The sequence below is a fragment of the Micromonospora sp. NPDC050495 genome (assembly GCF_040655175.1).
Classification (GTDB): domain Bacteria; phylum Actinomycetota; class Actinomycetes; order Mycobacteriales; family Micromonosporaceae; genus Micromonospora.
This window is the reverse complement of record NZ_JBFAJK010000004.1, coordinates 170,262-226,689: the sequence shown is the minus strand read 5'-3', so window position 1 is coordinate 226,689 and position 56,428 is coordinate 170,262. Positions and strand designations below refer to the sequence as shown.

Here is a 56,428-nt window from a genome sequence, read left to right as displayed (position 1 = left end):
CGCCCGGACCGGACAGCCAGCGGCCGATCTCCGTGGCCCCGCGCAGCCACATCGCGTACGGCGGCATGCTCTGCACGGCGTCCGCCCGCAGGAGCGCCACCAGCGCGTCGATGTCGTACCGGGTGAAGGTGTCCACGTACCGGTCGAGCAGGTCGCGGTCGGCCGGGTCGAGCCCCGGGCCGGCGGCCGGCTCGATCCGGGCCCCGGCCAGCGTGGCCCGGGCCCGCTGGAGGGCGCTGTTGACGGCCGGCACGCTCGCGTCGAGCAGCTCGGCCACCTCGTCGGCCCGCCAGCGCAGCACGTCCCGCAGGATCAGCACCGCCCGCTGCCGGGCCGGCAGGTGCTGGAGCGCGGCCACGAACGCCAGCCGCACCGACTCCCGGGCCACCGCCAGCTCGGCCGGGTCGGCCGGCAGCACCGCGCCGTCCGGCACCGGCTCCAGCCAGTCGCCGGCCGGCGCGCCGAGCGACTCGACCACCGGTGGCGACGGGGCGCCCAGGTCGACCGGCAGGGCCCGCCGGGCGCGCCCGCGCAGCAGGTCGACGCAGATGTTCGTGGTGATCCGGTAGAGCCAGGTGCGCAGGCTGGACCGGCCGTCGAAACCGTCCCACCCGCGCCAGGCCCGCAGCAGGGTCTCCTGCACCGCGTCCTCGGCGTCGAAGACCGAGCCGAGCATCCGGTACGCGTAGCCGGTCAGTTCGACCCGGAACGCCTCCAGGTCGGTGGGGTTCGCCGTCGCCGTGGTGCTCATCGCCCCACCGTAGGCGCACCGGCTGACAACCGGCGCGCGCGGGGCGCGTACCTCAGGGGGCGTCCGGCGTGGCGGGGACGGCGACGTGCAGGCGGAGCTGGGGGACGAGCATGTCGTCGACGTCCAGCGCGCGGGCCGCGCCGTCGGGCTCCCAGCCGGTGGAGGTGAGGAACTTCCGGGTCGCCGCGTCGGCGTCGAAGACCCAGGCCACCGCGCGGCCGAGGCCGTCGGCGCGCCAGTGGTCGACGGCCGCGGCGAGCAGCCGGCTGCCGTGCCCGCGCCGCCCCCAGCGCGGCTCGACCAGCAGGTCGGTCACGGCGGCCACGCCCTCGCCGAGCGCCTCGGCCGGCTCGCCCGGCGCCAGCGCCTCGGCATCGGCCGGACCGGAAGCGGCGAACCCCACCAGATAGGATTGCTCGGCCTGTTCGACGGCGACCAGCACCCGGTGCGCGCCCGAGGGCGGCTCCTGCACCGCCGCGCTCCACCGCCGCGTCAGGTACGCCTCGTCCAGGTTGTCGAGCACGTGCCGGGGCAGGATCCGGCGGTACGCGACCCGCCAGGTCGCGAGCTGGATGCGTGCGATCTCGGCGGCGTCCTCCGGACGCGCGGGGCGGACGTAGCCTGCAGCCATGGCACGTGAGCCTACGCAGGGCGAGGGAGGCGACGGTGGCGCAGGGTGCCAGGCGGACGATCGGGCAGGTCGCCGCCGTGGTGGTGCTCGCCGGCGTGGTGGCCGCCTTCCTCGCGGTCGCCGCCGTCCGGCACGGGTTCTTCGACCTCAAGGTCTACTACGGCGCGTTGCGGTTCTGGGTGCACGACGGCGGCGAGATCTACGACTTCCTCAAGGCCGGCACTCAGTACGGCTTCACCTATCCGCCGTTCGCCGCCCTGGTCATGCTGCCGATGGCGTACCTGCCCTGGCCGGCCGCGATCACCGTGAGCGTGGTCATCACCGTGCTCGCCAGCACCGTGCTCATCTGGTGGCTGGTCGACCCGATCGCCCGCCGCGCGGGCTGGACCGGCTGGTTCAGCCTCGCCGTCGCGCTCCTGCTGGCCGCCGCCTTCGAGCCGATGCGCGAGACGGTGAACTTCGGCCAGGTCAACATGCTGCTGCTCTTCCTGGTGGCGGCGGACCTGCTGCGGCTGCTGCCGGCGGGCAGCCGGTGGGCCGGCGTCGGCATCGGCCTGGCCACCGCGATCAAGCTGACCCCGGGTCTGTTCATCCTGTATCTGCTGGTCACCGGGCGCTGGCGGGCCGCGTTCACGGCGATCGGCACCGCCACCGCGGCCACCCTGCTGGCCGGCGCGCTCGTCCCGGACGCCTCGCGGGAGTTCTGGACCACCGCGTTGTGGAACACCGACCGGGTGGGTGAGCTGGCCTTCATCTCCAACCAGTCGCTGCGGGGGATGGTCGCCCGGCTGGACCCGGTGCATCCGAGCACGGCGGCCTGGCTGGCGCTGGCGCTCGCCACCCTGGCCGTCTGGGTGTGGCGCTCCCGGGCCGCCGTCGCCGCCGGCGACGAGGCGACCGGGCTGGCGCTCACCGGCGTCACCGGCTGCCTGATCAGCCCGGTGACCTGGGTGCACCACCTGGTCTGGCTGCTGCCCGCGCTGATCCTGCTGGTCGACAACGGCATGGCGGCGCCCGCCCGGGGCCGCCGGCGCCGCCTGCTGCTGGCCGCCGCGTTCGTCGGGTACGCCTTCCTGATCAGCCGGATCGTCTGGGCGTGGGAGGACGACTTCGCCGGCCTCGACGGCTTCCTCGGCAGCAACACGTACGTCTGGATCAGCCTGGTCCTGCTGCTGGTCCTGCCGATCCGGCGCTCGGCCGCGCCGGCCGGCGGCGGCTCGGCTGACCGGGACGGGCCGACCCCGTCAGCCGTCCGCCCGGGCGGTGTAGCGCAGCTCGCGGAGGCGGACCGGCTCGCGCCCACCGGCCAGCGGCACCGGGTAGTTGGACTCCGCACCGTCGGGTGACAGGCCGGCCCGCTCGTAGAAGCGGCGGGCCCGGGCGTTCTCGGCCAGCACCCAGAGCCGGTACTCCGTCCAGCCCCGTTCGGCCAGTCCGGACCGGGCCGCGGCGAACAGCGCCCGTCCGGCCCCGGTGCCCCAGTGCGCCGGCTCCAGGTACATCGCGAGGATCTCGCCGTACCGCGGGTCGAGGTCGGCGCGGTCCTGGTTGTTCCGGTACGGGCCGAACGTGGCGAAGCCGACGACGACGCCGTCGACCTCGGCGAGCAGGGTGGTGAACGGGTGTTCGGGGTCGGCGGTGCCCAGGTCCCGGCGGCGCTGCGCCCAGGCGACCGGGTTCAGCCGGGCCAGCACCTCCTCCGGCATGATCCCGGCGTACCCGGCCTGCCAGCCGTGCACGTGCGCCCGGGCGACCGCCTCGGCGTCGTCGGGTTCCTCGCGGCGAATGGTGAGCATCCGTCCGTTCTATGCCGGTCGGGGCGGCGGGTCCAGCGTCCGCTCCGCACGGGACACAACTCGCCCGCCCGGGCCGGGCCGCCGGGTGCGGGACGGGCGTCGTACCGGTGGATTAGGGTCGCCGACGATGGCCGCACCGGAATCGCTCTCGCCCGCCCAGGCCCGTCGGGTGGCGCTCGCCGCCCAGGGCTTCGCCGACCCGGCGCCGACCGGCGTGCCCACCCGCCGGCACCTGCGCCGGGTGCTGGACCGGGTCGGGCTGATCCAGATGGACTCGGTCAACGTCCTGCAACGGGCGCACTACCTGCCGCTCTACAGCCGGCTCGGGCCGTATCCGACCGCGCTGCTCGACACCGCCGCCTACCGCCGCCCCCGGGAGCTGTTCGAATACTGGGGGCACGAGGCGTCGCTGGTGCCGGTCGGCCTGCACCCGGCGCTGCGCTGGCGGATGACCCGGGCCCGGGACGAGGCCTGGGGCGGGATGCGCCGGATCGCCCAGGAGCAGCCCGAGCTGGTCGCCTGGGTCCGCGACGAGGTGGCCGCCAAGGGGCCGCTGACCGCCGCCGAGATCGAGCACGACGCCCCCCGGCAGACCGGCAACTGGGGCTGGAACTGGTCGTCGGTGAAGCAGGCGCTGGAGTTCCTGTTCTGGGCCGGCGAGGTGACCGCCGCCGAGCGGACCACCTCGTTCGCCCGCCGCTACGACCTGCCCGAACGGGTGCTGCCGCCGGCCGTGCTCGACGCGCCCACCCCGAGCGACGCCGACGCCCACCGGGCCCTGGTCGCGATCGCCGCCCGGTCGCTCGGGGTGGCCGCCGAGGCGGAGCTGCGCGACTACTTCCGGCTGCCGGCCGCCGCCGCCCGGCGGGCGGTCGCCGAGCTGGTCGAGGCGGGCGAGCTGACCCCGGTCACGGTGTCCGGCTGGCGACAGCCGGCCTACCTGCACGCGCAGGCCCGGCTGCCCCGCTGGGTGCGCGGCAACACCCTGGTCAGTCCCTTCGACCCGCTGGTCTGGGAGCGGTCCCGCGCCGAACGGCTCTTCGACTTCAGCTACCGGATCGAGATCTACGTGCCGGCGCCGCAGCGGGTGTACGGCTACTACGTGCTGCCCTTCCTGCAGGGGGAGCGGTTCACCGCCCGGGTCGACCTGAAGGCCGACCGGAAGGCCGGGGTGCTGCTGGTCCCCGCCGTGTGGGCCGAGCCCGGGGTGGATCCGGGGGAGACCGCCGTGGCGCTGGCGGCCGAGCTCTACCGGCTCGCCGGCTGGCTCGGCCTCGACGCGGTCGCCCCGCCGGCGGCCGGCGATCTGGCCGCCCCGCTGACCGCCGCGCTGGTGGGCGTGGCCGGTGTACGGTAAGCCCGTGACGACTGTTGACCGGCCCGGCGCCCCGGCCGACCCGCAGGCTGTTCCCGTCGCGCCCCCCGCTCACCCCGCGCCCGCCGGCCCACAGTCGGCGCCCGCCGCGCCCGCCGGCCCGCACGCCGGGCCCACCGGCCCGCACGCCGGGCCCACCGGCCCGCACACCGGGCCCGCCGGCCCGCACGCCGCGGCCGGTCCCGACGGTGCGGCGATCTGGCCCGCCGGGGTCACCTACCAGCCGGTCGAGCCGGACCGGTTCACCCGCCTGGTGCTGCGCCTGCACGCCCGCGCCCCGCGCTGGGCGGTACCCCTCGCGGCGCTCGGCTGCGTCGGCGTCGGCATGACGTACGCCCTGCTCAGCGACCCCACGCACAGCGACCCGGACGCCCGCCCGACCTGCCTGCTCAAGCTCCTCACCGGGCTGGACTGCCCGGGCTGCGGCGGCACCCGCGCGCTCTGGTACGTGCTGCACGCCGACCTGCCGGCGGCCGCCCGGCACCACTTCCTCTTCGTCTTCGCGCTGCCCTTCCTGGCGTACCTCTTCGTCGCCTGGGCCGGCAACCGGGCGTTCGGCTGGCGGCTGCCGGAGCTGTCGCTCAGCCCCCGGGTGATCGGTGGCTTCCTGGCCCTCTGGTTCGCCTTCTCAGTGGCCCGCAACCTGCCCTGGGCCCCGTTCACCGCGCTCTACGTCTGACCGGTGCGCCGACTCACGTCCGGCGTGCCCCCGTTTCGCGAGCGGCCCACCGGCCACTACAGTCCCAGGAATGCCGGAGATGGTGCAGCCCCAGGTCAAGCTGATCGCGTGGACCCAGTTCCAAGCGCCGGACGAGGTGCCGTGGTCGACCGACGCCGAGGGCGGCCAGGCCCTCGCCGAGTTCGCCGGCCGGGCCTGCTACCAGAGCTGGAAGAAGCCGAACCCGGCCACCGCGACCAACGCCGGCTACCTGGCGCACATCCTGGACGTCGGCCACCTGAGCGTGCTCGAGCACGGCTCGGTGAGCTTCTACTTCAGCGGGGTCTCCCGCTCCTTCACCCACGAGCTGATCCGGCACCGGCACTTCTCCTACTCCCAGCTCTCCCAGCGGTACGTCCCGGAGCGGGACGCCGCCATGGTCGAGCCCGCGGTGATCGCCGAGGACCCGGAGCTGCACAAGACGTTCGTCGAGGCGAGCGAGGCGGCCGTCCGGGCGTACACCGAGCTGCTGGCGGGGCTGGAGGCCAGGTTCGGCGACGAGCCGAGCCCGACGCTGCGCCGCAAGCAGGCCCGGCAGGCGGCCCGCGCGGTGCTGCCCAACGCCACCGAGACCCGGATCGTGGTCACCGGCAACTACCGGGCCTGGCGGCACTTCGTCAAGATGCGCGCCACCGAGCACGCCGACGTGGAGATCCGCGAGCTGGCCGTGGAGTGCCTGCGGCAGCTCCAGGGGGTGGCGCCGAACGTCTTCGCCGACTTCGTGATCTCCACGCTGCCCGACGGCACCGAGGTGGCGGCCAGCCCGCACGCCGAGTGAGTCCTGCGCCCTTCGCCGCCGGGCCCCCGGTGGTCGTCAGCTAGGTTGTGAACATGACGCACGACCACCCTGCCGCTCCCGTCCGGGGCGCGTCGCGCCCGTTCGGGCGGTTGATCACGGCCATGGTGACCCCGTTCACCGCCGACGGCGCCCTCGACCTGGACGGCGCCGTACGGCTCGCCCAGCACCTCGTGGACGAGCAGGGCAACGACGCGCTGGTGCTCAACGGCACCACCGGTGAGGCGCCGACCACCACGGACGCGGAGCAGGAGGCGCTGATCCGGGTCGTCGCGGAGGCGGTCGGCGACCGGGCCCGGATCGTCGCCGGGGTGGGCACCAACGACACCCGGCACACCATCGAGCTGGCCGCGCAGGCCGAGAAGGCCGGCGCGCACGGCCTGCTCGTGGTGACCCCGTACTACAGCAAGCCGCCGCAGGCCGGGTTGCTGCGGCACTTCACCGCGGTCGCCGACGCCACCGGGCTGCCGGTCATGCTGTACGACATCCCGCACCGCGCCGGCACCGCGATCGCCACCGAGACCCTGGTGACGCTGGCCGAGCACGGCCGGATCGTCGCGGTCAAGGACGCCAAGGGCGACCTGACCGCCACCTCCTGGGTGCTGGCCCGCAGCGACCTGGCCTTCTACAGCGGCGAGGACGCGCTGACCCTGCCCGCCCTGGCGGTCGGCGCGGTCGGCGTGGTCGGCACCTCCACGCACTTCACCGGTGCGCAGACCAAGCAGATGATCGAGGCGTACGAGGCGGGCGACACCGCCACCGCGCTGCGCCTGCACCGGCAGCTGCTGCCGCTGTTCACCGGCATCTTCCGCAGCCAGGGCGTGATCCTGGTGAAGGCGGGCCTGGCGGCCAAGGGGCTGCCGGCCGGCCCGGTGCGCGCGCCCCTGGTGGACGCCACCGCCGACGAACTGGCCCAGCTGCGCGCCGACTGCGCGGCGGCGGGCCTGCCCCTGCCCGAATGATCGAACGACACGACGGCGCCGGACGGCGTCGCAGAATGAGGTGAACGCGTGACCGAGGCGCACTTCGAGGGTGAACTGCCCCCGCCGCTGCCGGAGGGCGGCCTGCGGATCATTCCGCTCGGCGGACTCGGCGCCATCGGCCGGAACATGACCGTCTTCGAGTACGACGGCAAGCTGCTGATCGTCGACTGCGGGGTGCTCTTCCCCGACGTCGAGCAGCCGGGCGTGGATCTGATCCTGCCCGACTTCGGGCCGATCCTGGACCGGCTGGCCGACGTGCAGGCGATCGTCCTCACCCACGGCCACGAGGACCACATCGGCGCGGTGCCGTACCTGCTCGCCCACAAGCCGGACATTCCGCTGGTCGGCTCCCAGTTCACGCTCGCGCTTGTCGAGGCGAAGCTGGCCGAACGGCGGATCCAGCCGTACACACTGACCGTGGCGGAGGGGCGGCGGGAGCGGCTCGGCCCGTTCGAGTGCGAGTTCTTCGCCGTCAACCACTCGATCCCGGACGCCCTCGCGGTGGCCATCCGTACCCCGGCCGGCCTGGTGCTGCACACCGGCGACTTCAAGATGGACCAGCTCCCGCTGGACGGCCGGATCACCGACCTGGCCGGCTTCGCCCGGCTCGGCGCCGAGGGCGTCGACCTGCTGCTGTCCGACTCGACGAACGCCGAGATCCCCGGTTTCGTCACGCCGGAGCGGGAGATCGGGCCGGTGCTCGACTCGATCTTCGCGAAGGCCAAGGGCCGGATCATCGTCGCCTCGTTCGCCTCGCACGTGCACCGGGTGCAGCAGGTCTTCGACTCGGCGGCCGAGCACGGCCGCAAGGTGGCGCTCATCGGCCGGTCGATGGTCCGCAACATGGGCATCGCCCGCGACCTCGGCCTGCTCAACATCCCGCCCGGCCTGGTGGTCGGGCTGGAGGAGGCCACCACGCTGCCGCCCGAGCAGATCGTGCTGATGTCCACCGGGTCGCAGGGCGAGCCGATGAGCGCGCTCGGCCGGATGGCCAGCGGCGACCACCGGCACATCACCATCGCCCCGGGCGACACCGTGGTGCTCGCCTCCTCGCTGGTGCCCGGCAACGAGACCTCGGTCTACCGGGTGATCAACCGGCTGGCCCGGGCCGGCGCCACCGTGATCCACAAGGACGTGGCGAAGGTGCACGTCTCCGGTCACGCGCCCGCCGGTGAGCTGCTCTACCTGCTCAACGTGACCCGCCCCAGCAACCTCATGCCGGTGCACGGCGAGTGGCGGCACCTGCGCGCGCACGCCCGGCTCGGCATCGAGTCCGGCGTGGCGCCCGACCGGGTGGTGCTCTGCGAGGACGGCGACGTCGTCGACCTGGTCGACGGCCGGGCCAGCCTGGTCGGCCACGTCAAGAGCCGGTACGTCTACGTCGACGGCCTCGCCGTCGGCGACGTCAGCGAGTCGCTGCTCACCGAGCGCCGGATCCTCGGCGACGGCGGGTTCATCGCCACCACCGTGGTGGTCGACTCGGTCACCGGCAAGGTGGTCGGTGGCCCGACCCTTTCGGCGAAGGGCTTCTCCGAGGACCCGGAGGCGTTCAACCCGGTGATCCCGCTGGTCACCGAGGCGCTGAACCGGGCCGCGGCGGACGGCATCACCGACCCGCACCAGCTCCAGCAGATCGTCCGGCGCACCGTCGGGCGCTGGGTCAACGACGCGTACCGCCGCCGGCCGATGATAGTGCCGACCGTGGTCGAGGTCTGACCCCACCGGCTCCGCCCGCCGGTCCACCGTCCGCGGTGGGCCGGCGTCGCCCGTCCAAGGGGTACGCCCCGCAGTCGGGTGGCCACGCTGCGCCGAACCTGACCGGCCGACCTCAACCGATCGGCGTCCGTCTCCGTACTCCCGTCCGGCCGGGGTGACCCGCGCCGGCCGGGAGGAGCGTGGCGGATGGACCGCAGACGGATGACAGCCATCGGCGTCGTGGTGGCGGCGGTGGGCGCGACGGCGGCGGTGACGCTGCCCTCGTTCGCCGGGGAGAACGCGCCGGGCCGGCGCGCCGCGCCCCCGGCGGCCGGCGGGGTCGCCCCCGAGGTGCTGGACGCGCTGAGCCGGGACCTCTCGCTCACCCGGGACCAGGCGGCGAGGCGGCTGAGCACCGAGCGGTGGGCCGCCGGCACGGTCACCCGGCTCCGCGCCGACCTGGGCGCCGACTACGGCGGCAGTTGGCTCGGCGCCGACGGGCGGACCCTGCACGTGGCGGTCGCCGACCCGGCGCGCGCCGCCCGGGTGCGGGCCGCCGGGGCGGTGCCGGAGCAGGTCGACCGGGGCGTGGCCGAACTGGACGCGGTGAAGACCCGGCTGGACGCGGCCGGCGCCACGGCCACCCCGGACATCACCGGCTGGTACGTGGACGTGGCCGACAACGCGGTGGTGGTGCTCGCCCAGCCGGGCGCGGAGGCGTCCGGCCGCCGCTTCGCCGCGGCCGGCGGCGTGCCCGCCGGCACGGTCCGGGTCCGCACCAGCGACGAGGCGCCCCGGCCGCTGTTCGACGTCCGCGGCGGCGACGCGTTCCTGATCAACAACGCGGCCCGCTGCTCGGTGGGCTTCTCCGTGGTCGGCGGCTTCGTCACCGCCGGGCACTGCGGGCGGCCCGGTGATCGGACCACCGGCCCGAACCGGGTCGCCCAGGGCACCTTCGCCGCGTCCTCGTTCCCGGGCGACGACTGGGGGGTCGTGCGGGTCGACGGCGACTGGACACCGCAGGGCGTGGTGAACGACTTCAACGGCGGCACGGTGCCGGTGAACGGTTCGACGGAGGCCCCGGTGGGCGCCTCGGTCTGCCGTTCCGGCTCGACCACCGGCACCCGCTGCGGAGTCATCCAGGCCCGGAACGCCACGGTGAACTATCCGGAGGGGACGGTCACCGGGCTGACCCGGACCGACGTCTGCGCCGAGCCGGGCGACTCCGGTGGCGCGTGGCTCTCCGGCGACCAGGCGCAGGGGGTCACCTCGGGTGGCTCCGGCGACTGCACCCGCGGCGGGGTGACCTTCTTCCAACCGGTCAACGAGATCCTCCAGCGCAACAACCTGACCCTGGTCACCGCGGCCGACGGCGGGACGCCGAGCACACCGCCGGCCGACGGCGGGGCGACCCCGCCGGCCCCCACCGCGCCCGCCCCGCCGCCGACCGAGGGGCCGGACGGGTGCGCCGGCCAGGTCAGCCGGACCGGGCAGGTCACGGCCGGCCGGGGGCAGGTCCAGCCGGACGGCCGGTTCTTCCGGACCTCCGGCGGCACCCAGCAGGCCTGCCTCGCGGCGCCGGACGGGGCCCGCGTCCGGCTGGAGCTGCAACGCTTCACCGGCACCGCGTTCCGCACCGTGGCCCGTGTCGAGACCGCGGACGGGCCGGCCCGGCTGAGCGTCGCGACGCCGGCCGGCGCCTACCGCTACCGGGTGGTCGGGCTGGCCGGCGCCGGCGCGTACACCCTGGCGTTCTCGGTCCGCTAGGAGACCGGGCGGGCCGCACCGGACCGCGGCCCCCGGTCACCACCGCCCGGTGGCCGGGGGCCGCGCCGGGTCCCGGCTCCTCGGCCACCGTCTCCCGCGTCCCGGCCCGCCCAGCGCCCGGGCGCGGTCAGCCCTCGTCGCCGCCGGGCAGCGCGGCGACCGCCTCGGCGTACGCGACCCCGGTGCTCACCGCGGCGGTCACCAGCACCACCAGCTGCGCCGGGGCCACCCCCTGCGCCAGGTCGGTGGTGACGCCGCCGACCAGCACCAGCGCCCCGTCGCCCGGATCGTGCACGTACGCGGCCGGCAGCAGCCGGTCGTGGTTCCAGGCGTTGCAGAACGCGTACGCCTCGGCACGCCGGTCGGCCGGCACCCGGCGGGTGGCCACCACCCGGGCGTGCAGGATCTCGCCCCGCTCGCCGAGCCGGCGGAACTGGATGACGGCCGCGCCCCAACGCCCCACCACGGCGCCGTCCGGCTCCACGGCGTACCCGTCGCCGCGGGCGTCGAGGGCGCGGGTGAGCAGCGCCAGGCTCAGCGGGACGGGTTCCTCCTCGCCCGGCTCGGCCGGGTCGTCGGGCCGGGCGCCGTCCTCGTCCTCGTCCTCGGCCGGCAGCGGCACCGGCTCGGCGACCGGCCGGTCGGCGAGCCAGGAGGCGATCCGCCCGGACTGGTGCCCGGTGCCGTTGCGGGCGTCGAAGCTGCCGGCCAGCGCGGTGGCGAGGGCCTGCAACTGCCCGCCGAGCGTGGCCACGTCCAGCTCGGCCGCCGGCCGGGCGCCGTGCCCGGGCCGGTGGATCCGCCGGCCGCCCAGACCGGCCTCCACCGCGAGGGCGCAGACCAGCGACCCGGCCGCGGCGAACTCCATCGCGGCGAGGTCGTCCACCGGCTGGTCCAGCCGGGGCAGCTGCTCGGCCAGCACCGCCAGCCCCTGTTCCAGGTGCCCGCCCAGCGCGCAGAAGCGCAGGTGGGTGGCGAGCAGCGGGAACGCCGCCCGTTCCCGGCGGTGCCGGCGGTACGCGCGCACGTGCGCCCGGGCCGCCCGCGTCGCCGCCCCGGTGCGCAGCCAGGGCAGCAGCCCGGCCACCAGGGCGCGCTCCGGCTGGTCGGTGCAGTCCACCTCGCCGTCGAGCACCGGGCGCAGCGCTTCCAGGGCCTCGACCGGCTCGCCCCAGCCGGCCAGCAACTCGGCCCGCCGGGCCGGCGCGCAACCGGGACAGCCGGCGACCGCCCCGGTGGTGGCCCCGCCACCGTCCGGTCCGGACGCGGCGGCCTGCCAGCGGGCGTACTCGCGGCGGGCGGTCGGCTCGGCACCGAGATGGTCGGCGAGCCGGCAGCGCAGCTCGGCCACCGGCTCGGCCGCCCCGCCCAACCGCTCGGCCAGGTCGTCCAGCAGGGACCGCGCCTGGTCGAGCCCGACCCGGGGGGTGCCCAGCAGCGCCTCCACCGCCTGCCGCTGGTGCCGCAGCAGCCGGGTCATGTCGCCGGGCCGGCCGCCGGCCGGCTCCTGCGCCAGCGCGGACCGGCAGCGGCGTACCGGCTCGACCAGCCGCCACCCCTGACCGAGCTGGAGGTACGTCTCGATCAGCGCGAAGCGGGCCGCCAGCGCGGTACCCGGGTCGCCGGTCGCGTCGGCGTGCGCGGCGATCCGGTCCAACTCGGCACAGCGGGCCTCGCCGTCGGGCAGGTCGAGGGCGTCGGCCAGCGCGTCGGCCGGCCCACGGTCCCGGGCGGTGGTCACCGGACCGCCCCGCCGGGCAGGCGCCCCACCTCGGCGGCGAGCTGGCAGCCGGTGCTGATGCCGCAGTCCAGCAGCTGGTCGAGCTGGTGCGGGGTGACGCCGCGTTCCAGGTCGGTGATCACCTCGCCGCAGATCTGCGCCAGCCCGTCGTCGGCCACGTGCACGAACGCCTTGGGCCAGAGCCGGTCGTGGTTCCAGGCGTTGCAGAAGGCGTAGAGGGCGGGCACCTGCTCGATGCCAAAGCGGTGCCCGGTGACGGTGCGGACCTGGAGCAGCTCCCCGTCGGCGCCCCGGCGGTGGAACCAGATCAGGCTCTCCGCCCAGCGGCCGACCAGGTCACCGGCGGCGTCCTCGGCCACCGCGTACCCCCGGTTGGTCAGCACGGCGGCGATCAGGGCGCCGGTCAGCGGCCGCAACGTCTGCGGGTGTCCGGCCAGGGGGCCGTCCGGACCGTCCTCGAGCTCCGGCGACGCCATGGGGGCATCCCTTCTGAGGCGAATAACACAAACGGCGCCCGGCCCGTGCTGCGACGCGCGGACACGACCCGGAAAAGCGGCGATCTGCCGGGTCCCGCCGTTACGGTGACTCTATGGCGGGCCGTACCTCTCAGGCGAGCCGGCGGCGCGGCGCGTCGCCGCGCGGCACCACGAACAGCCGTGCCCGCCAGCCGGCCAAGAAGGCCACCCGCGCGACGGCCCGGCGGCGGCCCGCGGCCGGCCCGGGTCTGGCCGTCTACCTGGGACGCGCGGTCGGCGCGGTCTGGATGGGCCTGGCGCACGGCCTCGGCTGGGCGGTCCGGGCCGCCGGCCGGCAGGCCGCCTCGGCCCGGGACCTCGACCCCGAGCACCGCCGTGACGGCGGCGGGCTGCTGTTGTTCGGCCTCGCCCTGCTCAGCGCGGTGGCCATCTGGTTCGGCAAGGCCGGCCCGGTCGGCCAGCGGCTGGCGGACAGCGTCCGGCTCTTCCTGGGCGCGATCGCCATCGTGGTGCCGGTGCTGCTGATGATCGGCGCCTGGCGGCTGCTGCGGACCCAGGCCGACCCGGAGCACCGCGGCCGTGGCCTGGTGGGCTGGGGTTCGATGCTGCTCGCCACCGCGGCGATGCTGCACATCGGACAGGGCCCCGTGGACGCGGTGCAGCGCGACTACGCGGGCGGGCTGATCGGCGCGGGCATCGGCGATCTGCTGGAGGCGGCGGTGACCGCCTGGGTGGCGGTCCCGCTGCTGATCCTGTTGCTCGTCTTCGGCCTGCTGGTGGTCACCGCGACGCCGATCAACAAGATTCCGGAGCGGCTCGGCCTGCTCGCCGGCACCCTGGTGGGGCCGCCCGCCGCGGCCGAGGAGGAGACCGGGGAGGCGCCGAAGCCGGCCCGTCGGCGGCCGGCCAAGCGGCTGCCGCCGCCGCTGGACCCGGCAGAGCTGGACGACGACCTCGACGGGGTGGACCTGCAGGACACCCTCGTGCTGCCGCGCAAGAAGGTGCCGGCGAGCCGGAAGCCGGTGGAGCCGCCGGAGCACTCGCCGCTGCCCACCCGGGCCGAGCAGCTCGCGCTCACCGGGCTGGCCGGTGACTACACGCTGCCGCCGGCCAACATGCTGGGCACCGGGACCGCGCCGAAGACGCGGAGCAAGGCCAACGACGAGGTGATCGCGGCGCTGACCGGCGTCTTCGAGCAGTTCGACGTGGACGCCGCGGTCACCGGTTTCACCCGTGGCCCGACGGTCACCCGCTACGAGGTGGAGCTGGGCCCGGGCGTCAAGGTCGAGCGGATCACCCAGCTTTCCCGCAACATCGCGTACGCGGTGAAGTCGCCGGACGTGCGGATCCTCAGCCCCATCCCGGGCAAGAGCGCGGTCGGCGTGGAGATCCCCAACACCGACCCGGAGAACGTGGCGCTCGGTGACGTGCTGCGCTCGCGGGCGGCCACCAGCGATCACCACCCGATGGTGGTGGCGCTCGGCAAGGACATCGAGGGCGGCTACGTGGTGGCCAACCTCGCGAAGATGCCTCATATCCTGATCGCGGGCGCCACCGGCGCCGGCAAATCGAGCTGCCTGAATAGTCTACTTGTGTCCATCTTGACCCGGGCCACGCCGGACGAGGTGCGGCTGCTGCTGGTCGACCCGAAGCGGGTCGAGATGACCGGCTACGAGGGCATCCCGCACCTGGTCACCCCGATCGTGACCAACCCGAAGAAGGCGGCCGAGTCGCTGGAGTGGGTCGTCCGCGAGATGGACATGCGCTACGACGACCTCGCCGCCAACGGGGTCCGGCACATCGACGACTTCAACCGCAAGGTGCGCAACGGCGAGATCAAGGCGCCACCGGGCAGCGAGCGGGAGCTGCGGCCGTACCCGTACCTGCTGGTGATCGTGGACGAGTTGGCCGACCTCATGATGGTCGCGCCGCGCGACGTGGAGGACTCCATCGTCCGGATCACCCAGCTGGCCCGGGCCGCCGGCATCCACCTGGTGCTGGCCACCCAGCGGCCCTCGGTCGACGTGGTGACCGGCCTGATCAAGGCGAACGTGCCGTCCCGGCTGGCGTTCGCCACCTCGTCGCTGGCCGACTCGCGGGTCATTCTCGACCAGCCCGGCGCGGAGAAGCTGCTCGGCCGGGGTGACGGGCTCTTCCTGCCGATGGGCGCGTCGAAGCCGGTCCGGATCCAGGGCGCCTGGGTGACCGAGCGCGAGATCCACGACGTGGTGAAGTTCTGCAAGGACCAGCGCGAGCCGGAGTTCCGCCCGGACGTGCTGACCGCCGCGCAGGAGAGCAAGAAGAAGATCGACGAGGACATCGGCGACGACCTGGACCTGCTGGTCCAGGCGGTGGAGCTGGTGGTCACCTCGCAGTTCGGCTCGACCTCGATGCTCCAGCGCAAGCTGCGGGTCGGCTTCGCCAAGGCGGGCCGGCTGATGGACCTCATGGAGACCCGGGGTGTGGTCGGCCCGTCCGAGGGCTCCAAGGCCCGCGACGTGCTGGTCAAGCCGGACGAGCTGGCGGAGGTCCTGGCCGGCCTGCGCGGCGGCGAGGACTGACCCGAGCGGTCACCGCGTGTTGTCCGGCGGCCGTCCTCGCCGGCACGCGGGGCGTACCGAGCGCCGGTGACACTGCCCGCACACGCGCGACGGACCCGCCGGTGCTCCGGCGGGCCCGTCCGCGACGTACGGCGGCGGTCAGGAGTTCAGGATCGCGTAGCCGATCACCATGCCGAGCACGGCGCCGACCACGCTGGCGGCGGCCGCGTACCAGCCCAGCGGCTTGTCACCCAGCACCGCGCCGACGATGCCGAGCACCAGCCCGACCAGGCCGAACAGCGGCGGCAGGAAGAAGATCGCGATCACCGCGAAGACGAACGCGATGATGGTGCAGACGCGCGCGGCGCTGCTGCGCGGGCGGGTGGTGGCGTGGATGTCGGCCATGGTCTCCTCCGTGAGGTCGGTCGCACTGTTGAGGTGCCGCATCACTACCCGCCGCGGCCCCGCCGGCAAACCGGACACCCGGGCCTAGTGGAACAGTTTCAACCCGACCACGCCGGCGACCACCAGCAGCAGGGAGCCGATCCGGGGGAGGGTGGCCGGCTCGTTCAGCGCCAGCATGCCGACCAGCGCGGTGCCGACCGCGCCGATGCCCACCCAGATCGCGTAGCCGGTGCCGACCGGGATATCCCGCAGCGCGTACGCCAGGCCGGCCATGCTGGCCACCAGCGAGGCGGCGAACACCAGCGAGGGGACGGGGCGGCTGAAGCCGGCGCTGCGGTCCAGGGCGATCGCCCACGCGGTCTCCAGCAGTCCGGAGAGCACCAGCACGATCCAGGCCATGACGGTCACCTCTGACGGGGCGGGCCCGGCCGGGAGGGCCGGGACGGGCGGTCACGCTGGGGCGTCTTGGCCTGACCGGGTACGCCCACCACTCGTCCGGGGCGGCACCGGCCGCCGCCGTCGACGCTAGCACCGCCACGATCCTCGGGTGGCGCGGTGACGAAGCCCACCATCGCTGGAGTTGACGCTAACTTCAGGTTGCACGATGTGGTCATGACCGTGCTCTTCTCCGACGCGGACGTCGCCGCCGCGGTGGACGCCCCGCTGACCGTCGCGGCGATGCGGGACGCGCTGCTGGCCGCGTACGAGGGGCGGCTGATCGCGCCGCCTCGGGCGTCCGCGTCGCTCGGCGGCGGCCGGATGGTGCTCACGGCCGGCCACCTCACCGGCGAGTGGTACGGCTTCCGGTCGTACGACACCTTCGGGCACCCGGAGAGCGGGCAACTGGTGGTGCTGCACGACGCGCGGACCGGCGCGGTGCGGGCCATCGCGGTCGGCGAGGAGCTGGGCTCGCGCCGCACCGGGGGACTGGGCGGGGTGGCCGTGGACGCGCTGGCCCGCCCCGATGCGGCCACCCTCGGCGTGGTCGGCTCCGGCCGTCAGGCGTGGACCCAGGTCTGGGCGGCCGCCGCGGTGCGCCCGCTGCGCGAGGTGACCGTGCACAGCCGCTCTGCGGCCCGGCGGGACGCGTTCGCCGCCCGGGTCCGGGCCGAGCTGGGCCTGCCGGCCCGCGCGGTCGGCTCGGCCGCCGAGGCGGTCCGCGGCCGGGACCTGGTGGTGCTCGCCACCACCAGCACCACCCCGGTGCTCGACGCCGCCGACCTGGCCCCGGGCACCCACGTGAACACCGTCGGCTTCAAGCAGGCCGACCGGCACGAGTTCGGCACCGACCTGCTGGACGCCGCCGACCTGCTGGTCACCGACTCGCCGGCGCAGGCGGCCGCGTACGTCCCGCCGATGCTCACCGCCGTCGAGCCGTACGCGGACCGGCTGCGCGACCTGGGCGCGGTGCTGGCCGGGGCGGTGTCCGGTCGGACCGGCGCGGATCAGCTCTCGGTCTTCTGCTCCACCGGCCTGGCCGGCACCGAGGTCTTCCTCCTCGACCGGCTGGCCCGGGTCGGCGCGGCCGTCCGCTGACCCGCGGCTCGGTGTGAGCCGGCCGATGCCCCGGCCGGGCGGCGCGGCGATCCCCGCGCGGCCCGGTACCCTCGGATGGTGTCTGCCACCTCCCTTTACGACAACTCCAGCGCGCCGCGCAGCGACCCGGAGCCGTCGGCCACCGGCCGTCGGGTCGCCCTGCTGACCTTGGGCTGTGCCCGCAACGAGGTCGACTCGGAGGAGTTGGCGGCCCGGCTGCACGCCGACGGCTGGCAGGTGACGACCGACGGCGAGGGCGCCGACGTGGTGGTGGTGAACACCTGCGGCTTCGTCGAGAAGGCCAAGCAGGACTCGATCCAGACGCTGCTGGCGGCCGCCGACACCGGCGCCAAGGTGGTCGCGGCCGGCTGCATGGCCGAGCGGTACGGCCGCGAGCTGGCCGACAGCCTGCCCGAGGCGCAGGCCGTGCTGAGCTTCGACGACTACCCGGACATCGCGGCCCGGCTGGACGCCGTGGTGGCCGGCGAGGCGCTGGCCGCGCACACCCCGCGGGACCGGCGCGAGCTGCTGCCGCTCACCCCCGTCAAGCGCCGCGAGGCGGCGGTGTCGCTGCCCGGTCACGGCACCCCCACCCGGGTCACCGCCGAGACCGACGAGCACACCCCGGCGCACCTGCGGCAGGTGCTGCGGCACCGGCTCGACACCGGCCCGGTGGCCTCGCTCAAGCTGGCCAGCGGCTGCGACCGGCGCTGCGCGTTCTGCGCCATCCCGGCGTTCCGGGGCGCGTTCGTCTCCCGGACCCCGGACGAGCTGCTCGCCGAGGCGGAGTGGCTGGCCAAGACCGGCGTCCGCGAACTGGTGCTGGTCAGCGAGAACTCCACCTCGTACGGCAAGGACCTGGGTGACCCCCGGGCGCTGGAGAAGCTGCTGCCGCAGCTCGCCGCGATCGACGGGATCGTCCGGGTGCGCGCCAGCTACCTTCAGCCCGCCGAGACCCGGCCCGGCCTGGTCGAGGTGATCGCCACCACGCCGGGTGTGGCACCCTACTTCGACCTGTCGTTCCAGCACTCCAGCGAGCCGGTGCTGCGCCGGATGCGCCGGTTCGGCTCCACCGACCGGTTCCTGGAGCTGCTCGCCTCCGCCCGGGCCCTCGCCCCGGCGGCGGGCGCCCGGAGCAACTTCATCGTCGGTTTCCCGGGCGAGACCCGGCAGGACGTGGCCGAGCTGGTCCGCTTCCTGACCGAGGCGCGGTTGGACGCGATCGGCGTCTTCGACTACAGCGACGAGGACGGCACCGAGGCCGCCGGCCTGCCCGGCAAGGTCTCCGCCGCCACCGTCAAGCGGCGGTACGACCGGCTGGCCGCGCTCGCCGACGAGCTCTGCTCGCAGCGGGCCGAGGAGCGGCTCGGCTCGACGGTCGAGGTGCTGGTGGACTGGGTCGCCGACGGCGTGGTCGAGGGTCGCGCCGCGCACCAGGCGCCCGAGGTGGACGGTTCGACCACCCTGGTCGCCCCGGTCGGTGGCGGGGTCGACCTGGCCGCGCTGCGCCCCGGCGACCTGGTCCGGGCCACGGTGACCGCGACGGAGGGTGTGGACCTGCTCGCCGTACCGGATGAGATGATCTCGGCGGCGCCCGGCGCGGCACGGTGACGGCGGGCCCGGACGGAGCGGGGAAGCCACGTGGGGCGGTGCCGGAGATGACCGGGGCGGAGTCGGTGGCGGCCCGGGTGCCGTTGCTCAACGCGGCGAACGTGCTCACCGCGCTGCGGTTCGTGCTGGTGCCGGTCTTCGCGGCCACCGTGGTGGTCTCGGCGATGAGCCACGCCGGCTGGCGCACGGCCGCCTGCGTGATCTTCGTGGTGGCCTCGGCGACCGACCTGGTCGACGGCTGGATCGCCCGCCGGTTCGGCCTGGTCACCTCGCTGGGCAAGGTCGCCGACCCGATCGCCGACAAGGCGCTCACCGGCGCGGCGCTGGTGCTGCTCTCCTGGTACGACCGGCTGCCCTGGTGGGTGACCGTGGTGATCCTGGCCCGCGAGCTGGGCATCACGGCGTTGCGCTTCTGGGTGATCCGGCACGGCGTGATCGCCGCCAGCCGGGGCGGGAAGATCAAGACGGCGTTGCAGATCCTCGCGATCACCTGGTACCTGTGGCCGATGCCGGCGGCGCTGGCCCCGGTCGGCCCCTGGATCATGGGGGCCGCCGTGGTGGTCACCGTGGTCACCGGCTTCGACTACGTCGCCCAGGCGCTGCGCCTGCGCCGCCCGGCCCGCTGACGTCCGGCGCACCCGCGGGTCCGTCCTGCACCTGACGAGGGGTTGGTGGCGATAACCTCATGATCGCCCCCCAGCGGGAGTAGCGGGCGGCCGGGCGGGAAGAGAGGGCTGGCATGGGAACGGATGCGAACCACGAGCGACCGGTCGGCAGCCCGGCGGCCTCCGTCGTGCACAGCCTGCACGAGCGCAAGGAGACCCTGGCCACCGTCGAGTCGCTGACCGGCGGCCTGCTCTCCGCCTCGATCGTGGAGATCGCCGGGGTGAGCAGCGTGTTCCGCGGCGGGCTGGTCACCTACGCCACCGAGCTGAAGTCGGTGCTCGCCGGCGTACCGGAGGACCTGCTGGCCGAGCGCGGGCCGGTCGACCCGGACGTGGCCGCCGCGCTCGCCGAGGGCGGGCGGCGCCGCTGCGGCGCCGACTGGGGGCTGGCCACCACCGGCGTGGCCGGGCCGGAGCCGCAGGACGGCAAGCCGGTCGGCTTGGTGTACGTGGCCGCCGCCGGGCCCGGCGGCTGCGAGGTGCGCCGACTCGACCTCGACGGCGACCGCGAGTACATCCGCGGCGCGACCGTGATCGAGGCGCTGCGGTTGCTGGCCGAACGGATCCAGACCACCGGCGGCGTCGAGCAGCCGGCGGACGCCGGCGATCCGGCCGGGGCGGGGCACCGGTGAGCCGGGCCATGACACGCCCGGGTGCGGGCGCGCCGGGCCGGGGCGCCCGGGCCCGGCCGGTCGGGCGGAACGCCGGAATTGAAGGGGTGGGGCGGGATGTCGGCGGGCCCGGCAACGGGTACGGTTGCGGGAAGGCTCCGGCGGACGACGCCGGCGCCGGGAGTGGACCGCCACGCCCGGCGCGGCACGCGCGGCCGGAGATGGTGGTCCCGTCTGGGGGAGGTGCGATGGTCCTGCTACGCCGGGTGATCGGTGACGCACTGCGGGCGCGCCGGCAGGGGCAGCACCGCACCCTCCGCGAAGTCTCCTCCGCCGCCAACGTCAGCCTGGGCTACCTCTCCGAGATCGAGCGCGGCCAGAAGGAGCCCTCCAGCGAGCTGCTGGCGGCGATCTGCGACGCCCTCGGCGCCCGCCTCTCCGAGCTGCTGCGCGAGGTCAGCGACACGGTCGCGCTGGCCGAGCAGATGCCGGGGGTGCTGGTGCCGGTCGCCGACGAGCCCACGCCGGTCGCTGCGCCCGCGGTGCGCGCCACGACCAACCGGGGCGTCCGCCAGGTCACCTCGGACGGCTCGGTGGCGGTCCAGGTGCGGCAGGACGGGCCACTCAAGGCCACCCTGCGCAGCACCCGGGTGCGCCCCGCCGAGCGGGACGTGGTCTGCGCCGCCTGACCCGACGCGCGCCATGGCCTCCGGTGGCGTTCGCCGCGTACTGTTGATCAGGGTCGTCCGGGTGCCGGGCTGGCGCCCGACTGGGACGATGGAGGCACACCGCGCGGCCCGCCCCTCGACCGGGGCGAGGTGACGCGACGCTACTGAGGGGACTGGGCGGAAATGGCGAACCCGTTCGTCAAGGGTTGGAAATACCTGATGGCGCTCTTCGGCGCGAAGATCGACGAGCACGCCGACCCTAAGGTGCAGATCCAGCAGGCCATCGAGGATGCCCAGCGGCAGCACCAGGCCCTGGTCCAGCAGGCGGCCGCGGTGATCGGCAACCAGCGTCAGCTCGAGATGAAGCTCTCCCGGCAGATGTCCGAGGTCGAGCAGCTCCAGGCCAACGCCCGGCAGGCCCTGGTCCTGGCCGACCAGGCCCGCGCCAAGGGGAACGAGACCGAGGCCGGGCGGTACGAGCAGTCCGCCCAGCTGCTCGCCAGCCAACTGGTCTCCGCCGAGCAGGCCACCGAGGACCTGAAGACGCTGCACGACCAGGCTCTCGGCGCGGCCGCCCAGGCCCGCAAGGCGGTCGAGAACAACTCGATGATCCTCCAGCAGAAGCTGGCCGAGCGCACCAAGCTGCTCAGCCAGCTGGAGCAGGCCAAGATGCAGGAGACCGTGGCCCGCTCGCTGGAGTCGATGTCCTCGCTCACCGCCCCCGGCAGCACGCCGTCGCTGAACGAGGTCCGCGACCGGATCGAGCGCCGGTACGCCGACGCGATGGGCCGGGCCGAGCTGGCCGGCAACTCCGTCGAGGGCCGGATGCTGGAGATTCAGAAGGCGACCCTGGACACGGCCGGCTCGGCGAGACTGGAGCAGATCCGGGCGAGCATGGCCGGCGAGCAGCTCGCCGGCCGGCAGGACCGGCCCGCCGTCGGGCAGGGGCAGGGCGCCCCCGCCGACCCGGCGGCGGCCGCCCGGCTCGACGAGATCCGGTCCACCATGAGCCGGGAGCGCCCCACCGGCGAGAGCACCACCGGCTGACCCACGGGGAGGGGACGATGGCGGACGAACGGGCCCGACACTTCCGTCGACTGCGCCGGCTGCGGCGCTCCGCGAGGCGGTGGAGCGTGCTGGCCGGTGGCCTCGGTGGCGCCGCCGCCGTGCTCACCCCGTACGCCGGGCTGGGCCTGCCGGACGCGGCCTGGGCCGGCGCCGCGGGCAGCGCCATCGCGTTCGCCGCCTGGCGCTGGATCGATCTGCGGGCGCTCACGGCCGCACCGCCACCGCCCGCCCTCGACCCGGCCCAGGCCGCCGCCCGCTCCCGGGCCCGGCTGGTCGCCGCCGTCGAGCGGCTGCCCGTCGGTCCCGGCGTCCTCGCCGAGGTACGCCGGGTCCGGTCCCGCCTGGCGCTGCGCGGCACCGCCGCCGGCGAGGCGTGGGCCCGGCTGGACCGGGCGTCGTTGACCCTGGCCGGGATGGCCGGCCGGCTGAGCGGGCTGGCCGAGCCGGCGGTGCAGGAGGCGACCGAGGCCGACCACTCCCTGCGGGAACTGGCCTGGCGGGTGGCCAGCATCGAACGCGCCCTCCGGCTCGACCGGCAGGGGCCGCTGACCGAGGTGCACGCCACCCTCGCCGCCCAGTTGGAGAGCGGGGTCGACGCGTACGAGCGGCTGGTGGTGGCCGCCGCCGGCTACCTGGCCGAGGACACCCGCCCGGCCACCGAGCACCCGGCCGCCGCCCGGCTCACCGAGGCCACCGACCTGCTGCACGGGGTCGCCGCCGCGCTGGCCGAGCTGCGCCCCACCGCGCCGCTGCGCACCCCCTGAGCGCGTCCCGCCCGGTCAGTCCGGGGTGCGTACGGCGGTCACCGCCGTCCAGCCCGAGGCGCCGACGACGTTGTACGACCGGATCCGGTAGTGGTAGGTGGTGCCCCGGGCCAGCCCGGTGTTGGTGAACCCCCGACCGGTCACCGTGAAGGTCTCCACTCCCTGGCCGAAGGCCGGGTCGACCGACCGCTGCACCACGAACCCGGCGCCGGCGCCGGTGGGCGTCGCCGACCAGCTGAGAATGACCGTGGCGGTGTCCGGGGCGGGCGCGTTGGCCGCGGCGGTCACCCCGGTCGGCGCGGCCGGTCGGGGCGGGGTGGTCACCGTGGCGACCGTCGACCACGGGGACGCGGCGCCCAGATAGGTGGTCCGCACCCGGTAGTAGTAGGTGGTGTCCGGGGCGACGGCCGGGTCCAGGTGGGCGTCGCCGACCATGATGGCGGTGGTGCCCGGCCCGCTGCTGAACGTCGGGTTGGTGGCCCGCTGCACGTCGACGCCGGTGGCGAAGGAACGGTTGGCCCAGCGCAACGCCACCCGCAGCGGCGCGGCCGGCGGCACCGTCGCGGTCAGCTTCGCGGGCGCGGCGAGCTGCACCGACGCCGGGACGCTGTTCGACCAGGACGAGCAGCTCACCGCGTTCTCCGCCCGGATCCGGTAGTGGTAGGTGACCCCGGGCGTCACCGTGGCGTCGGTGTACCGGGTGGCGGTGGCCGCCACGGTGATCTCGGTCAGCCCGGCCGCGAACGCCGCGTCGGTGGCCCGCTGCAGCAGGTGGCTGGTGGCCGGCGGGCGGCTGCCGTTGCCGGTCCAGGTCAGCGCGATGGCCGGCAGTGCGGTGGCCGAGCCCGGCGCGGGGACGGCGGTGAGCCCGGTCGGGGCCTTGGGCGCCACCCGCAGCACCAGCGGCCGGCTCATGCCCTGATCGCGCAGGCTCGCCGCGCGGGTCCCCCAGCGGTACTCCCAGCCCAGGTTGACCAGCTGGTTCACCACCGTGGCCGGCCGCCCGTCGACCGGGCTGACCGGGCTGGCGTCCAGCCGCGCGCCGACCGGCCGGGTCGGGTCGAGCAGGCGTACGCTGTCGCCGATCTTGAAGGGGAGGCTGGGCGGGACGGGGCGCAGCGCCACGATCACGTCCTCCCGCGGGTTGACCCGGACCGTGTCCTTCCAGCCCAGCTCGCCCGGCTCGGGCGGGCGGATGGTGCCGTCCCAACCGACCCGGTTGACCAGTTGCACGTCGCAGCCCTCGACGTGCACCGGGTGGGTCCGCGGCGCGTCGCCGACGATGCGCCAGAGCTGGGTGCCGTCGGCCGGGCCGCCCAGCGCCGCCGTCGGGTCGGTGGCGTACAGCACCTCGGTGGCCGGGTCGGCCGGACCGAGCGGCAGGGTGGCCGGGGTGACCGGGCCGGCGAGCGGGTGTCCGACGCCGAGCCGCCCCACCGCCCGGCCGTGCCGGGGCTCGAAGACCTGCCCCACCGACTTCACCGCCAGCGGCAGGGTCACCGGGGCGGCCGCGCCGGGCGGGGTGAACTCGATCGTGGTGGCGCGCGCCGGGACCAGCGTCTCCCGGGACGTACGGGTGCCGAAGGCCGCGTCGTAGGCCGGCTGCGGCACGATCGGCGGGCGCTGGCTCTCCGCGTACGCGGCGGGCAGCCGGGCGGCGAGCCGGGCCAGGTCGTACGGCTCCGCCGGGGTCCCGGTGACCCGGAACTGGAGCAGGGTGCGGGTGTTCGGGCCGTACCCGGGCCGGGTGGTGGGCGGCCCGCCGGTGGCGGTCCGGTCCGGGGCGTCGGTGTGCTGGTCGTAGCGGGGGTCGAACCGGGGCAGCGGCGCCGGGCAGTCGTTGTAGAGGATCAGGGTGCTGCCCGGCGGGACGGTGGCGAAGTCGACCAGCACGTCGGCCCGCTCGCCGGGGGCGAGCAGCAGGGTGTGCCCGTCCACGTTGAGCGCGGTCGGGTCCTGCCGGTCGTACCGGAAGCCGATCGGGCGGTTCACCAGCAGCACCGGGGCGGGCAGCAGGCCCGCCTCGTTGCCGATCTGGATCAGGTCCGGGCCGGCCGCCCGCGGGTCGGGCACCCCGCCCTCGCGCCCGTCGGTGGGCCAGTACGCCGGGCGGCCGGTGGCCCGTACCGCCTCCACCATCGGCACCTCCCCGGCCTCCAGCTCGGCGGGTCGGCCGTCGTCGGTCCACATCGGCTCGTCCGAGCAGGCCCGGTAGAGCTGGAGGTTGAGGCTGCGGTCCGGGCAGGCGTTGAGGATCCGGAACCGGTACGCCCGCGGCTGCACCTCCAGGTACGGGTAGGCCGCCCCGTTGACCAGCGGGGTGTCCCCGTACGCCTCCGGCACCGCCGACGGGTGGGGCACGCCCGGCGCGAGCGGCGGCTCGTCCGGTTCGGCGACCGGATCGTGGTGCGGGTTGGGCACCGGGGCCACCCACGGGCTGCCGCCGCCGTCCGGGTCGTGCGTCCACGGGCCGTAGTCCCAGCGGCCGGTGGGGTTGCCGCCGGTGCTCCGGTAGGGGTTCTGCCGCGGCTGGTAGACGTGCGGGTGCCAGAGGCTGCCCTTGGCGCCCCAGCGGTCCCGGTCCCAGGTGGGGTCCGCCGCGGCGAGTTGGGCGTCGTCCGGCACGAAGGTCTTGTCCTCGATCACCAGCGGCAGTTGGTCGGCGGGCAGCACACCCTCGTCGACCAGCCGCTCCTCGGCCGGGTCGGTGAGCAGGTAGACGGCGAGCTGCCCGGCGTAGACGGTCAGCCGGGACAGCCCGAGGGTGTTGTCGCGCAGCCACATCAGCCGGCCGCTCTGCTCGTTCGGGAAGTACAGCGTGGTGGCGCCCGCCCCCGGCGGCGGCATGTCCGGCACCGGCGTGACACCCACCCCGGTCGGGTACGGGGTGATCTCGCCGGCCGGGGTCACCCACTGCCACGGGTTGCCGGCGCTGATCCAGCCGGTCTGCGCGCCGTCCAGGTGGGGCACGGCCCGGTTCTGCGGGTACGGCGCCGGGCCGTCCAGCGGACCGGTCCCGGCCCCGTCGAGCGTCTCGTCGACCGGCAGGAAGAGTTCCCCGGCCCGGCCGGTGGGGAGCTGGTTGATGAACTTGATCCGGACCGGCCGGCCGCGCCGTGCCATGATCACCGGACCGAGGTGCCAGGGCCGGTCCGGCGGGCCGACGGTGTTGTGCCCGGCCGGATCGGTGCCGAGGTTGAGCTGCCGGTAGCCGCGCAGCCGGGTGGCCGGCAGGTCCCGGTGCAGCCGCTGCGCGTACTCCTGCAACCCGATCTCGTAGTAGTCGCAGCCGGGCCAGGTGATGGTGTCCGGCACCGCGACCGGCAGCCGGGCGCCCGGCCCGGCGGTGCCCGGCGGGCCGGGCAGCGGCAGCGCGTCGACGAACTTGCGGATGCCGGTGCCGGGCACCGGGCGGCCGGCCGGGTCCAGCGTGGGCCGCGGCGAGCCGGCGAAGTTCGGCACCGGCCCGAAGCAGCGCGGCACCGCGGCCGGATCGAGGCTGGCCGGCGCGGGGGTCGCCGGCTCCTCCTCGGCGCTGCGGGTGGCGGGCACGGTGGGCGCGTGGTCCTCGGCGGTCCGGGCGGCGCGGTCCGCCCAGCCCGGTCGCTGGAGTCTGCGGAACAGGGCCATGGCTCTCCCCGGGATCGGGGCGCGCCCGCCCTCCACCCCGGCGTGCCGGGCGTACGCGCTGCTGACGATCGGTGAGCACTCCACCGCAGCATGCGACGCCGATCGGCGGCGACGGAAGTACCCAATCGTCCGTTTCTCGGGGGAAACTTGGCGGTTCGTGGAACTTCCACGGCTGGGCCGCCCGGTCGGCGGGGCGAAGCAGGTCTTCGGCCCGGACCGGAGTCAGGAGCGGTCCGGCTGGCACGCCGGACACCAGTAGGTGACCCGGTCGCCCAGCTCCTCCTTGCGGATGGCGGTGCCGCAGCGCCGGCAGGGCTGGGCGCGCCGGCCGTACACGTAGCTGGTCTGCCCCCGGTGCAGCGACCCGGTGGTGCTCTGCGCCCAGCGACCCCGGTTCGCGGCCAGCAGCCGCTGCGCCAGGGTGACCGTGCCGGCCAGGTCGGGCACCGCCCGCACCGGCGTCCACGGCGAGAGCCCGCGCAGGAACAGCACCTCGCACTTGTACAGGTTGCCCACCCCGGCCAGGTTGCGCTGGTCCAGCAGGGCCTCGCCGATGGTCTCGTCCGGGTGGGCGGCCAGCCGGCGGACCGCCTCGTCCGGGTCCCAGTCCGGCCCGAGCAGGTCCGGCCCCAACTGGCCGACCAGCGACCCCTCCTCGGCGGTCGGGATCAGCGCCAGCTCGTGCAGGTGGTAGCCGACCGCGACCGCACCGGGGGAGCGGAGCACCACCCGGATCAGGTGCGCCGGCCGGGCCGCCCACCGCTCGCCCGGGGCGTACGCCCGCCAGGCGCCGTCCATCCGCAGGTGCGAGTGCAGCGTCCAGTCCGCCCCGCCGGCCGCCGGCGCGGCGGTGAGCCGGAGCAGCAGGTGCTTGCCCCGGCTGGCCGACTCCCGGACGGTCCACCCGGCCAGGTCCGTGGTGGCGAGCTGCGGCACCCGGAACTCCGAGCCGGTGAGCCGGGCGCCGGCCAGGGCGCGCTGGAGGACCCGCGCGGTGTTCCAGACGGTGTCGCCTTCGGGCACCTCCCCATCCTCCCCCACCGCCCGCCGCCCCGCGCGCCCCCGGTCACCTGGGCGGACCCGGCCCCGCGCGCCGCCGGGTGTCCGCCCATGCCGCCGGTTCGCCGCGCGCGCCGTGGGCCGGATCGTCCGGGCCGGGCGGACGCGGTGCCGGCGGTCAGCCGCTCGCGCGGACGGTGACCAGATCGCCGGGGGCGAGGCCGAGCAGATCGGCGGCCCGGCCCCCGTGCACCGCCACCGCCACCAGGTCGGCGGAGTCGGCGAAGAGCACCAGCGCCCCGGCGGGAGCGTCCCCGAAGGTCCGGCCGCGCACGGCCGGCTGGTCCGCCACCAGCGGCCGGTCCCCGACCTCGTCGAGCAGCCCCGGCTCCGCCGCGAGCTGCACGTTGCCGAAGTGGTCGACGGTGAGCACCTCGGCCGTGAACCCGCCGGCCACCCGGCGCAGCACCGGTGGTGGCAGCCGCACCAGCGTGCCCGGATCCACCGGTGGGCCGGCGTCGGCCGGCGGCGCCCCGCCGGCCAGCCGGGCCGCCACCGGGGCGAACACGTCCCGGCCGTGGAAGGTGCGGGACACCCGCGGCGCCAGCCAGCCCGGGTCGGTCAACTCCACGGCCGAGCTGACCCCGCCGAGCGCGGTGGCCGCTGGCAGCAGCAGCCCGTTGTCCGGCCCGACGAGCAGACCACCCGGGGTGACCAGGGCGACGCCGCGGCGCGCGGTGCCCACGCCCGGGTCGACCACTCCGATGTGGACGCCGGACGGCAGGTGGGGCACGGTCTGGGCGAGCACGGCGGCGCCCCGCCGGACGTCCCCCGGCGGCACCAGGTGGGTGATGTCGATCACCCGGGCGGCCGGCGCGATCCGGGCGATCACCCCGTGGCAGGCCGCCACGAATCCGTCGCTCAGGCCGTAGTCGGTGGTCAGCGAGATCCAGGCGGTCGGGGTCATGCCGGCAGGCTAGCGGCTGGGCCGGGCGCCCCGGACCGGCATCCGCGACCGACCGACCGGCCGGTGCCGGGCCGGCGGAGGCGTCCGGCACACTGCCGGGGTGACGAAACGCCTTCGCCTGTTGTCGACCGCCGCCACCGTTCTCCTCGCCCTCGGGCTGACCGCCTGCGGCAAGGACTCCGCCGACCGGGACGGCGGAGCCTGGGCCGACGGCCAGTCCAAGGCGCCGGCGACCAGCCCGGCCGCGCCGGACGAGGGGCCGAACGCGGCCGAGGGTCGCCCGAAGGGCAAGCCGACGGAGAGCCCGTCCACCCCGCCCTTCACCATGCCGACGAAGGCCGACGGCGCCCCGTCCGCCCGGCGGGTGGTGGACGCGTTCAAGGCCGCCGGCCTGGCCGTGCCGAACCTCCGGGACCGGACGAAGGACTGCGGGCCGGACGGCAAGGGCATCGGCTGCGCGCAGCTGGTCGCCACCGACGCCGTCTCCGTGTACGTCTTCCCCGACGAGGCCTCGGCCACCAACCAGACCGCGATGTGGGGCAGCGACGCCTTCCGCAAGGGGGCGGTGGTGCTGAGCTACCTGGGCACCCGGACCTCCACCACCGAGCGGAAGCGCTACGACGAGGTGCTCACCAAGCTCGCCTGAGCCGGGCTCAGCCGCCGCTCCAGCCGCAGCTCGTCGTGGAGCGGGATGCGGTCGGCGCCGGCCAGCGGGATGCTCGGCTTCAGCGCGCGGGCGCGGTCCACCGCGCCCGCGTCCACCCCCACGAGACGCAGCCCCCGACGTTGGTAGAAGCGCAGCGCGGCGAGATTGTCGTTGGTCGTGACCAGCCACAGCCGGTCCGCCCCGGCGGCCACCGCCACCGCCTCGGCTCCGGCCAGCAGGGCGGTGCCGGCGCCCTGCCCCCGGCCGGTGGCGGCCAGGCTCACCACCTCCAGCCCTTCGGTGTCGAGCCGGTAGACCAGCGCGCCGGCCAGCTCGCCCGCCCCGTCCACGGCCACCAGGGTGGGCAGCTCCCGCAGGTCGTAGCGGGTGTCGTGGACCACCACGTACGGGCCGCCCCATTCGCGCCCGTGCAGCGCCGCCAGCCGCTCGCGGTCGCCTGGCTCGGCGGGTCGCACCCGGATCGGCCCCATCGAGCTGTCCTTTCTCGTCGTCAGCCGCGCAGGCGCAGGCCGCGTGGGGTGGCGCGGAAACCGGCGGCGGTCAGCGCGTCGCGCAGCGGCGACGAGTGCACCGCCTCGCCGTCGGCGCGCTCGACCGAGATCGCCCCGAGCGCGCCGGAGTGCACCGCGTCGGCGAGCGCCTTGCCGCCCGCGGCGAGCACCTCCGGGTCGTCGGTGAAGGAGAGGATGGTGCGCCCGCCCCGCTCCACATAGAGCACGAGGTCGCCGCCGATCAGCACGACCAGCGCGCCGGCCTTGCGACCGGCCCGGTGCCCGGTCGCCGGGGCGGATCCGTCGCCGGAGTCGACCACCCGTTCCGGCCAGGGCAGCGCCGCGCCGTACGGGTTGGCCGGGTCGGTGGCGGCGAGCACCACGGCCGCCCCACCCCGGCCCCGGGCCTCACCGGCCGGGTCGGCCAGGGCACGGATCCGGTCGACCGCTCCGGGCACCGCGAACTGCGCCGCGCCCAGCCCTTCGACGAAGTAGCCGCGCCGGGCCGCGCCGCGCTCCTCCAGGGCGGCCAGCACCGGGTAGACCGCCGCGAAGCCGCCGGTCACCTGCTCGGCCATGACCGCACCCCGGGTCACCACACCGTGCCGCTCCAGCAGCAGGTCGGCCAGGGCGGCGGCCCGGCGGGTGGGGTCGAGGTCGCGCTCGGGCAGCCGCGACCAGCGGCCGGCCACGGTGGGCGGCCCACCGCGGCTGGGCAGCGCGACCCGGCCGGGCCGCCGGTAGCGGGTCCGGGGCGCGGCCGGCCGGGACCGGTGCGCCCCGCCGCCGCCGAGCACGGCCCGCAGCGGCGCGAGGGTGTCGTTGGTGAGGTGACCGGCCCAGACCAGATCCCAGACCACGCCGGCCAGCGCGGTGTCGTCGGTGGCGCCGACCCGGTCGGCGAGCGAGCGGAAGAAGAGCGCCTGCCCGTCGCCGAGCGCGTCGAGCACCGCCTCGTGCAGCGGGGTGAGCGCCAGCGCCTCCTCCGGCGGCGCGAGCAGCAGCGGTGCGACGTCCGCGTACGCCAGGGTGACCCAGCCGTCCCCGCCGGAGATCGCGCCGGAGCCGGCCCAGACCACCTCCCCGCTGGCGCAGAGCTCGTCGAGCTGGGCGGGGCTGTAGTCGGCGACCCGGGCGGGCAGCACCAGCCGTTCCAGCGCCGAGGCGGGCACGGCGGCCCCCTGCAACTGCTCGACGGCGGCGGCCAGTGCCTCCACTCCCCGCGCCGACGAGCCGACCTGCTGCCAGCGGGGCAGGAAGGTGGCCAGCGCCCGGGGCGGCACCGGCTCGATCTCCCGGCGCAGCGCGGCGAGCGAACGGCGGCGCAGCAGCCGTAGCACCTCGGCGTCGCACCACTGGGTGCCGACGCTGTCCGGGGCGAACTCGCCGGACACCACCCGCCCGGTGGCGGCGAGCCGGCGCAGCGCCTGCTCCACCACGAAGACGCCGAGCCCGAACCGGGCGGCGCAGGTCGCCGTCGCGAACGGGCCGTGGGTGCGGGCGTACCGGGCGACCAGGTCGCCGAGCGGGTCGGCCACCGGCGTCAGGTACGCCTCGGCCACCCCGACGGGCAGCGCCACGCCGAGCGCGTCGCGCAGCCGGGCGGCGTCCTCCACCACCACCCAGCGGTCCTCGCCGGCGATCCGTACCCGCAGCACCCGGCGGGCCGCGGCCAACTCCGCCAGCCAGCCGACCGGCGCACCCCGCTCGGCCAGCTCGGCGTCGCCGAGGTCGCCGACCACCCGGAGCAGCTCGACCACGTCCTCCGCGTCGCGGGGGCGGCGCTGCTCGGTCAGCCAGCGCAGCTGCCGCTCGGTCTCGGCGAGCACCGCCGGGTCGAGCAGCTCCCGCAGGTCGACCCGGCCGAGCAGCTCGCCGAGGAGCCCGGAGTCGAGGGCCAGCGCGGCGGCCCGGCGCTCGGCCAGCGGCGCGTCGCCCTCGTAGAGGAACGCGCCGACGTAGCCGAAGAGCAGCGAGCGGGCGAACGGCGACGGGCGCTCGGACTCCACCTCGACCAGGCGGACCTTGCGGGCGGCCAGGTCGCGCATCAGCCCGGCCAGGGCCGGCTGGTCGAAGACGTCCTGGAGACATTCCCGGGCGGCCTCCAGCGTCACCGGGAAGTCGGCGTACTCGCGGGCCACGTCGAGCAGTTGGGCGGCGCGCTGGCGCTGCTGCCAGAGCGGCTGGCGGCGGCGCGGATCGCGGCGGGGCAGCAGCAGGGACCGGGCCGCGCACTCGCGGAACCGGGACGCGAACAGCGCGGAGGTGCCGACGGACTCCTCGACCAACTGGGTGATCTCGTCGGGCTCGAAGACCACCACGTCGGCGCCGGGCGGGGTCTCGGCGGTGTCCGGCAGCCGGACCACGATCCCGTCGTCGGAGGGCATGACCTGGGCGTCCACCCCGTAGCGCTCGGCGAGCCGGCGGCCGATGGCCAGCGCCCACGGCCCGTTGACCCGGGCGCCGAGCACCGAGTGCACGGCGAGCCGCCAGTCGCCCAGCTCGTCGCGGAACCGCTCGACCACCACCGTGCGGTCGTCGGGCAGCGACCGGGTGGCCGCCTGCTGCTCGCGTAGGTAGGCCAGCAGGTTGCCGGCGGCCCAGTCGTCCAGCCCGCCGGCCCGCAACGCGGTCACCGCGTCGGCGTCGGACTGGCGCACCAGCGCCCGGACCCGGGCGCCGATCGCCCGGCCCAGCTCGACCGGGCGGCCGAGCTGGTCGCCCTTCCAGAACGGCATCCGGGCGGCCTGGCCGGGAGCGGGGGAGACCAGCACCCGGTCGGGGGTGATCTCCTCGATCCGCCAGGACGACGAGCCGAGCAGGAAGACGTCGCCGACCCGCGACTCGTAGACCATCTCCTCGTCCAGCTCGCCCACCCGGGCGGCGCGTTCCGCGCCGGCCAGGAAGACGCCGAACAGGCCCCGGTCGGGGATGGTGCCGCCGCTGGTCACGGCCAGGCGCTGCGCGCCGGGCCGGCCGGTGAGCACATCGGTGGCCCGGTCCCAGACCAGCCGGGGGCGCAGCTCGGCGAACGCGGTCGACGGGTAGCGCCCGGAGAGCATGTCGAGGACCGCGTGCAGCGCCGAGTCGGGCAGCTCGGCGAAGGGAGCCGCCCGGCGGACCAGCACGGCCAGGTCACCCACCCGCCACGGCTCCAGGGCCACCATGGCCACGATCTGCTGGGCCAGCACGTCGAGCGGGTTGCGCGGGTAGTGCAGCTCCTCGATCGCGCCGGTGCCCATCCGTTCGGCGACCACGGTGCAGGAGAGCAGGTCGCCGCGGTGCTTGGGGAAGACCACGCCCCGGGAGACCGCGCCGACCTGGTGCCCGGCCCGGCCGACCCGTTGCAGGCCGGCGGCGACGCTGGGTGGCGCCTCGATCTGCACCACCAGGTCGACCGCGCCCATGTCGATGCCCAGCTCGAGGCTGGAGGTCGCCACCACGGCCGGGAGCTGGCCGGACTTCAGCGCCTCCTCGATGTGCTTGCGCTCCTCCCGGGAGACGCTGCCGTGGTGGGCCCGGGCGATCACCGGCGGCGCGCCGGCCGCGGCCCCGGACTGGGCCATCACCTCCGCGGGCTGCCGGGGCGCGCGCAGCGGCCCGACCGGCCCGCCGAACGCCTCCGCGCCGCGCGGCCCGCCCGGGCCGCCGTCGCCGTCCGGGCCGGCCGACGCCGCCAGTTCCTCGGCGGCCAGCTCGTTCAGCCGGGCGCAGAGCCGCTCGGCGCTGCGTCGGGAGTTGGTGAAGACGATGGTCGACCGGTGTGAGCGGATCAGCGCGAAGACCCGTTCCTCCACGGCGGGCCAGATGGAGGCGCGCCGGGGCCCGAGCCCGCCGAGCTCGTCCTCGGGCGGTTCCTGCTCGTCGAGGCGGGTCATGTCCTCCACCGGGACCTGGACGCTGACCTCGATGGTCTTGCTGCTGGGCGGCTGCACCACGTCGACCGGGCGGGCCCCGCCGAGGAAGCGGGCGCAGGCGTCGATCGGCCGGATGGTGGCGGAGAGGCCGATCCGCTGGGCCGGCGCGTCGAGCAGGGCGTCCAGCCGCTCCAGGGAGAGCGCCAGGTGGGCGCCGCGCTTCGTGCCGGCGACCGCGTGCACCTCGTCGACGATGACCGTCCGGACGCCGCGCAGCGAGTCCCGGGCCGCGGAGGTGAGCAGGAGGAAGAGCGACTCCGGCGTGGTGATGAGGATGTCCGGTGGGGTGCGTGCGAAGGCCCGCCGCTCGTCGGCCGGGGTGTCGCCGGTACGCATGCCGACGGTGATGTCGGGCGGGGCGAGGCCGAGCCGGGTGGCGGCCTGCCGGATCCCGGCGAGCGGGGCGCGCAGGTTGCGCTCGACGTCGACGGCGAGCGCCTTGAGCGGGCTGACGTAGAGCACCCGGCAGCGGTGCCGGGCCTCGGCCGGTGGCGGCTCCTTGGCCAGCCGGTCGAGCGACCAGAGGAACGCGGCCAGGGTCTTGCCGGAACCGGTGGGGGCGACGACGAGGGCGTTGCGGCCTGCGGCGACCGATCGCCACGCGCCGGCCTGGGCGGCGGTCGGCGCGGCGAAGGCGGCGTCGAACCACTCCCGGGTGGCCGCGCCGAACTCGGCCAGCACCGCCCTGCTCCGGGTCACCTCGTCCGCCACGTCCCCCATCCTGCCCCGGCGGTCCGACAATTGGCCCCCGGGCGGGTCCGGTTCTTCCGGGCTCGATGGCTTGCGCGTCAAATGAGGTGTTACTAGCGTTAAGTCTTACTTAACTGCTTGCTTGTACGGCACAACATAAAGTAACTTCACCCGCAACGCAGCGGCAGGGAGGCATGGATGAGCGTCGAGGAGCGGGGCTCGGGAGCCGGCACCGACGTGCTCATCCGGAAGGTCGACGGCCACCTCGCCGCGCTCCGCGCCGGCCTGCACGGCCCCGAGCTGCAGCTCGCCGAGGAACTGGCCCACTGTCTGCGCGAACTGGTCGTCGCCACCGCCGGATCCAGCGCCGCCGACCGAGGGCTGGTCCGCGCCGCCGTGCACTACTTCGTCCTGCGGCGGGAGAGCCGCGGCGCCCAGCTGCCGGTGCGCTCGCTGGCCGCCGCGCAGCGGGTGGTGAACAAGGCCGTGCTCCAGCTCGGCCGCCCCGACCTGCTGGTGGAGACCCGCCGCGACCGCACCGCCGCCGACCCCGCCCTGCGCTGACCCGGGGCGGGCGGCCGGGACGGGTTTCCGGAAAAACGCCCGGCGGCGGGCGATCTGACGTCTGATCGGTCTGGCCGCGGCGTGCCCGCGCGCGGCCACCTCGACCTGGAGTACCCGTGCTCGTCCTGCTGATCCTGCACCTGGTGGCGGCCCTGGTGGCGCCGCTGCTGGTGCGCCGGTGGGGCCCGCGCGCGTGCTACCCGCTCGCCGCCGCACCGGCCGCCGCCGTCGGATGGGCGATCGCGCACACCGGCGCGGTCCGGCACGGCGGCGCGGTGGTCGAGACGTACCCCTGGATCGCCCAGCTCCAGCTCGACGTGGCGCTGCGGGTCACCACCCTGTCCTGGCTGATGATGCTGCTGGTCGGCGGGGTCGGCGCGCTGGTGCTGGTCTACTCCGCCCGCTACTTCCACACCGGCTCGATCGGGCTGGCCCGGTACGCGTCCATCATGGTCGCCTTCGCCGGCGCCATGATCGGCCTGGTCGTCTCCGACGACCTGCTGCTGCTCTACGTCTTCTGGGAACTGACCACCGTCTTCTCCTACCTGCTCATCGGGCACAGCACCGAGCGCCGGTCCAGCCGCTGGGCGGCCGTCCAGGCGCTCACCATCACCACGCTGGGCGGGCTGGCCATGCTGGTCGGGTTCCTGCTGCTCGGCCAGCACGCCGGCAGCTACCGCTGGTCCGTGATCACCGCGGTGCCGCCGCCCACCGGCGGGTACCTCGTCCTCGCCGTGCTGCTCGTCCTCGCCGGGGCCCTGGCGAAGTCCGCGGTGTTCCCGTTCAACGCCTGGCTGCCGGTGGCGATGGCCGCGCCCACACCGGTCAGCGCGTACCTGCACGCCGCGGCGATGGTGAAGGCCGGGGTGTTCCTGATCGGGCTGCTCGGCCCGGCGCTGGCCCCGGTCGGCCCGTGGCGGCCGGTCACCGTGGTCGCCGGGCTGATCACCCTGGTCGCCGGCGGCTGGGCGGCGCTGCGGCAGACCGACCTGAAGCTGCTGCTGGCGTACGGCACGGTCAGCCAGCTCGGCCTGCTCACCGTGGTGCTCGGCGCGGGCACCCCGCAGGCGGCCCTCGCCGGCGTGGCGATGCTGCTGGCGCACGCGCTGTTCAAGGCGGCGCTCTTTCTCGTCGTGGGCCTGCTCGACCACAGCGCGGGCGGCCGCGACCTGCGGGAACTCTCCGGCCTGGGGCGTTCCGCGCCGGTGCTGGCCACGGTCGCCGCGCTGGCCGCCGCGTCGATGGCCGGGCTGCCGCCGCTGCTCGGCTTCGTGGCCAAGGAGGCCCTCCTCGCCGCGTTCACCGACCAGCCGCTGGTGCTCGCGGTCCTGGTCGCGGGGACCGCGCTGACCGTCGCGTACAGCATCCGCTTCGTCTGGGGCGCGTTCGCCTCCCGGCCCGGCGTGCCGACCACCGACCTGACGCGGCCACCCGCCGCGATGCTCGTACCCCCGGCCCTGCTCGCCGTCGCCGGGCTGGCCGCCGGCCCGGCCGCCGGCTGGATCGGTGGGCTGCTCGACCCGTACGCCGCGCGGTTCGGCCCGGTCGAGGAGCACCTGGCGCTCTGGCACGGACCGACCGCGGCGCTCGGCCTGTCCGCCGTCGCGGTGGCCGGCGGCGTGGCGTTGCACCTGGTCCGAGGCCCGCTGGCGCCCGCGCTGTCCCGGCTCCGCTTCCCGGTCAGCGGCAACCAGGGGTACGAGTGGGTCACCCACCGGTTCGACTGGTTGGCCATCGAGGTCACCGGCGCCACCCAGCGCGGCGCCCTGCCGCAGTACCTGGGCACCATCCTGCTCAGCCTGGTGCTGGTGCCCGGCATGGTCATGCTGACCACCCGGCCGTGGCGGGTCGGGCTGGCGGTCTGGGACAGCCCCGTCCAACTGGTGGTGTGCGTGGTGATCGCGGTGGCCGCGCTGATCGCCGTCGGGGCCCGGCGTCGACTCACCGCGATGCTGCTGGTCGGGGTCACCGGCTACGGCACCGCGATGATGTTCGTGCTCTACGGCGCGCCCGACCTGGCGCTCACCCAGTTCCTGGTGGAGACCGCCACCATCGCGGTGTTCGTGCTGGTGCTGCGCCGGCTGCCGGAACGTTTCTCGGCCCGGCCGCTGCGCCGCAGCCGCTGGGTGCGCCGGACGATCGGGCTCGCGACGGGACTGGTGGTGGCCGGCCTCACGCTGGCCGCCGCGGGCGCCCGCCGGTTCCCGTCGATCTCGCTCGCCTTTCCCGACCTGGCGGTCGCGCAGGGCTACGGCCGCAACGTGGTCAACGTGACCCTGGTGGACATCCGCGCCTGGGACACCATGGGGGAGCTGTCGGTGCTGGTGGTGACCGCGACCGGGGTGGCCAGCCTGATCTTCGAGCGGTCCCGCACCGGGCCCCGGCCGCGCCGCCCCCGGCCGGCCGCTCCCCGCCGCGACGGGCCGACGGTGTGGCTGCGCGGCGGCAACACCCTGCACGCCCGGCGCCGCTCGATCGTCTTCGAGGTGGTCACCCGGCTGATCTTCCACACCGTGCTGCTGCTCTCCCTGTTCCTCCTCTTCAGCGGGCACAACGCGCCCGGCGGCGGGTTCACCGGCGGGCTGGTCGCCGGCCTCGCGCTGACCGTCCGCTACCTGGCCGGCGGCCGGTACGAACTGGCCGAGGCCGCGCCCGTCGGGGCCGGAACCGTGCTCGGCGCGGGGCTGGGCGTGGCGGTCGGCGGCGGGGCGCTCGGGCTGCTGCTCACCGGAGACGTGCTGCAGAGCGTCAAGGTGGACTTCTGGCTGCCCCTGGTCGGCCACGCCTACGTGGTCACCTCGCTCTTCTTCGACATCGGCGTCTACCTGGTGGTGGTCGGGCTGATGCTGGACATCCTGCGCAGCCTCGGCGCCGAGGTGGACCGGCACGTCGAGGCGGCCGGCGAGCCGGCCCGCGGCCTCGCCGTGCAGCCGGAGGGGGGACCGGAGGTGTCGCCGTGAGTCGGGGCGCCGCGGGGCCCACCCTGGTCCTGGTGATCGCCGTCGGGGTGCTCGTGGCCACCGGCGTCACGCTGGTGCTGGAACGCAGCCTGACCCGGATCCTGCTCGGGGTCATCCTGCTCGGCAACGGGGTGAACCTGCTGATCCTGCTCGCCGGCCGGTCCGGCGCGGCGCCGCTGGCGGGCACCGTGCCGGCCGCCGAGATGAGCGACGCGCTGCCGCAGGCCATGGTGCTCACCGCCGTGGTGATCACGTTCGGGCTGACCGCGTTCCTGCTCGCGGTGGCGTACCGCAGTTGGTACCTGACCGGCGACGACGAGGTGCAGGACGACCTGGAGGACCAACAGGTCGTCCGGCTCGCCGACCGCAACGAGGTGGCCACCGCGGACCTCGGCGGCGAGGGGCCGGACAACGACCCCGAGCAGGTGGACCCCGAGCCGGCACTGCGCCGGCTGCGCCGCCGCGGGAAGCACCCGTGAGCGCGAGGAGTGAGCCGGTCCTGCGAGCCCCGCAGTCGCGAACAGAGATGGGCCCCGTGAGCGCGAGGAGTGAGCCGGTCCTGCGAGCCCCGCAGTCGCGAACAGAGATCGGCCCCGTGAGCGCGAGGAGTGAGCCGGTCCGGCGAGCCCCGCAGTCGCGAACGACGGTGACGCCGTGAGTCCCGCCCTGGTGCCGCTGCCGGTGGTGGTGCCGCTGCTCGGCGCGGCGCTCACCCTGATCCTGGCCAACCGGCCCCGGTTGCAGCGGTCGGTCAGCGTGCTCGGGCTGCTCACCACCTTGGCGGTCGCGGTGGCGCTGCTGGTCGAGGCGTACCGGCACGGGCCGCTCGTGGTCCAGGTGGGCGGCTGGCCGGCGCCGGTCGGCATCGTGCTGGTGGCCGACCAGTTGGCGGCGCTGATGCTGGTGGTGTCGGCCGCGGTCACCCTCTGCGTGCTGCTCTACTCGATCGGGCAGGGCCGGGGGGAGACCAGCGAGGCCGCGCCGGTGAGCATCTACCACCCGACCTACCTGGTGCTGACCGCCGGGGTGACCAACGCGTTCCTCGCCGGGGACCTGTTCAACCTCTTCGTCGGCTTCGAGATCCTGCTGGCCGCGAGCTTCGTGCTGATCACCCTCGGCGGCACCGAGGTGCGGATCCGGACCGGTTCGACGTACGTGGTGGTCAGCATCATCTCCTCGATGATCTTCCTGACCGCGGTGGGCCTGGTGTACGCGGCCACCGGCACCCTCAACATGGCCCAGCTCGCCGGCCGCCTGGACGCGCTGCCGGACGGCGTACGGCTGATGTTGCAGCTGATGCTGCTGCTCGCCTTCGGTATCAAGGCGGCGGTCTTCCCGGTCTCCGCCTGGCTGCCGGACAGCTACCCGACCGCGCCGGCCCCGGTCACCGCCGTCTTCGCCGGCCTGCTCACCAAGGTCGGCGTCTACGCGATCATCCGCACCGAGACCCTGCTCTTCCCCGGCGGCGAGGTCGCCAACCTGCTCATGGTGGTGGCCGGGTTGACCATGCTGGTCGGCATCCTCGGCGCGGTGGCCCAGTCCGACATGAAGCGGCTCTTCTCATTCACGCTGGTCAGCCACATCGGCTACATGATCTTCGGGGTGGCGTTGAGCACCGTCGCCGGCCTCACCGGGGCGATCTTCTACGTGGTGCACCACATCACCATCCAGACCACCCTCTTCCTGGTCGCCGGCCTGGTCGAGGAGCGGGCCGGCAGCACCGACCTGCGCCGGCTCGGCGGGCTGGCCCGGGTCGCCCCGCTGCTCGCGGTGCTCTTCTTCGTGCCGGCCATGAACCTGGCCGGCATCCCGCCGTTCTCCGGTTTCCTCGGCAAGCTCGGGCTGCTCCAGGCCGGCGTGGCGGCCGGCGGGACGCTGCCCGGGGTGCTCGTCGGCGCGGGCACGCTGACCAGCCTGCTCACCCTCTACGCCGCGTCCCGGGTGTGGAACATCGCGTTCTGGCGGGCACCCCGGCTGGCCGTCACCGACCGGCCGGCCCGCCTGCCGAAGCTGATGGTGGGGGCCACCGCCACCCTGGTGGCGCTCGGCGTGGGGCTCACCCTGGCCGCCGGGCCGCTGTTCCGGGTCACCGCGGACGCCGCCACCGACCTGCGCGAGCGCACCCCGTACGTGCGGGCCGTGCTGCCGCCGGAGGCCCGGTGAGCGCCGACCGGGCCGCGTCCCCGCCGCCCGGTGGCGGGGCCGTCCGGCCGCCGACCGGGTGGCGCGGATGGCGTGGGCGGCGGCGCGACCAGGCCGCCGCGCTCGGCTGGCTGGTGGCCATCTGGCTGCTCCTCTGGGGCGACCTCTCCTGGGCCAACCTGCTGGGCGGCGTCGTCATCGGCGTGGCCGTGCTGCTGTTCTTCCCGCTTCCGCCGGTGACCTTCGGCGGCCGGCTGCGCCTCGGCCCGCTGCTGGTCCTGACGGTCACCTTCGTCGGCGAGCTGATCAGCGCCAGCGTGCACGTGGCGGCCATCGCGGTCCGCCCCGGATTCCGGCCGCGCGGCGCGATCATCGGGGTCCCGCTGCGGATCCGCACCGACCTCAACCTGGCCCTCACCGCCGAGGTGATCTCCCTGGTCCCGGGCACCCTGATCGTGGACGTGGACCGGGAGAAGGGCGTGCTCTACGTGCACGTGCTCGACGTGCGCGGCCCGGAAGACCTGGCCGGCAGCCGGGAGCGGATCCGCGACGTCGAGCGGCGCATCGTCCGCGCCGTCGGCTCCGCCGAGGAGGTACGCCGGCTGCACACCGGACCCGACGACCGGAGGACCCGACCATGACCACGCTGCTCGCCGTCGCGCTGACCGGACTGTTCTCGGCCACCGCGCTGCTCGCCCTGGCCCGGATCTACCGCGGGCCGTCGCTGCTGGACCGGATCGTCGGCGCCGACCTGCTGCTCTCCACCATGCTCGGCGCGGTCGGCGCGGAGGCGGCGATCAACCGGCACGCCGCCACCCTGCCGGTGCTGGTGGTGCTCTCCCTGCTGGGCTTCGTCGGCTCGGTGTCGCTGGTCCGGTTCGCTGTCCGGGAGGAGGTGTGACGGGCACCGTGGCCGACTGGCTGGGCGGGGCCTGCCTGCTGGCCGGCGCGCTGCTCAGCCTGGCCGCCGGCATCGGGGTGATGCGCTTCCCGGACGTGCTGAGCCGGATGCACGCCGCCACGAAGCCGCAGGTGCTCGGCGTGCTGCTGCTGATCGCCGGTCTCGCGCTGCGGCTGCGTACCGGCTCGGACCTCGGCATGATCGTGCTGGTCGCGATCTTCCAACTGGCCACCGCCCCGGTGTCCGCCCAGATGATCGGGCGGGCCGCGTACCGGTCCGGGCGGATCGACCGGGACCTGCTGGAAGCCGACGAGCTGGCCGGGCGGTGAACCGGACGAGGAGCGGGCTTCCCGGCACCCTCAGCGAACGTCCAGCGGTCACCGATAAAATGGCTGCATGATCGACTCCTCTGCCCAGGAGGGCAGCAGTAGCCGGCCGGGTCATACCCGGCATCCACTCGCCCCGACGGACCCGGGAGCCCTGAACCTCCCGTGCTGATCCTCGTGGGCCTCGCCCTCATCATCGTGCTCACCGCCGCCACCGGATACTTCGTGGCGCAGGAGTTCGGCTACGTCGCCGTGGACCGGGGCAAGCTCAAGCAGCTCGCCGACGGCGGCGACCAGCCGGCCGCCCGGGCCCTGGAGGTCACCGGGCGGCTCTCCTTCATGCTCTCCGGCGCCCAGCTCGGCATCACCGTGACCGCCCTGCTGGTCGGTTACGTGGCCGAGCCGTACCTGGGCGCGGGGCTGGCCGACCTGCTCGGCCTCGCCGGGCTCTCCACCACCGTGGCGCTGCCGCTGTCGGTGGCGCTGGCCCTGGTCATCGCCACCGTGGTGCAGATGGTCCTCGGCGAGCTGGCCCCGAAGAACCTGGCCATCGCCCGGTCCGTGCCGCTGGCCCGGGCGCTGGCCCGCTCCACCCTGATGTATCTGCGGGTGGCCGGCCCGCTGGTCACCCTCTTCGACCGGGCCGCCGTGCGGCTGCTCCGCCGGGTCGGCATCGAGCCGATCGAGGAGCTGCCCAGCGGTGCCACCCCGGAGGACCTGGAACAGATCATCGCCGAGTCCCGGGAGGAGGGGCACCTGGACGCCGCGATGTCCGACCTGCTCGACCGGGGTCTGGACTTCCGGGAGCTGACCGCCGGGGAGGCCATGGTGCCCCGGGTCGACGTGCACACCGTACGGGCCGACGAGCCGGTCAGCCGGGTCGTCGAGCTGCTCGACACCGGCCACTCCCGGTTCCCGGTGCGCGGCGCCGAGGGCGTCGACGACCTGGTCGGCGTGATCGGCATCGCCGACGTGCTCGGGGTGCCCCCGGCGCGGCGGGCCACCACCCGGGTGGGCGCGGTGGCCGTACCCCCGTTGCTGGTGCCCGAGACGCTGCCGCTGCCGACGGTGCTGGACCGGCTGCGGGTCGGCCACCGGCAGCTCGCCTGCGTGGTCGACGAGTACGGCGGCTTCGCCGGCGTGATCACGCTGGAGGACATCGCCGAGGAGCTGGTCGGGCCGATCCGGGACGAGGACGACCCGCCGGAGCGGGCCCCGGCCCGGCAGGACGACGGCTCCTGGGTGGTGCCGGCCCGCTGGCGGATCGACGAGGTCGCCGACAGCACCGGCATCGCGCTGCCCGAGGGGCCCGAGTACGACACCCTCTCCGGCCTGGTCATGCGGGAGCTGGGCCGGGTGCCCGAGGTGGGCGACCGGCTGGAGATCGCGCTGGCCGCCGACGGGGAGGAGTCGGCGCACGAGCCGCGCGCCCTGGTCGAGGTGCTGGCCGTGGACCGGCACGTGGCCGATTCCGTCCTGCTGCGGATGACCGCGGGCGAGCGTCCGGAGGACCTGGCATGAGCCCCGGTTTCGCGCTGTTCTTCTCCGTGGTGCTGCTGGCGCTCAACGCGTTCTTCGTGGCCGCCGAGTTCGCCCTGGTGGCGGCGAAGCGCTACCGGCTGGAGCAGCTGGCCGCCGGTGGCGGCCGGGCGGCCCGCGCCGCGCTGGACGGGGTACGCGAGCTGAGCCTGATGCTGGCCGGCGCGCAGCTCGGCATCACCCTGTGCACGCTTGGCCTCGGTGCGCTGGCCGAGCCGGCCATCGAGCACCTGCTCAGCCCGCTGCTGCACGCCGTCGGGCTGCCGCTGGCGGTCAGCCACGCGGTGGCGCTGGTGTTCGCGCTGGCGCTGGTGACCTTCCTGCACCTGGTGGTCGGCGAGATGGCCCCGAAGTCGTGGGCGATCACCGACGCGGAGCGCTCGGCCACCCTGCTGGCGCTGCCGTTCCGGGCCTTCGCCCGGGTGGCACGCCCGGTGCTGTCCGCGCTGAACGCGCTCGCGAACGCCGTGCTGCGGCTGGTGGGCGTACGCCAGCAGGACCAGCTCGCCCAGGTGCACGGCCCGGACGAGCTGCGCATCCTGCTGGAGCAGTCCCGCGAGCACGGGCTGCTCGGCGCGGAGCAGCACCAGATGCTGACCAGCATGCTGGAGTTGCAGGGCACCACGGTGGCGCAGGTGATGGAGCCGTTCGACCGGATCGTCACGGTCCGCCGGGACGACCCGGCCGAGCGGATCGAGCACGTCTCGCGGGACAGCGGCCGGTCCCGGCTGGCCGTGGTGGACGCCGGCGGCGAGGTCTGCGGCCTGGTGCACGTCCGCGAGGCGGTGCGGGCGGTCACCACCGGCCGCCCGGCGATCGCCGACGAGCTGATGACCCCGGCGTTCACCCTGCCGGCCGAGGCCTCGGTCACCGAGGCGGTGGCGGCGATGCGGGGCCGGCAGGCCCAGTTGGCGCTGGTCCGCAACGGCGGCGGCCCGACCCGGCCGATCGGTTTCGTCGCCCTGGAGGACCTCCTCGAGGAGGTCATCGGCGAGTTCGACGACGAGACCGACCCGGTGCCCCGGGGCCGCCGGCTGCGCTGACCACCTCCCTTCCGTCCTTCCGTCCGGCCGCCGGGTCGCCACGATCCGGCGGCCGGCTCGTCTCCGGCCGCGCCGGCGCGCGCTCCGCCGGGGGCATCCGATCCGTCTCCGGGTGCGTTCGTTGTGGCTGGAGCGACGACAAACGCACCCAGACGGCGGGCCGGGCAGGAGTGGCCGCCGGGCCACCGGGAATGCCGGCGGGTCGGGGAGGGGGTGCGGGGGTGCGGCTGACCGGGGTGTCGTCGGAGTCGGTGTGGACCGGGCTCTCGGTGAGCACCACGCTCACCAGCCCGAGCACCCGCCCGGGTCTGCGCCTGCCCGGCCGGGTGACCCTGACGGCCGGCGGCACCGATGTCCCGGTCCGGCACGTCCGCCTCGGGCTGGTTGCCCAGGCGGAGCCGGCGGACCCGGAGGCGCCCCGCCGGCTGGTGCAGTACCACCAGGTGCCGATCGCCGGCCGGTTCGTGGTGCCGGCGGGACGGCGGCGAGCGGTCGATTTCGCCCTCCCGCTGCCCTGGGAGACCCCGGTGACCGTGTTCGGTGGGGTGCCGCTGATGAGCCTGCGTACCGGCCTGCGCACCGAGGTGTCGGTCGACCCCGACCTCGATCAGGGGGCGATGGTGCCGGTCTTCGTGCACCCGCTACCCACCCAGCAGCACGTGTTGGCGGCGCTGGACACGCTGGGCTTCGTCATGCGGCAGGCCGGGCTGCAGCACGGCCGGCTGCCCGGGGTGACGCAGACGCTGCCGGTGCACCAGCGCCTCGGGTACTGGGTGGCCCCGCTCTACGCCGGGCCGATCACCGAACTGGAGGTGATCTTCGTGACGAACGCGGCCGGGCTGGAGGTGGTGCTCTGGGTGGACCGCCGGCTCGCCCTGGCCGGCGTGACCCACCAGAGCATCAGCCGGTTCCGGATCTGGCACGCCGGCGCCGACCGGCGGGACTGGGTCGCCACCGTGGACGGCTGGCTGCGGCACACCATCAACCGGCACGCGGCCGCCGCGGCGCACGCCGACTGGTCCGCCACGATCAGCGAGTCCGCGCACGTCAGCCGCCCCCCGGACGAGCCGGTGGCGCCGGGTTACGGGCTGGGCGGCACGGCCGGTGGCGCCGGTGTCGGCGGCGGCGGTGGTGGCGGCGACGGCACCTGAGGCCGGCGGCGCACTCCCGCCGCCGGCGGCCGGCGCGGGCGGCGAGCGGAGCCTCGGGTCAGCCGGAGGCGGTGGCGAGCTTGAGGCTGAAGCCGAGGAAGAGCACCGCCACGCCGGTGGTGGCGCCGGCGGCGAGCCGGCGGCGGCGCTGGAACTGGGCGGCCAGGAAGGTGCCCGCGAAGATCAGCGCGGACAGGTAGAGCGCGCTGGTCACCTGGGCGATCAGCCCGAGCAGCAGGAACGACAGCGCCGGCCAGGGGTACCCGGGGTCGACGAACTGGATGAAGAACGAGATGAAGAAGAGGATCGCCTTCGGGTTGAGCAGGCTGATCACCAGCGCCTTGCGGAACGGGCTGCGCAGCGCGGCCGGTTCCGCCGCGTCGATCAGCCGCGGCGCGGCCGGGTCGTTGCGGTCGCGCCAGCGCCGCCACGCGCCGCGCAGCATGGTCAACCCCACATAGCCGAGGTACGCGGCGCCCGCGTACTTGATCACCAGGAAGAGCGGCGGGTACGCCTTGAGCAGCGACGCCACCCCGGCGGCGGAGAGGACCATCAGCACCGAGTCGCCGACGAACACGCCGCCGGCGGCCCGGTAACCGGTGCCCACACCCCGCCGGGCGGCGGTGGAGAGCACGAAGAGCGAGTTCGGCCCGGGCAGCAGCACGATGGCCACGGTCCCCAGCACGTACGTCCAGATGTCGGTGATGCCCAGCACGCCGGACATCATGCCGCCGGGGCCGCCGCGGGGCGAAGCCTTTCCCGGAGCTTGACCTGTGCGTTCGGCCACTCCTCGGCGAGCATGGAGTAGAGCGCGGACTGCCGCCAGCTGCCGTCGGCGCGGCGCCGGTTGGACCGCAGCGTCCCCTCCCGGGTGGCGCCGAGCCGCTCGATGGCCCGCTGCGAGCGCTCGTTGAGGGTGCTGGTCTGCCAGGTGACCCGGATCGCGTCCAGCTCCTCGAAGGCCCGGGTGAGCAGCAGCAGCTTGGCCTCGGTGTTGATCCCGCTGCGCCACCACGGCTTGCCGAGCTGGGTGTAGCCGATCTCCACGGCACGCAGTTCGGGGTCCGGCTCGTGGTAGGAGGTGGTGCCCACCACCGCCCCGGTCACCGCGCAGCGCTGCACCCAGGGGGTCCGTACGCCGCGCCGGTTGGCGTCGAGCGCGGCCCGGAGGTAGCCGGCCATCTCCGCCACGCCGGTCGGGCGCGGGCTGCCGACGTACCGCCAGACCTCCTCGTCGTCGAGGGCGGCGTACAGCTCCTCGGCGTGGGACTCGTCCAGCGGCTCCAGCACGACGTGCTCGCCGCGCAGCACCACCGGCTCCAGCCAGGGCGAGCGCTCCGCCCGCAGGTACGCCGGCAGCGGCGCGCTGACCCCGGCGGCCGGCTCCGGCGGCCCGGGGGTGAGCCGCAGCGGCACCACCCCGGCCCAGTACGGCAGGTCGAGGTCGGCCGGGTCGTCGTTGACGCCCCCGGTCCGGGTGCGGACCGACACCTCGCGCAGCGGCAGCGCCAGCACGGCCGTCTCGGCCAGTTCCCTGCGGCTCGGCGGCCGGCTGTCGGTGGACCGGCCGGTCGCCACCTTCTCCACCAGCGCGGTCAGCACGGCGGCCTTCTCCCGCTCGTCGGCGACCAGGCGGGCGGTGCCGTGGGCGACGACCGAGCGGTAGTTGGCGCTGTGGTGGAACTGGGACCGGGCGTAGATCAGTCCGTCGAGCAGGGTGACCGCGACGCAGACCGGCAGCCCGGCGTCGCCCCGCGCGGCCAGCAGCGGGCGGCTGCCGGTGGAGCCGTGCAGGTAGAGGGTGTCCCCGAGGCGCACGTGCAGGGTGGGCAGCACGCGCGGCTCGCCGTCCACGGTGAACCCGAGCGCGCAGTGGTAGGCCTCGTCCAGCACGGCGTGGGCGGCAGCCTCGTCGTAGCTCATCCGGTCTCGCGTCCGGGTGGCGGTGGTCCGTTCGGTCCGGGGGTACATGTGACATCCCACCTTTGTTCTAGTACAATCTCCGAACTGTGGCAGCACGTTATCAGATCGCCGGTTCCTCCTCCGCCGAGATTTCGGCCAGCGTGGAAACCGGCATCCGCACCGGCGCCCTCGCCCCCGGCGACGCCCTGCCGGCCGTCCGCGCCCTCGCCGCCGCGCTGGCCGTCAGCCCGGCCACCGTGGCCAAGGCCTACCAGGAGCTGCGGCAGCGCGGCCTGGTCGCCACCGCCGGACGGCACGGCACCCGGGTCCGCCCCCGGCCGCCGGTGGCCACCCGACGCGCGGCGCTCATGCCACCGCCGCTGCCCGGCGCCCGCGACCTCTCCGCCGGCCAGCCCGACAGCCGGCTGCTGCCGCCGCTCGGCCCACACCTGGCCCTGCTCGCCGCCGAGATCGGCGCGCCCAGCGGCTACGCGGCCACCCCGGTCCTGCCGGCGCTGGCCGCCGCGGCCCGCGACCGGCTCGCCGCCGACGGCGTGCCGGCCGAGGAGATCACCGTCACCGGGGGCGCGCTCGACGGCATCGAGCGGCTGCTCGCCGCCCACCTGCGCCCGGGCGACGCGGTCGCCGTCGAGGACCCCGGCTGGGCCAACCTGCTCGACCTGATCGCCGCGCTCGGGCTGCGCCCGATCGGCGTGCCGGTGGACGACGAGGGCCCCAGCGAGCCGGGGGTCCGAGCCGCGCTGACCGCCGGGGCGCGCGCCCTGGTCGTCACCAGCCGGGCCCAGAACCCGACCGGCGCCGCCGTCTCCGCCGAGCGTGCCGGCGCCCTGCGTACGCTCCTCGCCGGCCGGGCCGACCTGCTGCTGATCGAGGACGACCACGCCGCCGAACTGGCCGGCGTACCGCTGCACCCGCTCGCCGGGGCGACCCCGGCGTGGGCCTTCGTCCGGTCGGTGAGCAAGCCCTACGGCCCGGATCTGCGGCTGGCGGTGCTCACCGGCGACGAGGCCACGGTGGCCCGGGTGGCCGGCCGGGCCCGGGTCGGCGCCGGCTGGGTCTCCACCGTGCTGCAACGCCTGGTGCTGGCGCTCTGGCAGGACCCGGCCACCACCGACCTGGTACGGCGGGCCGGGGAGAGCTACGAGCGGCGGCGCGACGGGCTGGTCGCGGCCCTGGCCGCGCTGGGGGTGGCCGCGCACGGGCGGACCGGGATCAACGTCTGGGTCCCGGTGCCGGACGAGACCCTGGCGGTCACCGCGCTGCGCGACGCCGGCTGGTCGGTCGCCCCCGGCGCGTTGCACCGGATCGCCGCCGCCCCCGGCGTACGGATCACGGTCAGCTCCCTGGACGAGGCCGACCTGGCCCCGCTCGCCGCGGCGGTGGCCCGCGTGGTCCGTCCCGCCCCCGCCGGCTTCACCGCCTGACCCCGCCGCCGGCCCGGGGGGCGCGGGCCGGCGGGCGACATGCGGCATGTCGTGGCATCCCGGGCGTCGGAAGGCCCGGGATGCCGCATCTCGCGCCCGGCACCGGGTACGGCCAGGCATGGCGGGCGGTGGAGCGGGTAGGCCCGGCGCGGAGGTGGGGCGAATGGCTGCCAACAGGTCCCGGACCGGTATCTGGATCGGCGTGGCCGCCGTGGTGATCATCCTGATCATCATCGCGATCGCGCTGGCCTCGCGCGGTGGCGGTGGCGGCAACGGCTACTGATCCCACGGCCGGCCCGAGACGAGCGGCCGTTCCGGAACGAGCGGCCGGCCCGGAACGAGCGGCCGGCCGGGTGCCCGGCAGGGCTGGCGAAACCGGTATATAAAAGTCGCCATGGCCGAGACCGAGACGCCCGGCGCCCAGGAGTTCATTCCGCCCCGGGCGAGAACCATCGACCAGCTCCGGGCCGCGGCGGTCGACTGTCGGGGTTGCGAGCTCTACCGGGACGCCACCCAGACCGTTTTCGGCCGGGGCGACGAGAGCGCCCGGGTGGTCTTCGTGGGGGAACAGCCCGGCGACATGGAGGACAGGCAGGGTCTGCCCTTCGTCGGTCCGGCGGGCCGGGTGCTGCGCCGGGCGGTGGACGACGCCGGGATCCCCGCCGACCGGGTGTACATCACGAACGCCGTGAAGCACTTCCGCTTCGAGTTGCGCGGCAAGCGCCGGATCCACCAGACGCCGGACCGGGTGCACATCACCGCCTGCCGGCCCTGGCTGGTCGCCGAGTTCGCCCGGCTTCGCCCGGACCTGATCGTGGTGCTCGGCGCCACCGCCGCCAAGGCACTGCTCGGCCCGGCGTTCCGGGTCACCCGGCAGCGCGGCGAGCTGATGTCCTGGCCCGCCGCCGCCCAGCGCCCGGAGGACTTCGCCCAGGTGCCGGTGGACAGCGCCGGGAAGGTGACCGACGCCCCCGAGACCCGGCTGCTCGCCACCATCCACCCGTCGGCGGTGCTGCGCGCCGACAACCAGGACGTCGCGTACGACGGCCTGGTCGCCGACCTCAAGGTCGCCGCCCGCGTGCTGCGCTGAGACGACGACCCGGGGTCAACGCCTGCGACAGCGGACGGGCCCCGCCCGCCGCCTGCGGTAGCGGACGCCCGCTCGACCCCGGCGGTAGCGGAGGCCCCCGCTCGAAGCCGGCGGTAGCGGAGGCCCCCGCGTGCCGGCCGCCGGTGGGCGGTCAGGCGCGGCCCTGCCAGGTGCAGAGGCAGACCCGGTTGCCGTCGCCGTCGGCGAGCACCCAGAAGTGCGGTGCCGCCGCGTCGCTGACCAGCGTCCCGCCGGCGGCCAGCGCGGCGTCGATGCGCGGCCGCACCTCCGCCGGGTCCACCCACACGTCGGGGTGCCAGCGCTGCCGGGGCTCCTCCCGGCCGGACTCCTGGAACCACACGGTGGGCAGCGTGCCGGCCGGGTCGCGCAGCTCGTCGCCGAAGTCCGGCCCGGCGAGGTGGTCGGTGGCGAGCACGGCCCGCCAGAACGGCAGCACCGCGGCGGAGTCCGGGCTGTCCAGCGCGAGTTCGAGCCGGGAGACGCCGGCGTGGCCCAGGGTCACCCCGGCCGCCTCGGCGATCGCCGAGATGGCCCGGGCCAGCCGGATGTCGCGCCGGGTCACCCCCCGGGCGTCGTGCGACCAGAGTCGGACGTCGACGTGGGTGTAGCGCAGGTCGAGGTCGGGATGGTGGTCCATCCGTTCCGCCTCCGCCCCGATCGCGTCCAGCACGGACAGCCCGGTGGCGAAGTCCGGCGTCCGGATCCGGGTCTGCAGGGCGCCCAGCAGGTACGTCCATCCGGTCAGGTGCTCGTCGGCGATCTGCTCTCCGGTGAGTCTGCTCATCCGGCCATGGTGGCGTACCGGGGGCGGAACGGCCCAGCCGGACGGCGGGGAAATGGACCTGCACCGGGTCGACCGCCGGCCTTAGCTTCGGGGCATGACGAGTGATCTTGAGTTGTCGGTCCGGAACGCCGCCGTGATGTGGACGGCGCTCGCCGAGAGCCGGGGGCACCCGCTGCTGCGCCGGCCGGGCTTCCTCGCCGTGCGGGGCGACGCGCCCGCCGGGCTGCGGATCCTGCTGCGTGACCCGGACCCGTCCCCGGCGGACCGGGCCGCGCTGGCCGAACTGGTCCGCGGCCGGACCGGCCCGATGGTCGTCGAGGACCAGTACGCGCGCCTGGACCTGGCCGGCCTCGGCCTGACCCCGCGCACCCTGCCGGTGATGATCCGCCACCCCGGGCCGGTGCCCGAGCCGCCGTTGCCGGTCACCCCGGTCGGGTACGCCGACCAACTGGCCGCCGCCGAGGAGGTGGTGGTGCACGGCTTCCCGCTGGAGCCGTTCCAGCCGTACCGCCCCGGGCAGGCGTTCCCGCCCGCCCTGCTGGACCGGCCGGAGGTCCGGTTCTTCCTGGTCCACCGGGACGTCGACGGCGGCACCGGGCTGGGCGCGCCGCCGGCCGGGGCCTGCCTGACCGTCCGGGACGAGGGCGTCGGCCTCTACTGGATGACCAGCCTGCCCGCGCACCGGTCCCGGGGCGTGGGCCGGGCCCTGCTGCACGGCGTGCTCGGCCGGTTCGCCGACGTACCCATGACGCTCACCGCCGCCCGGGCCGGCCGCCCGCTCTACGACTCGCTCGGCTTCCGGCCGGTCGCCGATGCCACCTGGTGGGCGTGACGCGGCGCGACCGTGGCCCCTTCCCGCCGGCCGCCCCGGCGGGCAGACTCGTCGGCATGGAGCAGCACCTCTACGAGTCCGTCCACGAAGAGTTCCGGGACCTGTGCCGCGAGTTCCTCGCCCGGGAGGCCGTGCCGCACCACGCGCGCTGGGAGGCGGACGGGATCGTCGACCGGGAGGTGTGGCGCAAGGCGGGCGCGGCCGGGCTGCTCGGCATGGACGTCGACCCGGAGTACGGCGGCGGCGGCCAACGCGACTTCCGGTTCAACGCGGTGCTGGACGAGGAGATCGTCGCTTCCGGCTGCTCCGGGCTGGGCTTCGGGCTGCACAACGACGTGGTGGCCCCGTACCTGACCGAGCTGACCACCGACGACCAGCGCAAGCGTTGGCTGCCCGGCTTCTGCTCCGGCGACCTGGTGACCGCCATCGCGATGAGCGAGCCGGGCGCGGGCAGCGACCTGGCCGGCATCCGCACCACCGCGGTCCGCGACGGCGGCGCCCTGGTGCTCAACGGGCAGAAGACCTTCATCACCAACGGTGAGCTGGCCGACCTCGTGGTGGTGGTCGCCAAGACCGCGGCGGACCAGGGCGCGCACGGGGTGAGCCTGATCGCGGTGGAGACCGGCACGCCCGGGTTCAGCCGCGGCCGGCGGCTGGCGAAGGTGGGGCTGAAGGCCAACGACACCGCCGAGCTGTTCTTCGACGACTGCCGGGTGCCGGCGGAGAACCTGATCGGCACCGAGAACCACGGCTTCTACCACCTGATGGCCAACCTGCCCCGGGAGCGGCTGAGCATCGCGGTCGCCGCGGTGGCCGCCGCGGAGAAGCTGCTGGCGCTCACCCTCGACTACGCCCGCACCCGGGAGGCGTTCGGCCGGCCGATCGGGAAGTTCCAGCACAACCGCTTCCTCCTGGCCGAGCTGGACACCGAGGTCACCATCGCGCGGACCTTCGTCAACCACTGCGTCGCCGAGTACGACGCCGGCCGGCTCTCGGTGACCGACGCCGCGAAGGCCAAGTGGTGGACCACCGAGCTGCAGAACAAGGTCGCCGACCGTTGCCTGCAACTGCACGGCGGCTACGGCTTCATGCTCGAGTACCCGGTGGCGAAGGCCTGGCTGGACGGGCGGGTGCAGACCATCTACGGCGGCACCACCGAGATCATGAAGGAGATCATCGGCCGCGGCCTCGGCCTCTAGCAGAACCGGGTGGAGCCGGCCGGGTCCGGTGCGCGAGGATGGGTCGCCCCTTACCGAGGAGAAGCCATGGCCACCGACATCACGGCGCCGCCGCTCACCCGGCCCGACGTCGCGCCGATCCAGCGGCGGACGCTGCGCCTGCTCTTCCTGACCCAGATCATCGGTGGCGTCGGGGTCACCATCGGCATCGCCGTGGGCGCGCTGCTCGCCGCCCGGATCGCCGGCACCGCGGTGGCCGGCCTGGCGCAGAGCGCGGCCGTGGTCGGTGGGGCGCTGCTGGCCGTACCGGTGACCCGGATCATGACCGGCCACGGCCGCCGGCCCGGCCTGGCGGTGGCGTACCTCGCGGGGGCCGCCGGCGGCGTGCTGGTGGTGCTCGCCGCGGTCACCCGCTGGGTGCCGCTGCTCTTCCTCGGCATGCTGCTCTTCGGTGGCGGCACCGCGGCCAACCTGCAGGCCCGCTACACCGCCGTCGATCTCGCCGAGCCGGCCCGCCGGGGGCGGCAGCTCTCGCTGATTGTCTGGGCCACCACCATCGGTGCGGTGGCCGCGCCGAACTTCGCCGCGCTCGCCGACGACACCACCAGCGGCTGGGGCCTGCCGCCGCTGGCCGGCCCGTTCGCCTTCAGCGCCGCCGCGTTCGTGCTGGCCGCGGTCGTACTGCTGGTCCTGCTCCGGCCCGACCCGCTGCTCACCGCGCGCCGGCTGGCGGCGGCCGACGCGCCGCCGGCCGCGCCGGCCGAAACGCCGGCGTCGGCCGCCCCGCGCGGCGCGGGGATGGTGCGCGCGGCCTGGCAGGTGGTACGCGGGCGGCCCGCCGCCCGCCTCGGCATCGCGGCCGTGGCGGTGGGTCACGTGGTGATGGTCGCGGTGATGTCGATGACCCCGGTACGGCTCGGCGAGTTCCATCACGACGCCGACGTGCTGCGGGTGGTCGGCATCGTGCTGAGCCTGCACATCGCCGGCATGTACGCGCTCTCGCCGGTGGTGGGCTGGCTGACCGACCGGCTCGGCCGGCGGGCGGTGATCCTCGGCGGGGTCGGGGTGCTGTTGGCCGCGTGTGCCGTCGCCGGCACGGCCGGACACCACACGCCGGCGCTCTCCGTCGGCCTGACGCTGCTCGGGCTGGGCTGGTCGGGCACCATGGTGGCCGGTTCCACGCTGCTGTCGGAGTCGGTGCCGGCCGCCGTACGTCCGGGCGTGCAGGGATTCTCCGACCTGATCATGGGGTTGGCCGGGGCCAGCGCCGCGGCGCTGAGCGGGTTTGTCATGCGGATGGCCAATTACCCCACGCTCACCCTGCTCGCGGCGATCGCGACGGTGCCGCTGGTGGCGCTAGCGTTGCGTCCGGTGCCGCCGAGGGTGCCCGGCGAGGAGGATTGACACGTGCGGCTGACCGACTTCTGGGCGCGGCTGGAGGAGGCGTTCGGGCCGGGTTACGCGGCCAGCATCGCCAGCGACCAGGTGTTGCCCCAGCTTGGCGGGCGGACCATCGAGCAGGCGTTCGCCGCGGGTGAGGAGACCCACGTGGTCTGGCGGGCGGTGGTCGCCGCATATCCCGACCGGGTGCCCGCGCGACTACGCTGAGCAGCCTTTTCGCCTGTTCGGCGTGTCGCTTGTCGAGTCGTACACCTGTTCGGCTATTGTCCACAGCGGGGTGCTCGTCCACAGCTCGCGGCCCGTCGGCTGGTTTTCTGTCGGACCCAGCGCCTAGCGTGTCCCGCGTGACGCGAAGCTCAGGGAAGACGCCGGCTAAGGCAGGGGTGGCAACGATGGCGGCAGGGCCGGACCGGGAGAAGGCGCTCGACCTTGCTCTCGCTCAGATCGACAAGCAGTTTGGCAAGGGTTCGGTGATGCGGTTGGGGGAACGGCCGGTCGTGCAGACCGCCGTCATCCCGACCAGCTCCATCGCGCTCGACGTGGCGCTCGGCGTGGGCGGTCTGCCCCGCGGCCGGGTCGTCGAGATCTACGGTCCGGAGTCCAGCGGTAAGACCACCGTCGCGCTGCACGCGGTGGCCAACGCGCAGCGGGCCGGCGGCATCGCCGCCTTCATCGACGCCGAGCACGCGCTCGACCCGGAGTACGCGAAGGCCCTCGGCGTCGACACCGACGCCCTGCTGGTCTCCCAGCCGGACACCGGCGAGCAGGCGCTGGAGATCGCCGACATGCTGGTCCGCTCCGGCGCGATCGACATCATCGTGATCGACTCGGTCGCGGCCCTGGTGCCGCGCGCCGAGATCGAGGGCGAGATGGGCGACAGCCACGTGGGTCTGCAGGCCCGGCTGATGAGCCAGGCGCTGCGCAAGATCACCGGTGTGCTCAACAACACCGGCACCACGGCGATCTTCATCAACCAGCTCCGCGAGAAGATCGGCGTGATGTTCGGCAGCCCGGAGACCACGACCGGTGGTCGCGCGCTGAAGTTCTACGCCTCGGTCCGGCTCGACGTGCGCCGCATCGAGAGCCTCAAGGACGGCACCGACGTGGTCGGCAACCGCACCCGGGTCAAGGTCGTGAAGAACAAGGTCGCGGCCCCGTTCAAGCAGGCCGAGTTCGACATCATGTACGGCAAGGGCATCTCCCGCGAGGGCTCGCTGATCGACGTCGGCGTGGAGCAGGCGATCATCCGCAAGTCCGGCGCCTGGTACACGTACGACGGCGACCAGCTCGGCCAGGGCAAGGAGAAGGCCCGCGAGTTCCTCCGGGAGAACCCGGACGTGGCCGCCGAGATCGAGAAGAAGATCCTGGAGAAGCTCGGCGTCGGGGCGGGCGCGGCGAGCGACGCCGCCGGCGGCCCGGAGCTGCCGCCGGTCGACTTCTGATCCGCTGACCCGTGGCAGGACGACGTGCCCGTACGGGGCGGGGCTGGGATGCCAGCCCGCCCCGCACGGGTGACGCCAGTACGCCCCGACCCCGCCGGAGCGGCCGTGGTCGCGCCAAGGAGCCCGACGCCGAGGCGACCCCCGCCCCGCCCCGCGACGAGGCCGAGGTGGCCCGCGAGATCTGCCTCCGGCAGCTCGCCGTGCGGCCACGCACCCGGGCCGAGCTGGCCGGTGCCCTGGCCAAGCGGGGCATCTCCGAGGAGGTCGCCGCCGAGGTCCTCGACCGCTACGACGAGGTCGGCATCATCGACGACGCCGCCTTCGCCCGCGCCTGGGTGAGCAGCCGGCACGCCGGCCGAGGGCTGGCCCGCCGGGCGCTCGCCAACGAGTTGCGCCAGCGCGGCGTCGACGGCGAGGTGGCCGGCGAGGCCCTCGACGAGTTGGACGAGGAGACCGAGGCGGAGACCGCCCGGGCCCTGGTGGAGCGGAAGCTGCGGACGGCCCGGGGCGAGCCCGACGCGGTGTTCCGTCGCCTGGTCGGCATGCTCGCCCGCAAGGGCTACCCGCCGGGCGTGGCGATCCGGGCGGTCAAGGAGGCCCTCGCCGCGCAGAGCGCCGAGGCGGCCGAGTTCGCCGAGCACATCGACGCCGACGCCCTCGCCGACGCCGAGAACGATCTCGACTCCCGCCGGCTCGACTGATCGACCGGCCGCCCTCGTCGCCGTCCCGAGGAGAGGTGCACAGCCGTGCTGAAGGCATGCCTCAACGGCACCCGGCGGCGGGACGAGCACGCCGCCGTGCCGCTCACCCCGGCCGAGTTGGCCGCCGACGCCGTACGCTGCGCGACCGCCGGGGTCGCGGCCGTGCACGTGCACCCGCGCGACGACACCGGGGCCGAGTCGCTCGCCCCGGCCGTGATCGCCGCGGCGGTCACCGCCATCCGGGCCGCCCGCCCTGGCCTGCCGGTCGGGGTGAGCACCGGCGCCTGGATCGTTCCCGACCCGGCCGCACGGGTCGCCGCCGTCCGCGCCTGGACGGTGCTGCCCGACTTCGCCTCGGTCAACGCCCACGAACCCGGAGCGGCCGAGGTGGCGGCCGCCCTGCACGAGCGCGGCGTGCTGGTCGAGGCGGGCCTCTGGACGCCGGCCGCGGTCGACGCCTGGCGTCGCTGGCCGACGCCAACCGGGCGGATCCTGGTCGAGTGCATGGCTGAGCAGGTCGACACGGCGCTCGCCGACGCGGCCGCGATCCTCGCCGCGCTGCCCGGCGACCACCCGCCGGTGCTGCTGCACGGCGAGGGCCCGGCCACCTGGCCGGTGTACGCCGAGGCCGCCCGGCGGGGTCTGCACACGCGGATCGGCCTGGAGGACACGCTGCTGCTGCCCGACGGCACCCCCGCCCGCGACAACGCGGCCCTGGTGACCGCAGCCCTCACCGCCATCGCCTGACCGGGCCGCCCACGCTGTCTCCCCGACACGCACGGTGATGCGCGCACCTGACTGAGCGTGACGGGCACCTGCCCGCTGTCCTCTCGCGGATGTCCGGTGAGTGCCCGCCGTGCTGTCGCGCATCTCAGGTGAGATGCCTTCATCTCCGGAGTGCGGAGCCGAGCCCGGTCGGTGCGGGTGAGCGAGCGCCGGCGTCCCGGCGGAGAGGGCTTGAGCAGGCCGTGAGCGTCGAGAAGTGGGCGCTGGGCGACGGAGTTTGTCCGGGCCTGTCCCGGCATCTGATCACCGCTGAGTGACGCGG

49 protein-coding genes, 1 pseudogene and 1 riboswitch (1 of these 51 running past the window's edge) are annotated in these 56,428 nt (G+C 75.3%); of the genes and pseudogenes, 35 read left to right on the top strand and 15 right to left on the bottom strand.

Annotated features, from left to right (window positions below; all coding sequences use genetic code 11):
* Together AB0I11_RS07790 and AB0I11_RS07785 are read right to left on the bottom strand one after the other, a co-directional pair.
* On the bottom strand, window positions 1-751 hold the 5' portion of the coding sequence (locus AB0I11_RS07790) for a sigma-70 family RNA polymerase sigma factor (RefSeq protein WP_357314977.1). It extends 206 nt beyond the left edge of the window; only the first 751 of its 957 coding nucleotides appear in the window; its start codon is at window positions 749-751; its stop codon lies beyond the left edge, outside the window.
* 52 nt (window positions 752-803) lie between these two features.
* Window positions 804-1,382 carry a GNAT family N-acetyltransferase gene (locus tag AB0I11_RS07785; protein ID WP_357314975.1) on the bottom strand — a complete coding sequence of 193 codons (579 nt, stop codon included), beginning with the start codon at window positions 1,380-1,382 and terminating at the stop codon, window positions 804-806.
* Between the two features lie 35 nt (window positions 1,383-1,417).
* On the opposite strand from AB0I11_RS07785, the gene AB0I11_RS07780 reads away from it, so the two are divergent.
* A complete protein-coding gene (locus tag AB0I11_RS07780) occupies window positions 1,418-2,728 on the top strand; it encodes a glycosyltransferase 87 family protein (RefSeq protein ID WP_357314973.1) in 1,311 nt (436 codons plus the stop codon).
* Here the strand turns inward: AB0I11_RS07780 and AB0I11_RS07775 are convergent.
* Window positions 2,627-3,178 (bottom strand): GNAT family N-acetyltransferase, encoded by a 552-nt coding sequence (locus AB0I11_RS07775; RefSeq protein WP_357314970.1) that lies wholly within the window; start codon window positions 3,176-3,178, stop codon window positions 2,627-2,629. The genes AB0I11_RS07780 and AB0I11_RS07775 overlap by 102 nt on opposite strands.
* A gap of 127 nt (window positions 3,179-3,305) precedes the next feature.
* Here AB0I11_RS07775 and AB0I11_RS07770 point away from each other — a divergent pair, with 127 nt between their 5' ends.
* The 6 genes from AB0I11_RS07770 (at window position 3,306) to AB0I11_RS07745 (ending at window position 10,512) form a co-directional block, all read left to right on the top strand.
* Window positions 3,306-4,535, top strand: a complete 1,230-nt coding sequence (locus tag AB0I11_RS07770; protein WP_357314968.1) for a crosslink repair DNA glycosylase YcaQ family protein — start codon at window positions 3,306-3,308, stop codon at window positions 4,533-4,535.
* A 4-nt stretch (window positions 4,536-4,539) separates the two neighbouring features.
* Window positions 4,540-5,232 (top strand): DUF2752 domain-containing protein, encoded by a 693-nt coding sequence (locus tag AB0I11_RS07765; protein ID WP_357314966.1) that lies wholly within the window; start codon window positions 4,540-4,542, stop codon window positions 5,230-5,232.
* A gap of 79 nt (window positions 5,233-5,311) precedes the next feature.
* Window positions 5,312-6,049 (top strand): FAD-dependent thymidylate synthase, encoded by a 738-nt coding sequence (gene thyX / locus AB0I11_RS07760; protein ID WP_357315108.1) that lies wholly within the window; start codon window positions 5,312-5,314, stop codon window positions 6,047-6,049.
* A 53-nt stretch (window positions 6,050-6,102) separates the two neighbouring features.
* Window positions 6,103-7,029 (top strand): 4-hydroxy-tetrahydrodipicolinate synthase, encoded by a 927-nt coding sequence (gene dapA, locus AB0I11_RS07755; protein WP_357314964.1) that lies wholly within the window; start codon window positions 6,103-6,105, stop codon window positions 7,027-7,029.
* Between the two features lie 48 nt (window positions 7,030-7,077).
* Window positions 7,078-8,766, top strand: coding sequence for a ribonuclease J (locus AB0I11_RS07750; protein WP_357314961.1), 1,689 nt, complete (start codon window positions 7,078-7,080; stop codon window positions 8,764-8,766).
* A gap of 186 nt (window positions 8,767-8,952) precedes the next feature.
* Complete coding sequence (locus AB0I11_RS07745) at window positions 8,953-10,512, top strand: S1 family peptidase (protein ID WP_357314958.1); 1,560 nt, start codon at window positions 8,953-8,955, stop codon at window positions 10,510-10,512.
* A 127-nt stretch (window positions 10,513-10,639) separates the two neighbouring features.
* Here AB0I11_RS07745 and AB0I11_RS07740 read toward each other — a convergent pair whose 3' ends face one another.
* Together AB0I11_RS07740 and AB0I11_RS07735 are read right to left on the bottom strand one after the other, a co-directional pair.
* Entirely contained in the window at window positions 10,640-12,253 is a 1,614-nt protein-coding gene (locus AB0I11_RS07740; RefSeq protein WP_357314956.1) for a YbjN domain-containing protein, read from the bottom strand.
* The gene (locus AB0I11_RS07735) at window positions 12,250-12,729 is read right to left on the bottom strand and encodes a YbjN domain-containing protein (protein WP_357314954.1); all 480 of its coding nucleotides are present in this window, start codon (window positions 12,727-12,729) and stop codon (window positions 12,250-12,252) included. The genes AB0I11_RS07740 and AB0I11_RS07735 overlap by 4 nt, the downstream gene beginning before the upstream one ends.
* 113 nt (window positions 12,730-12,842) lie before the next feature.
* Here AB0I11_RS07735 and AB0I11_RS07730 point away from each other — a divergent pair, with 113 nt between their 5' ends.
* Entirely contained in the window at window positions 12,843-15,290 is a 2,448-nt protein-coding gene (locus AB0I11_RS07730; protein ID WP_357314952.1) for a DNA translocase FtsK, read from the top strand.
* 138 nt (window positions 15,291-15,428) lie between these two features.
* On the opposite strand, the gene AB0I11_RS07725 is transcribed toward AB0I11_RS07730, so the two are convergent.
* Window positions 15,429-15,674 (bottom strand): hypothetical protein, encoded by a 246-nt coding sequence (locus tag AB0I11_RS07725; protein WP_357314950.1) that lies wholly within the window; start codon window positions 15,672-15,674, stop codon window positions 15,429-15,431.
* Between the two features lie 84 nt (window positions 15,675-15,758).
* Complete coding sequence (locus AB0I11_RS07720) at window positions 15,759-16,073, bottom strand: SMR family transporter (protein WP_357314948.1); 315 nt, start codon at window positions 16,071-16,073, stop codon at window positions 15,759-15,761.
* Window positions 16,074-16,128: 55 nt separating this feature from the next.
* Window positions 16,129-16,195: riboswitch (guanidine-III (ykkC-III) riboswitch) on the bottom strand.
* 91 nt (window positions 16,196-16,286) lie between these two features.
* Here AB0I11_RS07720 and AB0I11_RS07715 point away from each other — a divergent pair.
* The 7 genes from AB0I11_RS07715 to AB0I11_RS07685 all read left to right on the top strand — a co-directional run bounded on the left by AB0I11_RS07715 (window position 16,287) and on the right by AB0I11_RS07685 (window position 22,597).
* Window positions 16,287-17,210: an ornithine cyclodeaminase family protein gene (locus tag AB0I11_RS07715; protein ID WP_357314945.1), complete on the top strand. Its 924-nt coding sequence runs from the start codon at window positions 16,287-16,289 to the stop codon at window positions 17,208-17,210.
* Between the two features lie 75 nt (window positions 17,211-17,285).
* The gene (gene rimO / locus AB0I11_RS07710) at window positions 17,286-18,821 is read left to right on the top strand and encodes a 30S ribosomal protein S12 methylthiotransferase RimO (protein WP_357314943.1); all 1,536 of its coding nucleotides are present in this window, start codon (window positions 17,286-17,288) and stop codon (window positions 18,819-18,821) included.
* A gap of 47 nt (window positions 18,822-18,868) precedes the next feature.
* Window positions 18,869-19,447 (top strand): CDP-diacylglycerol--glycerol-3-phosphate 3-phosphatidyltransferase, encoded by a 579-nt coding sequence (pgsA, locus tag AB0I11_RS07705; RefSeq protein ID WP_357314941.1) that lies wholly within the window; start codon window positions 18,869-18,871, stop codon window positions 19,445-19,447.
* 113 nt (window positions 19,448-19,560) lie between these two features.
* On the top strand, window positions 19,561-20,118 hold the full coding sequence (locus AB0I11_RS07700; protein WP_357314938.1) for a CinA family protein: 558 nt from the start codon (window positions 19,561-19,563) through the stop codon (window positions 20,116-20,118).
* 227 nt (window positions 20,119-20,345) lie between these two features.
* Window positions 20,346-20,786: a helix-turn-helix transcriptional regulator gene (locus AB0I11_RS07695; RefSeq protein ID WP_357314936.1), complete on the top strand. Its 441-nt coding sequence runs from the start codon at window positions 20,346-20,348 to the stop codon at window positions 20,784-20,786.
* Window positions 20,787-20,948: 162 nt separating this feature from the next.
* Entirely contained in the window at window positions 20,949-21,812 is an 864-nt protein-coding gene (locus AB0I11_RS07690) for a PspA/IM30 family protein (protein WP_357314934.1), read from the top strand.
* 17 nt (window positions 21,813-21,829) lie between these two features.
* The gene (locus AB0I11_RS07685) at window positions 21,830-22,597 is read left to right on the top strand and encodes a hypothetical protein (protein ID WP_357314931.1); all 768 of its coding nucleotides are present in this window, start codon (window positions 21,830-21,832) and stop codon (window positions 22,595-22,597) included.
* A gap of 15 nt (window positions 22,598-22,612) precedes the next feature.
* On the opposite strand, the gene AB0I11_RS07680 is transcribed toward AB0I11_RS07685, so the two are convergent.
* From AB0I11_RS07680 to AB0I11_RS07670, 3 genes are all read right to left on the bottom strand, one after another.
* Window positions 22,613-26,227: a multicopper oxidase domain-containing protein gene (locus AB0I11_RS07680; protein ID WP_357315105.1), complete on the bottom strand. Its 3,615-nt coding sequence runs from the start codon at window positions 26,225-26,227 to the stop codon at window positions 22,613-22,615.
* Window positions 26,228-26,449: 222 nt separating this feature from the next.
* On the bottom strand, window positions 26,450-27,250 hold the full coding sequence (locus AB0I11_RS07675; protein WP_357314928.1) for a DNA-formamidopyrimidine glycosylase family protein: 801 nt from the start codon (window positions 27,248-27,250) through the stop codon (window positions 26,450-26,452).
* A gap of 154 nt (window positions 27,251-27,404) precedes the next feature.
* Complete coding sequence (locus tag AB0I11_RS07670) at window positions 27,405-28,193, bottom strand: SAM-dependent chlorinase/fluorinase (RefSeq protein ID WP_357314926.1); 789 nt, start codon at window positions 28,191-28,193, stop codon at window positions 27,405-27,407.
* Window positions 28,194-28,293: 100 nt separating this feature from the next.
* Between AB0I11_RS07670 and AB0I11_RS07665 the strand changes: the two genes are divergently transcribed.
* Window positions 28,294-28,839: a hypothetical protein gene (locus tag AB0I11_RS07665; protein ID WP_357314923.1), complete on the top strand. Its 546-nt coding sequence runs from the start codon at window positions 28,294-28,296 to the stop codon at window positions 28,837-28,839.
* Here AB0I11_RS07665 and AB0I11_RS07660 read toward each other — a convergent pair.
* Entirely contained in the window at window positions 28,809-29,330 is a 522-nt protein-coding gene (locus AB0I11_RS07660; RefSeq protein ID WP_357314921.1) for a GNAT family N-acetyltransferase, read from the bottom strand. The genes AB0I11_RS07665 and AB0I11_RS07660 overlap by 31 nt on opposite strands.
* Window positions 29,331-29,350: 20 nt before the next feature.
* Entirely contained in the window at window positions 29,351-33,988 is a 4,638-nt protein-coding gene (locus AB0I11_RS07655; protein ID WP_357314919.1) for an ATP-dependent helicase, read from the bottom strand.
* A gap of 168 nt (window positions 33,989-34,156) precedes the next feature.
* Between AB0I11_RS07655 and AB0I11_RS07650 the strand changes: the two genes are divergently transcribed.
* The 10 genes from AB0I11_RS07650 to AB0I11_RS07605 all read left to right on the top strand — a co-directional run bounded on the left by AB0I11_RS07650 (window position 34,157) and on the right by AB0I11_RS07605 (window position 44,584).
* A complete protein-coding gene (locus AB0I11_RS07650) occupies window positions 34,157-34,522 on the top strand; it encodes a hypothetical protein (protein WP_357314916.1) in 366 nt (121 codons plus the stop codon).
* A 116-nt stretch (window positions 34,523-34,638) separates the two neighbouring features.
* Window positions 34,639-37,482, top strand: coding sequence for a Na+/H+ antiporter subunit A (locus AB0I11_RS07645; RefSeq protein WP_357314913.1), 2,844 nt, complete (start codon window positions 34,639-34,641; stop codon window positions 37,480-37,482).
* On the top strand, window positions 37,479-37,961 hold the full coding sequence (locus AB0I11_RS07640; RefSeq protein WP_357314911.1) for a Na(+)/H(+) antiporter subunit C: 483 nt from the start codon (window positions 37,479-37,481) through the stop codon (window positions 37,959-37,961). The genes AB0I11_RS07645 and AB0I11_RS07640 overlap by 4 nt, the downstream gene beginning before the upstream one ends.
* A gap of 175 nt (window positions 37,962-38,136) precedes the next feature.
* A complete protein-coding gene (locus AB0I11_RS07635) occupies window positions 38,137-39,645 on the top strand; it encodes a Na+/H+ antiporter subunit D (RefSeq protein WP_357314909.1) in 1,509 nt (502 codons plus the stop codon).
* On the top strand, window positions 39,642-40,265 hold the full coding sequence (locus tag AB0I11_RS07630) for a Na+/H+ antiporter subunit E (protein ID WP_357314906.1): 624 nt from the start codon (window positions 39,642-39,644) through the stop codon (window positions 40,263-40,265). The genes AB0I11_RS07635 and AB0I11_RS07630 overlap by 4 nt, the downstream gene beginning before the upstream one ends.
* Window positions 40,262-40,525 (top strand): monovalent cation/H+ antiporter complex subunit F, encoded by a 264-nt coding sequence (locus tag AB0I11_RS07625; protein ID WP_357314904.1) that lies wholly within the window; start codon window positions 40,262-40,264, stop codon window positions 40,523-40,525. The genes AB0I11_RS07630 and AB0I11_RS07625 overlap by 4 nt, the downstream gene beginning before the upstream one ends.
* Complete coding sequence (gene mnhG, locus AB0I11_RS07620; protein WP_357314901.1) at window positions 40,522-40,854, top strand: monovalent cation/H(+) antiporter subunit G; 333 nt, start codon at window positions 40,522-40,524, stop codon at window positions 40,852-40,854. The genes AB0I11_RS07625 and mnhG overlap by 4 nt, the downstream gene beginning before the upstream one ends.
* Before the next feature lie 162 nt (window positions 40,855-41,016).
* Window positions 41,017-42,372 (top strand): hemolysin family protein, encoded by a 1,356-nt coding sequence (locus tag AB0I11_RS07615; RefSeq protein WP_357314898.1) that lies wholly within the window; start codon window positions 41,017-41,019, stop codon window positions 42,370-42,372.
* The gene (locus tag AB0I11_RS07610; protein ID WP_357314895.1) at window positions 42,369-43,433 is read left to right on the top strand and encodes a hemolysin family protein; all 1,065 of its coding nucleotides are present in this window, start codon (window positions 42,369-42,371) and stop codon (window positions 43,431-43,433) included. Before AB0I11_RS07615 ends, AB0I11_RS07610 begins: the two co-directional genes overlap by 4 nt.
* Before the next feature lie 221 nt (window positions 43,434-43,654).
* Window positions 43,655-44,584 (top strand): sporulation protein, encoded by a 930-nt coding sequence (locus AB0I11_RS07605; RefSeq protein WP_357314892.1) that lies wholly within the window; start codon window positions 43,655-43,657, stop codon window positions 44,582-44,584.
* 58 nt (window positions 44,585-44,642) lie between these two features.
* Here the strand turns inward: AB0I11_RS07605 and leuE are convergent, their stop codons facing one another.
* A complete protein-coding gene (leuE, locus tag AB0I11_RS07600; RefSeq protein WP_357314889.1) occupies window positions 44,643-45,311 on the bottom strand; it encodes a leucine efflux protein LeuE in 669 nt (222 codons plus the stop codon).
* Window positions 45,308-46,555 (bottom strand): bifunctional pyridoxamine 5'-phosphate oxidase family protein/GNAT family N-acetyltransferase, encoded by a 1,248-nt coding sequence (locus tag AB0I11_RS07595; protein ID WP_357314885.1) that lies wholly within the window; start codon window positions 46,553-46,555, stop codon window positions 45,308-45,310. Before AB0I11_RS07595 ends, leuE begins: the two co-directional genes overlap by 4 nt.
* Window positions 46,556-46,593: 38 nt before the next feature.
* On the opposite strand from AB0I11_RS07595, the gene AB0I11_RS07590 reads away from it, so the two are divergent.
* A complete protein-coding gene (locus AB0I11_RS07590) occupies window positions 46,594-47,931 on the top strand; it encodes an aminotransferase class I/II-fold pyridoxal phosphate-dependent enzyme (protein WP_357314881.1) in 1,338 nt (445 codons plus the stop codon).
* A 394-nt stretch (window positions 47,932-48,325) separates the two neighbouring features.
* Window positions 48,326-49,021 carry a UdgX family uracil-DNA binding protein gene (locus AB0I11_RS07585; protein ID WP_357314879.1) on the top strand — a complete coding sequence of 232 codons (696 nt, stop codon included), beginning with the start codon at window positions 48,326-48,328 and terminating at the stop codon, window positions 49,019-49,021.
* 151 nt (window positions 49,022-49,172) lie between these two features.
* Here AB0I11_RS07585 and AB0I11_RS07580 read toward each other — a convergent pair whose 3' ends face one another.
* Entirely contained in the window at window positions 49,173-49,826 is a 654-nt protein-coding gene (locus tag AB0I11_RS07580) for a 4a-hydroxytetrahydrobiopterin dehydratase (RefSeq protein WP_357314876.1), read from the bottom strand.
* A gap of 94 nt (window positions 49,827-49,920) precedes the next feature.
* On the opposite strand from AB0I11_RS07580, the gene AB0I11_RS07575 reads away from it, so the two are divergent.
* The 7 genes and pseudogenes from AB0I11_RS07575 to AB0I11_RS07545 all read left to right on the top strand — a co-directional run bounded on the left by AB0I11_RS07575 (window position 49,921) and on the right by AB0I11_RS07545 (window position 56,127).
* Window positions 49,921-50,658, top strand: coding sequence for a hypothetical protein (locus AB0I11_RS07575; RefSeq protein ID WP_357314874.1), 738 nt, complete (start codon window positions 49,921-49,923; stop codon window positions 50,656-50,658).
* Between the two features lie 56 nt (window positions 50,659-50,714).
* On the top strand, window positions 50,715-51,857 hold the full coding sequence (locus AB0I11_RS07570) for an acyl-CoA dehydrogenase family protein (protein ID WP_357314871.1): 1,143 nt from the start codon (window positions 50,715-50,717) through the stop codon (window positions 51,855-51,857).
* A gap of 66 nt (window positions 51,858-51,923) precedes the next feature.
* A pseudogene (locus AB0I11_RS07565) lies at window positions 51,924-53,253 on the top strand (MFS transporter).
* A complete protein-coding gene (locus AB0I11_RS07560; RefSeq protein ID WP_046571409.1) occupies window positions 53,244-53,444 on the top strand; it encodes a DUF3046 domain-containing protein in 201 nt (66 codons plus the stop codon). The pseudogene AB0I11_RS07565 and the gene AB0I11_RS07560 overlap by 10 nt, the downstream one beginning before the upstream one ends.
* 185 nt (window positions 53,445-53,629) lie before the next feature.
* Entirely contained in the window at window positions 53,630-54,679 is a 1,050-nt protein-coding gene (gene recA, locus AB0I11_RS07555; RefSeq protein ID WP_046571407.1) for a recombinase RecA, read from the top strand.
* Between the two features lie 11 nt (window positions 54,680-54,690).
* Window positions 54,691-55,380 carry a regulatory protein RecX gene (locus AB0I11_RS07550; RefSeq protein ID WP_357314864.1) on the top strand — a complete coding sequence of 230 codons (690 nt, stop codon included), beginning with the start codon at window positions 54,691-54,693 and terminating at the stop codon, window positions 55,378-55,380.
* Between the two features lie 45 nt (window positions 55,381-55,425).
* Window positions 55,426-56,127 carry a 3-keto-5-aminohexanoate cleavage protein gene (locus tag AB0I11_RS07545; RefSeq protein ID WP_357314861.1) on the top strand — a complete coding sequence of 234 codons (702 nt, stop codon included), beginning with the start codon at window positions 55,426-55,428 and terminating at the stop codon, window positions 56,125-56,127.
* Window positions 56,128-56,428 lie beyond the last annotated feature (301 nt).

Bases quoted from the DNA above. Each gene is read 5' to 3' on its own strand.
- AB0I11_RS07580 (WP_357314876.1), bottom strand. From the start codon at position 49,826: ATGAGCAGACTCACCGGAGAGCAGATCGCCGACGAGCACCTGACCGGA.
- AB0I11_RS07690 (WP_357314934.1), top strand. From the start codon at position 20,949: ATGGCGAACCCGTTCGTCAAGGGTTGGAAATACCTGATGGCGCTCTTC.
- leuE (WP_357314889.1), bottom strand. From the start codon at position 45,311: ATGATGTCCGGCGTGCTGGGCATCACCGACATCTGGACGTACGTGCTG.
- AB0I11_RS07715 (WP_357314945.1), top strand. From the start codon at position 16,287: ATGACCGTGCTCTTCTCCGACGCGGACGTCGCCGCCGCGGTGGACGCC.
- AB0I11_RS07700 (WP_357314938.1), top strand. From the start codon at position 19,561: ATGGGAACGGATGCGAACCACGAGCGACCGGTCGGCAGCCCGGCGGCC.
- AB0I11_RS07595 (WP_357314885.1), bottom strand. From the start codon at position 46,555: ATGTACCCCCGGACCGAACGGACCACCGCCACCCGGACGCGAGACCGG.
- AB0I11_RS07570 (WP_357314871.1), top strand. From the start codon at position 50,715: ATGGAGCAGCACCTCTACGAGTCCGTCCACGAAGAGTTCCGGGACCTG.
- AB0I11_RS07655 (WP_357314919.1), bottom strand. From the start codon at position 33,988: ATGGGGGACGTGGCGGACGAGGTGACCCGGAGCAGGGCGGTGCTGGCC.
- AB0I11_RS07785 (WP_357314975.1), bottom strand. From the start codon at position 1,382: ATGGCTGCAGGCTACGTCCGCCCCGCGCGTCCGGAGGACGCCGCCGAG.
- AB0I11_RS07680 (WP_357315105.1), bottom strand. From the start codon at position 26,227: ATGGCCCTGTTCCGCAGACTCCAGCGACCGGGCTGGGCGGACCGCGCC.
- AB0I11_RS07720 (WP_357314948.1), bottom strand. From the start codon at position 16,073: ATGGCCTGGATCGTGCTGGTGCTCTCCGGACTGCTGGAGACCGCGTGG.
- AB0I11_RS07725 (WP_357314950.1), bottom strand. From the start codon at position 15,674: ATGGCCGACATCCACGCCACCACCCGCCCGCGCAGCAGCGCCGCGCGC.
- AB0I11_RS07670 (WP_357314926.1), bottom strand. From the start codon at position 28,193: ATGACCCCGACCGCCTGGATCTCGCTGACCACCGACTACGGCCTGAGC.
- AB0I11_RS07695 (WP_357314936.1), top strand. From the start codon at position 20,346: ATGGTCCTGCTACGCCGGGTGATCGGTGACGCACTGCGGGCGCGCCGG.
- recA (WP_046571407.1), top strand. From the start codon at position 53,630: ATGGCGGCAGGGCCGGACCGGGAGAAGGCGCTCGACCTTGCTCTCGCT.
- pgsA (WP_357314941.1), top strand. From the start codon at position 18,869: ATGACCGGGGCGGAGTCGGTGGCGGCCCGGGTGCCGTTGCTCAACGCG.
- rimO (WP_357314943.1), top strand. From the start codon at position 17,286: ATGGTGTCTGCCACCTCCCTTTACGACAACTCCAGCGCGCCGCGCAGC.
- AB0I11_RS07745 (WP_357314958.1), top strand. From the start codon at position 8,953: ATGGACCGCAGACGGATGACAGCCATCGGCGTCGTGGTGGCGGCGGTG.
- AB0I11_RS07650 (WP_357314916.1), top strand. From the start codon at position 34,157: ATGAGCGTCGAGGAGCGGGGCTCGGGAGCCGGCACCGACGTGCTCATC.
- AB0I11_RS07770 (WP_357314968.1), top strand. From the start codon at position 3,306: ATGGCCGCACCGGAATCGCTCTCGCCCGCCCAGGCCCGTCGGGTGGCG.
- AB0I11_RS07575 (WP_357314874.1), top strand. From the start codon at position 49,921: ATGACGAGTGATCTTGAGTTGTCGGTCCGGAACGCCGCCGTGATGTGG.
- AB0I11_RS07660 (WP_357314921.1), bottom strand. From the start codon at position 29,330: ATGGGGCCGATCCGGGTGCGACCCGCCGAGCCAGGCGACCGCGAGCGG.
- AB0I11_RS07585 (WP_357314879.1), top strand. From the start codon at position 48,326: ATGGCCGAGACCGAGACGCCCGGCGCCCAGGAGTTCATTCCGCCCCGG.
- AB0I11_RS07685 (WP_357314931.1), top strand. From the start codon at position 21,830: ATGGCGGACGAACGGGCCCGACACTTCCGTCGACTGCGCCGGCTGCGG.
- AB0I11_RS07730 (WP_357314952.1), top strand. From the start codon at position 12,843: ATGGCGGGCCGTACCTCTCAGGCGAGCCGGCGGCGCGGCGCGTCGCCG.
- dapA (WP_357314964.1), top strand. From the start codon at position 6,103: ATGACGCACGACCACCCTGCCGCTCCCGTCCGGGGCGCGTCGCGCCCG.
- AB0I11_RS07735 (WP_357314954.1), bottom strand. From the start codon at position 12,729: ATGGCGTCGCCGGAGCTCGAGGACGGTCCGGACGGCCCCCTGGCCGGA.
- thyX (WP_357315108.1), top strand. From the start codon at position 5,312: ATGGTGCAGCCCCAGGTCAAGCTGATCGCGTGGACCCAGTTCCAAGCG.
- AB0I11_RS07625 (WP_357314904.1), top strand. From the start codon at position 40,262: ATGACCACGCTGCTCGCCGTCGCGCTGACCGGACTGTTCTCGGCCACC.
- AB0I11_RS07610 (WP_357314895.1), top strand. From the start codon at position 42,369: ATGAGCCCCGGTTTCGCGCTGTTCTTCTCCGTGGTGCTGCTGGCGCTC.
- AB0I11_RS07775 (WP_357314970.1), bottom strand. From the start codon at position 3,178: ATGCTCACCATTCGCCGCGAGGAACCCGACGACGCCGAGGCGGTCGCC.